The organism is Leifsonia sp. Ger2509 (assembly GCF_055231915.1).
Genome location: NZ_JBUYVB010000003.1, coordinates 2043004 through 2099960, shown reverse-complemented (window position 1 = coordinate 2099960; position 56957 = coordinate 2043004). Strand labels below are relative to the sequence as shown.

General features: G+C 68.8%; 51 protein-coding genes (2 of these 51 only partly in view). 27 read left to right on the top strand and 24 right to left on the bottom strand.

Annotation, left to right across the window (positions count from 1 at the left end):
• A protein-coding gene (locus ACV7NN_RS10275) for an FAD-binding oxidoreductase (protein ID WP_463349477.1) crosses the window boundary here: on the bottom strand, positions 1 to 1268 show its 5' portion. Its footprint begins 109 nt before the window's first position; the window shows 1268 of its 1377 coding nt (coding positions 1-1268); it begins with the start codon at positions 1266 to 1268; its stop codon lies beyond the left edge, outside the window.
• A gap of 96 nt (positions 1269 to 1364) precedes the next feature.
• Between ACV7NN_RS10275 and ACV7NN_RS10270 the strand changes: the two genes are divergently transcribed.
• Positions 1365 to 2411 carry a DNA-3-methyladenine glycosylase family protein gene (locus ACV7NN_RS10270; RefSeq protein ID WP_463349476.1) on the top strand — a complete coding sequence of 349 codons (1047 nt, stop codon included), beginning with the start codon at positions 1365 to 1367 and terminating at the stop codon, positions 2409 to 2411.
• Between the two features lie 217 nt (positions 2412 to 2628).
• On the opposite strand, the gene ACV7NN_RS10265 is transcribed toward ACV7NN_RS10270, so the two are convergent.
• Complete coding sequence (locus ACV7NN_RS10265; RefSeq protein WP_463349475.1) at positions 2629 to 3189, bottom strand: SRPBCC domain-containing protein; 561 nt, start codon at positions 3187 to 3189, stop codon at positions 2629 to 2631.
• A gap of 165 nt (positions 3190 to 3354) precedes the next feature.
• On the opposite strand from ACV7NN_RS10265, the gene ACV7NN_RS10260 reads away from it, so the two are divergent.
• Positions 3355 to 3723 carry a hypothetical protein gene (locus ACV7NN_RS10260; RefSeq protein ID WP_463349474.1) on the top strand — a complete coding sequence of 123 codons (369 nt, stop codon included), beginning with the start codon at positions 3355 to 3357 and terminating at the stop codon, positions 3721 to 3723.
• 130 nt (positions 3724 to 3853) lie between these two features.
• Here ACV7NN_RS10260 and ACV7NN_RS10255 read toward each other — a convergent pair whose 3' ends face one another.
• The gene (locus ACV7NN_RS10255; RefSeq protein WP_463349473.1) at positions 3854 to 5464 is read right to left on the bottom strand and encodes a phytoene desaturase family protein; all 1611 of its coding nucleotides are present in this window, start codon (positions 5462 to 5464) and stop codon (positions 3854 to 3856) included.
• A gap of 9 nt (positions 5465 to 5473) precedes the next feature.
• On the bottom strand, positions 5474 to 6394 hold the full coding sequence (locus ACV7NN_RS10250) for a LysR family transcriptional regulator (RefSeq protein ID WP_463349472.1): 921 nt from the start codon (positions 6392 to 6394) through the stop codon (positions 5474 to 5476).
• Between the two features lie 171 nt (positions 6395 to 6565).
• Here ACV7NN_RS10250 and ACV7NN_RS10245 point away from each other — a divergent pair, with 171 nt between their 5' ends.
• Positions 6566 to 10276 (top strand): proline dehydrogenase family protein, encoded by a 3711-nt coding sequence (locus tag ACV7NN_RS10245; protein WP_463349471.1) that lies wholly within the window; start codon positions 6566 to 6568, stop codon positions 10274 to 10276.
• A 26-nt stretch (positions 10277 to 10302) separates the two neighbouring features.
• Positions 10303 to 11130: an aldo/keto reductase gene (locus ACV7NN_RS10240; RefSeq protein WP_463349470.1), complete on the top strand. Its 828-nt coding sequence runs from the start codon at positions 10303 to 10305 to the stop codon at positions 11128 to 11130.
• A gap of 233 nt (positions 11131 to 11363) precedes the next feature.
• Here the strand turns inward: ACV7NN_RS10240 and ACV7NN_RS10235 are convergent, their stop codons facing one another.
• The 3 genes from ACV7NN_RS10235 to ACV7NN_RS10225 are packed head-to-tail and all read right to left on the bottom strand — an operon-like array spanning position 11364 to position 13815.
• A complete protein-coding gene (locus ACV7NN_RS10235; RefSeq protein WP_463349469.1) occupies positions 11364 to 11729 on the bottom strand; it encodes a GntR family transcriptional regulator in 366 nt (121 codons plus the stop codon).
• Complete coding sequence (locus tag ACV7NN_RS10230; RefSeq protein WP_463349468.1) at positions 11726 to 13117, bottom strand: sensor histidine kinase; 1392 nt, start codon at positions 13115 to 13117, stop codon at positions 11726 to 11728. The genes ACV7NN_RS10235 and ACV7NN_RS10230 overlap by 4 nt, the downstream gene beginning before the upstream one ends.
• Positions 13114 to 13815 (bottom strand): response regulator transcription factor, encoded by a 702-nt coding sequence (locus ACV7NN_RS10225; RefSeq protein WP_463349467.1) that lies wholly within the window; start codon positions 13813 to 13815, stop codon positions 13114 to 13116. The genes ACV7NN_RS10230 and ACV7NN_RS10225 overlap by 4 nt, the downstream gene beginning before the upstream one ends.
• A 48-nt stretch (positions 13816 to 13863) precedes the next feature.
• Here ACV7NN_RS10225 and ACV7NN_RS10220 point away from each other — a divergent pair, with 48 nt between their 5' ends.
• Both ACV7NN_RS10220 and ACV7NN_RS10215 read left to right on the top strand, forming a co-directional pair.
• On the top strand, positions 13864 to 14613 hold the full coding sequence (locus ACV7NN_RS10220) for an ABC transporter permease (protein WP_463349466.1): 750 nt from the start codon (positions 13864 to 13866) through the stop codon (positions 14611 to 14613).
• 47 nt (positions 14614 to 14660) lie between these two features.
• A complete protein-coding gene (locus tag ACV7NN_RS10215) occupies positions 14661 to 15593 on the top strand; it encodes an undecaprenyl-diphosphate phosphatase (protein ID WP_463349465.1) in 933 nt (310 codons plus the stop codon).
• Positions 15594 to 15703: 110 nt separating this feature from the next.
• On the opposite strand, the gene ACV7NN_RS10210 is transcribed toward ACV7NN_RS10215, so the two are convergent.
• Complete coding sequence (locus tag ACV7NN_RS10210; RefSeq protein WP_463349464.1) at positions 15704 to 16144, bottom strand: SRPBCC family protein; 441 nt, start codon at positions 16142 to 16144, stop codon at positions 15704 to 15706.
• 70 nt (positions 16145 to 16214) lie between these two features.
• Positions 16215 to 16652 (bottom strand): Lrp/AsnC family transcriptional regulator, encoded by a 438-nt coding sequence (locus tag ACV7NN_RS10205; protein ID WP_463349463.1) that lies wholly within the window; start codon positions 16650 to 16652, stop codon positions 16215 to 16217.
• Between the two features lie 205 nt (positions 16653 to 16857).
• Between ACV7NN_RS10205 and ddaH the strand changes: the two genes are divergently transcribed.
• The 7 genes from ddaH to ACV7NN_RS10170 all read left to right on the top strand — a co-directional run bounded on the left by ddaH (position 16858) and on the right by ACV7NN_RS10170 (position 25034).
• Positions 16858 to 17733, top strand: a complete 876-nt coding sequence (gene ddaH / locus ACV7NN_RS10200) for a dimethylargininase (protein WP_463349462.1) — start codon at positions 16858 to 16860, stop codon at positions 17731 to 17733.
• Between the two features lie 40 nt (positions 17734 to 17773).
• Positions 17774 to 19030, top strand: a complete 1257-nt coding sequence (rocD, locus tag ACV7NN_RS10195) for an ornithine--oxo-acid transaminase (RefSeq protein ID WP_463349461.1) — start codon at positions 17774 to 17776, stop codon at positions 19028 to 19030.
• Positions 19031 to 19177: 147 nt separating this feature from the next.
• Positions 19178 to 20779, top strand: a complete 1602-nt coding sequence (locus ACV7NN_RS10190; RefSeq protein ID WP_463349460.1) for a glycosyltransferase family 39 protein — start codon at positions 19178 to 19180, stop codon at positions 20777 to 20779.
• Between the two features lie 147 nt (positions 20780 to 20926).
• Positions 20927 to 22408, top strand: a complete 1482-nt coding sequence (locus tag ACV7NN_RS10185) for a peptide MFS transporter (protein ID WP_463349459.1) — start codon at positions 20927 to 20929, stop codon at positions 22406 to 22408.
• 109 nt (positions 22409 to 22517) lie between these two features.
• Positions 22518 to 23399 carry an SMP-30/gluconolactonase/LRE family protein gene (locus ACV7NN_RS10180; RefSeq protein WP_463349458.1) on the top strand — a complete coding sequence of 294 codons (882 nt, stop codon included), beginning with the start codon at positions 22518 to 22520 and terminating at the stop codon, positions 23397 to 23399.
• A 98-nt stretch (positions 23400 to 23497) separates the two neighbouring features.
• Positions 23498 to 24130, top strand: a complete 633-nt coding sequence (locus ACV7NN_RS10175; protein WP_463349457.1) for an MOSC domain-containing protein — start codon at positions 23498 to 23500, stop codon at positions 24128 to 24130.
• A gap of 34 nt (positions 24131 to 24164) precedes the next feature.
• On the top strand, positions 24165 to 25034 hold the full coding sequence (locus ACV7NN_RS10170) for a LysR family transcriptional regulator (RefSeq protein WP_463349456.1): 870 nt from the start codon (positions 24165 to 24167) through the stop codon (positions 25032 to 25034).
• A 71-nt stretch (positions 25035 to 25105) separates the two neighbouring features.
• Here the strand turns inward: ACV7NN_RS10170 and ACV7NN_RS10165 are convergent, their stop codons facing one another.
• The 7 genes from ACV7NN_RS10165 to ACV7NN_RS10135 all read right to left on the bottom strand — a co-directional run bounded on the left by ACV7NN_RS10165 (position 25106) and on the right by ACV7NN_RS10135 (position 33151).
• Positions 25106 to 25963 carry an aldo/keto reductase gene (locus ACV7NN_RS10165; RefSeq protein WP_463351275.1) on the bottom strand — a complete coding sequence of 286 codons (858 nt, stop codon included), beginning with the start codon at positions 25961 to 25963 and terminating at the stop codon, positions 25106 to 25108.
• A 185-nt stretch (positions 25964 to 26148) separates the two neighbouring features.
• Positions 26149 to 26805 carry a nucleoside/nucleotide kinase family protein gene (locus tag ACV7NN_RS10160; protein ID WP_463349455.1) on the bottom strand — a complete coding sequence of 219 codons (657 nt, stop codon included), beginning with the start codon at positions 26803 to 26805 and terminating at the stop codon, positions 26149 to 26151.
• Between the two features lie 41 nt (positions 26806 to 26846).
• A complete protein-coding gene (locus ACV7NN_RS10155) occupies positions 26847 to 27104 on the bottom strand; it encodes a glutaredoxin family protein (RefSeq protein ID WP_463349454.1) in 258 nt (85 codons plus the stop codon).
• A 66-nt stretch (positions 27105 to 27170) separates the two neighbouring features.
• Positions 27171 to 28634, bottom strand: a complete 1464-nt coding sequence (locus ACV7NN_RS10150) for an amino acid permease (protein ID WP_463349453.1) — start codon at positions 28632 to 28634, stop codon at positions 27171 to 27173.
• Positions 28635 to 28724: 90 nt separating this feature from the next.
• Positions 28725 to 31223, bottom strand: a complete 2499-nt coding sequence (locus ACV7NN_RS10145; protein WP_463349452.1) for an alpha-L-rhamnosidase-related protein — start codon at positions 31221 to 31223, stop codon at positions 28725 to 28727.
• 63 nt (positions 31224 to 31286) lie between these two features.
• A complete protein-coding gene (locus tag ACV7NN_RS10140; RefSeq protein ID WP_463349451.1) occupies positions 31287 to 32072 on the bottom strand; it encodes a nucleotidyltransferase domain-containing protein in 786 nt (261 codons plus the stop codon).
• Positions 32069 to 33151, bottom strand: a complete 1083-nt coding sequence (locus ACV7NN_RS10135; RefSeq protein WP_463349450.1) for a LacI family DNA-binding transcriptional regulator — start codon at positions 33149 to 33151, stop codon at positions 32069 to 32071. The genes ACV7NN_RS10140 and ACV7NN_RS10135 overlap by 4 nt, the downstream gene beginning before the upstream one ends.
• A gap of 397 nt (positions 33152 to 33548) precedes the next feature.
• Here ACV7NN_RS10135 and ACV7NN_RS10130 point away from each other — a divergent pair, with 397 nt between their 5' ends.
• From ACV7NN_RS10130 to ACV7NN_RS10100, 7 genes are all read left to right on the top strand, one after another.
• Positions 33549 to 34856 carry an ABC transporter substrate-binding protein gene (locus tag ACV7NN_RS10130; protein WP_463349449.1) on the top strand — a complete coding sequence of 436 codons (1308 nt, stop codon included), beginning with the start codon at positions 33549 to 33551 and terminating at the stop codon, positions 34854 to 34856.
• Between the two features lie 112 nt (positions 34857 to 34968).
• Positions 34969 to 35910: a carbohydrate ABC transporter permease gene (locus ACV7NN_RS10125; RefSeq protein WP_463349448.1), complete on the top strand. Its 942-nt coding sequence runs from the start codon at positions 34969 to 34971 to the stop codon at positions 35908 to 35910.
• On the top strand, positions 35907 to 36740 hold the full coding sequence (locus ACV7NN_RS10120) for a carbohydrate ABC transporter permease (RefSeq protein WP_463349447.1): 834 nt from the start codon (positions 35907 to 35909) through the stop codon (positions 36738 to 36740). The genes ACV7NN_RS10125 and ACV7NN_RS10120 overlap by 4 nt, the downstream gene beginning before the upstream one ends.
• A gap of 89 nt (positions 36741 to 36829) precedes the next feature.
• Positions 36830 to 39106, top strand: coding sequence for an alpha-L-rhamnosidase (locus tag ACV7NN_RS10115; RefSeq protein WP_463349446.1), 2277 nt, complete (start codon positions 36830 to 36832; stop codon positions 39104 to 39106).
• Between the two features lie 54 nt (positions 39107 to 39160).
• The gene (gene rhaI, locus ACV7NN_RS10110; protein WP_463349445.1) at positions 39161 to 40324 is read left to right on the top strand and encodes an L-rhamnose isomerase; all 1164 of its coding nucleotides are present in this window, start codon (positions 39161 to 39163) and stop codon (positions 40322 to 40324) included.
• 11 nt (positions 40325 to 40335) lie between these two features.
• Positions 40336 to 42387: a bifunctional aldolase/short-chain dehydrogenase gene (locus tag ACV7NN_RS10105; protein ID WP_463349444.1), complete on the top strand. Its 2052-nt coding sequence runs from the start codon at positions 40336 to 40338 to the stop codon at positions 42385 to 42387.
• A 97-nt stretch (positions 42388 to 42484) separates the two neighbouring features.
• Complete coding sequence (locus ACV7NN_RS10100; protein WP_463349443.1) at positions 42485 to 43945, top strand: rhamnulokinase; 1461 nt, start codon at positions 42485 to 42487, stop codon at positions 43943 to 43945.
• 173 nt (positions 43946 to 44118) lie between these two features.
• Here ACV7NN_RS10100 and ACV7NN_RS10095 read toward each other — a convergent pair whose 3' ends face one another.
• Both ACV7NN_RS10095 and ACV7NN_RS10090 read right to left on the bottom strand, forming a co-directional pair.
• Positions 44119 to 45039 carry a patatin-like phospholipase family protein gene (locus ACV7NN_RS10095; protein WP_463349442.1) on the bottom strand — a complete coding sequence of 307 codons (921 nt, stop codon included), beginning with the start codon at positions 45037 to 45039 and terminating at the stop codon, positions 44119 to 44121.
• Between the two features lie 161 nt (positions 45040 to 45200).
• A complete protein-coding gene (locus ACV7NN_RS10090) occupies positions 45201 to 45548 on the bottom strand; it encodes an L-rhamnose mutarotase (RefSeq protein WP_463349441.1) in 348 nt (115 codons plus the stop codon).
• A gap of 256 nt (positions 45549 to 45804) precedes the next feature.
• On the opposite strand from ACV7NN_RS10090, the gene ACV7NN_RS10085 reads away from it, so the two are divergent.
• Positions 45805 to 46815, top strand: a complete 1011-nt coding sequence (locus ACV7NN_RS10085; protein WP_463349440.1) for a LacI family DNA-binding transcriptional regulator — start codon at positions 45805 to 45807, stop codon at positions 46813 to 46815.
• Between the two features lie 188 nt (positions 46816 to 47003).
• Here the strand turns inward: ACV7NN_RS10085 and ACV7NN_RS10080 are convergent, their stop codons facing one another.
• The gene (locus ACV7NN_RS10080; protein WP_463351274.1) at positions 47004 to 48299 is read right to left on the bottom strand and encodes an MFS transporter; all 1296 of its coding nucleotides are present in this window, start codon (positions 48297 to 48299) and stop codon (positions 47004 to 47006) included.
• A 5-nt stretch (positions 48300 to 48304) separates the two neighbouring features.
• Positions 48305 to 48754, bottom strand: coding sequence for a MarR family winged helix-turn-helix transcriptional regulator (locus tag ACV7NN_RS10075; protein WP_463349439.1), 450 nt, complete (start codon positions 48752 to 48754; stop codon positions 48305 to 48307).
• Positions 48755 to 48824: 70 nt separating this feature from the next.
• On the opposite strand from ACV7NN_RS10075, the gene ACV7NN_RS10070 reads away from it, so the two are divergent.
• From ACV7NN_RS10070 to ACV7NN_RS10060, 3 genes are all read left to right on the top strand, one after another.
• A complete protein-coding gene (locus tag ACV7NN_RS10070; protein WP_463349438.1) occupies positions 48825 to 49667 on the top strand; it encodes an alpha/beta fold hydrolase in 843 nt (280 codons plus the stop codon).
• 97 nt (positions 49668 to 49764) lie between these two features.
• Entirely contained in the window at positions 49765 to 50814 is a 1050-nt protein-coding gene (locus tag ACV7NN_RS10065; RefSeq protein ID WP_463349437.1) for a lipoate--protein ligase family protein, read from the top strand.
• Positions 50815 to 51056: 242 nt separating this feature from the next.
• Positions 51057 to 52049, top strand: a complete 993-nt coding sequence (locus tag ACV7NN_RS10060) for an IS481 family transposase (RefSeq protein WP_463349436.1) — start codon at positions 51057 to 51059, stop codon at positions 52047 to 52049.
• Between the two features lie 54 nt (positions 52050 to 52103).
• Here the strand turns inward: ACV7NN_RS10060 and ACV7NN_RS10055 are convergent, their stop codons facing one another.
• Complete coding sequence (locus tag ACV7NN_RS10055) at positions 52104 to 52703, bottom strand: GNAT family N-acetyltransferase (protein WP_463349435.1); 600 nt, start codon at positions 52701 to 52703, stop codon at positions 52104 to 52106.
• Positions 52704 to 52776: 73 nt separating this feature from the next.
• Between ACV7NN_RS10055 and ACV7NN_RS10050 the strand changes: the two genes are divergently transcribed.
• Positions 52777 to 53049, top strand: a complete 273-nt coding sequence (locus tag ACV7NN_RS10050) for a hypothetical protein (RefSeq protein ID WP_463349434.1) — start codon at positions 52777 to 52779, stop codon at positions 53047 to 53049.
• A 3-nt stretch (positions 53050 to 53052) separates the two neighbouring features.
• Here ACV7NN_RS10050 and ACV7NN_RS10045 read toward each other — a convergent pair whose 3' ends face one another.
• Positions 53053 to 53337 carry a GNAT family N-acetyltransferase gene (locus ACV7NN_RS10045; protein WP_463349433.1) on the bottom strand — a complete coding sequence of 95 codons (285 nt, stop codon included), beginning with the start codon at positions 53335 to 53337 and terminating at the stop codon, positions 53053 to 53055.
• 37 nt (positions 53338 to 53374) lie between these two features.
• On the opposite strand from ACV7NN_RS10045, the gene ACV7NN_RS10040 reads away from it, so the two are divergent.
• The gene (locus ACV7NN_RS10040; protein ID WP_463349432.1) at positions 53375 to 54235 is read left to right on the top strand and encodes a DNA-methyltransferase; all 861 of its coding nucleotides are present in this window, start codon (positions 53375 to 53377) and stop codon (positions 54233 to 54235) included.
• A 56-nt stretch (positions 54236 to 54291) separates the two neighbouring features.
• Here ACV7NN_RS10040 and ACV7NN_RS10035 read toward each other — a convergent pair whose 3' ends face one another.
• The gene (locus tag ACV7NN_RS10035; protein WP_463349431.1) at positions 54292 to 55035 is read right to left on the bottom strand and encodes a dienelactone hydrolase family protein; all 744 of its coding nucleotides are present in this window, start codon (positions 55033 to 55035) and stop codon (positions 54292 to 54294) included.
• Positions 55036 to 55116: 81 nt separating this feature from the next.
• Here ACV7NN_RS10035 and ACV7NN_RS10030 point away from each other — a divergent pair, with 81 nt between their 5' ends.
• Entirely contained in the window at positions 55117 to 55944 is an 828-nt protein-coding gene (locus ACV7NN_RS10030) for a phosphatase PAP2 family protein (RefSeq protein WP_463349430.1), read from the top strand.
• Positions 55945 to 56075: 131 nt separating this feature from the next.
• Here the strand turns inward: ACV7NN_RS10030 and ACV7NN_RS10025 are convergent, their stop codons facing one another.
• Positions 56076 to 56957, bottom strand: the 3' portion of a protein-coding gene (locus ACV7NN_RS10025) for a LacI family DNA-binding transcriptional regulator (RefSeq protein ID WP_463349429.1). Its footprint extends 141 nt past the window's final position; only the last 882 of its 1023 coding nucleotides appear in the window; the start codon falls outside the window, past its right edge; the stop codon is at positions 56076 to 56078.

The following is a 56957-nucleotide window of genomic DNA, read 5'->3' as shown; positions in this document are numbered from 1 at the left end:
GGATCGATCAGTCCACGCGACCAGTTCACGTTCGTGATCGCCGAGCGGCGGCCGCCGACCGCGTCGAAGATCGCCTGGGCGCGCTCGGGCGCGCGCTCGGCGAAGGTCGAGGGGTCGACCGCGATGAGGCCCATTGTGTAATGGGCGTCCCGTCCGCCGACCGACGTCCCGTCTTCGGGGTCGCGCCGGGTCGCGCCGCCGAGCTGTCGGATCTCGACAGCGACAAAGGGCGTGCCGCTTTCCGGCCCGGCGAGCCGCAGCAGTTCATCGGCCAGGTCCTGGTCGATCGAGTCGAGCATGAGTCCGCGGATCCAGTCGGGACCGCCCTCTTCGGGATCGTTGTGGATGGTGCCGACAGCGGTCGTCGGAATCTCGTCGAGCAGATCGAGCAACGCAGGCGCCGCCTCCCGCAGCGGAGAGGCGAGGCGCCGACCCTCGGCCGGATCGCCGGGGTAGGCGAACCGGACGCTGAGCACGAACTTGCCGCGCAGCGGTGGCGGAGCGTACTCCACGTCGGGAACGTTGATGAAGGCGAACGACGACGTGACGAGATCGGGCGCGCTCTGCGCCCATTCGACCCAGGTGCGCAACGCCGGCTCGATGCTGTCGCCCTCGAAGATGAGGCTGCCCGCATAGAGGGTCTTCAGCGGAACGAGCTCGATGGTCATGCTCGTGACGACGCCCAAGCCGCCCTTTCCGCCCCGCAGGGCCCAGAACAGGTCGCTGTGGCTGGAGTCGTCCGCCGTCACGACCTCGCCGTCGGCGGTCACCACCCGGAAGGCCCTGACCCAGTCGGCGGTGAAGCCGTGGCTGCGCGAGAGCGGTCCGAGGCCACCACCGAGGGTGTAGCCGACCGCGCCGACATGCGTCGACGATCCAGTGATGGGTGCCAGGCCGAATTCGGCGCTCGCTGCGATGACGGGCGCCCAGCGGCATCCGGCGCCGATGGTCGCGAGCCCGGCCGAGGGGTCGATGGTGATCTCGTCGAGTGCACGGGTGGAGATGAGTAAGCCGTCGGTGATGGGAAGGCCACCGCCGTGACCGGTCGCCTGCACGCGAACGCGCAGGTCCTTGTCGGCTGCGAACCGGACGGCGGCGGCCACGTCGGCTTCGCTCGTGACGGCGACCACCACATCCGGATCGTGCACGAGCGTGGGGTTGAACCCGGCGACCTCGGCGGCCAGGCCGTCGTCGCCGCGCAGATAGACCGTGCCGGTGACGGATGCGCGCAGGCGCGCGAGTGAATCAGCGTCGATCTGAATCGTCATGCTCGGAGGCTATTGGCGGCCACCGACACCCGGCAACAGTGCAGGCACGGAGTGTGCATTCGGTTGACCCGGACTGCGCTGACGTACGATTCCAGCATGGTTCCACTCGCCGAGGCTCCGCCTGCCGCCCCGGCGACAGCGACCTCGCCGACCCCGGCCGGGGCCGCCCACGCGCCCGTCTCCACGACGGTCACAGCCCCGGCCCCGATCGCTCCGGCCGCTGCTGCCCACGCAGCCGTCTCCACAACGTATCGCCCGGCCGACGTGGTCGATCTCCGCCACACCCTCGGCACCCTCGGTCGCGGCTCCTACGACCCCACCACGGTGTGGGATGCGCGCGGCCTGTGGCGCACCTTCCGAACGCCGGACGGCCCGGCCAGCCTGCGCATCGAGACCGCAGCCGACAGCATCCGGGCGCTGGCCTGGGGCGCTGGTGCCGACTGGGCGATCGACGGCGTCCCTCGTCTCCTCGGCTGCGACGACGACTGGTCGGCGCTCGACGTGAGCTCTTCGCCACTCCTGCGCGAGACCCTGCGGCGCAACCCGGGCATCCGCCTGACCCGCACGCGGCGCGTCTTCGAGGCGCTCGCACCCGCGATCATCGAGCAGAAGGTCACGAGCGTCGAGGCGTACCGGGCGTGGGCGCGGCTCGTGCGAAAGTACGGCGACCGTGCGCCCGGTCCGGCGCCCGACGGGATGCGCGTGCTGCCGTCACCGGAGACCTGGCGCCGCATCCCCTCCTGGGAGTGGCATCGGGCCGGCGTCGACCCGCGGCGCTCGCGGGCGGTCGTGGAGGCGGCCACCGTCGCATCCTCGCTCGAGCGGGCCACCGCATCCGCTCCCACGCTCGCCGAGGCCGCGGCGCTGCTCCGCACCGTACCCGGCGTCGGTGTGTGGACGGCCGCGGAGACTCTGCAGCGCTCTCACGGCGATCCCGATGCCGTCAGCGTCGGCGACTACCACCTCGCGCACTATGTCGGCTCCGCGCTCATCGGCCGCAGGGTCGACGACGACGGGATGCTCGAACTTCTCGAACCGTGGGCAGGACAGCGGCAGCGCGTCGTGCGCCTGATCCTGGCCAGCGGGCACCGTGACGAGCGCCACGGGCCGCGGATGACCATCCAGGACCACCGCGGTCACTGACCGCACGCGTTCGGCGCGACCGCACATGTTCCACCGTGTGCGCTCGTTCAGAACATGTGCGGTCACCGACCGCTCGTGCGACCGCACGTGTTCCGTGCGACCGCACGCCTTCGGCGCGACCGCACATGTTCCGTGCGACCGCCCGCGTTCCACCGTGTGCACTCGTTCAGAACACGTGCGGCGAATCAGCCCTGCGGCGACACCGGCGCAGCGCGCCTCAGTCGGCGGAGCGCGCGTTCACCGCGTGCAGTGCGACCTGCTCGGCGTGGATGTCCTGGTCCATCTCTCGGCACAGGCTCTGGTAGTGGTCGAGCATGACGGGGTAGTAGTCGTCCCAGTCCGGCATCGGCTTGCCGGCGCGAGCGGCCAGCAGGCGGTCGAGGTAGTAGTCCCACCCGACACCCATGCTCGGCGCGTCGTCCTTCAGCGAACGGAGCCGCTGGCCGAACGTCAGGGTGGTGTGGGAGCTCGCCTCCTTCAGGTGCCAGAAGACCCGGAACGATGCCCCGGCGGGCCCGACATCGGCGGCGAACCGGTGGGGCGCGTCGCACTCGAGGATGGTGACGTTACCCCATTCCGCGCCCTCGCCTTCGGCGTTCATCCGGAACTTGAGCGCGCCCGTCGAGGGCAGCCCTTTGTACTCGCCCACCCATTCGGCCAGCCGTGGAGATCGGCTGAAATAGGACCACACATCCTCGATCGGGGCTTTGAAGATCCGGTCGAGGACGACGTAGACACCGTCCTCTTTGCGAACGAGTCGACCAGTCGGCTGTGGCATCATGAGCACCTCCCGCTTAGCTTTCAGAGTAACCACGTCGCTGCGGAAAGGGCAGGCCGAAACGGAGGAACCTGCGAAGAATCGCAGCCGGCCCACCCGAACCTCCGTGTGCGCCGGGAAAATGCCACTAGCCAGCCCTGTGGGGTGCGTCGCTAGGCTGTGCCCATGAGCAGCAAGAGCAAGCAGGGACCACAGCAGGAGCGCGGACTCGACATCGAGGGCGGCCACCGGGGGCTATGGGGTTTCTTCGCGGGACTCATCGTCGCCGTGCTGATCGCCTACCCGTTGTCGGCGTCGGTCGCGTTCGCCACGCATCCGGCGACCCAGAACCTGTTCGGTGGCCGCCTCGAGTCCGCGTCGCAGGGCGGCTACCAGGCGTTCTGGTGGATCATCGCCATCATGTGCGCGGCGCTGCCGTTCATCGTCGGTTTCGGGATCGCGAAACTGTCGAATCGCACGGTCGGGATCCTCGCCGCGATCGTCGCGGTGTTCCTGATCCTGGTCATCGTGCTCGGGCAGCTGTTCGCCTTCTGACCGGCGGTCGCCCGGCCGTCCGCTGACCGCTCGCTGCGGCCGAGAGCGTCGGTTCCGGGCGAGAACGTCAGGCGGAACGGGCACTCTCGCCCGGAAGAGGCACCCTCGACGCAGGATGCGGATGCGCGGCTCAGCTTTCGAGCACCGCCATCGCCGCGTTGTGGCCGCCGAGTCCGCTCACCGCCCCGCCCCGCCGCGCACCCGACCCGCACAGCAGTATGCGCTCGTGCCGGGTCGCGACGCCCCAGCGCTCGGCCGGCGTCGCCAGCGGGTCGTCGTCCTCGGCGAACGGCCACGACAGCGGCCCGTGGAAGATGTTGCCGCCGGGCATGTTCAGGGCGTGCTGCAGGTCGAGCGTCGTCTTGGTCTCGATGCACGGTCGGCCTTCGCCGTCGGTGAGAAGGAGATCTTCGACCGGTTCCGCGAGCACGGAGTTCAGCGACGCGAGCACGGCTTTCTGCAGGCGCTCCCGGGTGGCGTCGTTGTTCTCCTCATTGAGCCAGCGGTCGGGAGTGTGCAGACCGAAGACCGTCAACGTCTGGGCGCCGCCGGCGGCGAGATCGCCGTCGAGGATGCTCGGATCGGTCAGCGAGTGACAGTAGATCTCGCACGGGATCAGCTCGGGCATCACGCCGCGCACCGCGCCCGCGTACGCGGCCTCCAGCTGCGTATACGTCTCGTTGATGTGGAACGTCCCGCCGAAAGCGGCGGCGGGGTCGACGGATGCGTCCTTCAGCTTCGGCAGGCGCTTCAACAGCAGGTTGACCTTCACCTGCGCGCCCTCCGGGTGCGCGGCCGGTCCTTGCGGCTCCCCGAGCAGCCCGTCGAGCACCTCGGGCGCGACGTTTGCGAGCACGAAGCGTCCGACGACGCGGCGCTCGTGCTTCTTGCGGCTGTACCGCACGGTTCCGTCCGGATCGACGGACGTGACCTCGGCGCGCGTCACGATGCGTGCCCCTGCGTCGCGGGCCACCCGTGCGAGCTCGGTGGTGACGGTGCCCATTCCGCCGACCGGGACATCCCAGTCGCCTGTCCCTCCACCGATGACGTGATAGAGGAAGCAGCGGTTCTGCGCCAAACCGGGGTCGTCCGCGCTCGCGAACGTGCCGATCAGTGCATCCGTGACCGCGACGCCGCGCACCACGTCGTTCGCGAGCCGTGAAGTGATCAGGTCGCCGATGGGGAGCTCGATGAGCGCATCCCACAGCTCGTCGTCGCCGACCAGTGCGCGCGCCTCGGTTCGCGTCAGCAGCGGCTCGGTGACCGTCGGCCACAGCGCGCGGGCGACACGAGCGGTGTCCTCGTAGAAGCGGGAGAACGCATCCGCATCGCCTCCCGCGCCGATGCGCTCGAACGATGCGGCCGTCGCGGATGCGTCGGTGTTGTCGACGAGCAGGCCCACGCCGTCCGGATCGCCGGGGACCGGCGTGTACGACGAGTAGCGCCGGCGGGCCAGGCTGATGCGCAGGCCGAGCTCGTCGATGATCCGCTGGGGAAGCAGGCTGACCAGGTAGGAGTAGCGGGAGAGCCAGGCGTCGACGCCCTCGAAGGCCTGCGCGCTGACGGCCGCTCCGCCGACCGATTCGAGTCTCTCGAGCACGATGACGCTCAGCCCGGCCTGCGCGAGGTAGGCGGCGGCGGTGAGCCCGTTGTGGCCGCCGCCGACGATCACGACATCGTGGGTGGGTTCTGCCGACGGCTGCGAGGAAGGCGTCGGTCTCGTCGATGAGGCTTCGGTCATGGTCCGAGCCTAGGACGGATCGGGACGCCTCTGGGTCGCGGTGCGCGCCGCCCGGGCGAGGGCGTCCCGGCAGGCGACGACGCCCGGACGAGCGGCTGATGAGCGTCGCGACGAGGTGAAGATCGTCCGGCGCGGCGCGCCGGCGAGCTCCGAGAGCGCAACGGACGGCTCATCGCCCGCCCAGACGAGGTCGGGGAGCAGGCCGACCGCGTTCCCCGATCGGATCAGGCGGATGTGCGCGATGAGGTCTGCGGTCTCGAACCGCACATCTGGCTCGAATCCCGCGGAGCGGCAGAGCTGCACGGCCCAGGTGCGGGCCGCGGTGCCCTCGGGTTCCATCACCCACGCCCTCCCGGCGGCGTCGCGGAGGTCGAGGGCCGGCGCGGTCGTCCCCGTCGCCGGAGGCGTGGCGAGGTGGATGGCGTCGGTCACGAGATCGACCCGGTCGAGATCGGCACGGAGCCCGCGGGTGCTGCCCGGGTACTGCTCGGCGATGACGAGGTCGAAGTCGCGGGCAGAGACCTCGAACAGGCCGCGTTCGGGCGCTCGCTCGGTGACTTCCACGCGAAGATCGGGGTATTCGTCGGCGAGGATGCTCAGCGCGTCGGGGATGATTGCGTGAGCCGCAGACTGGAAGACCGCGATCCTGACAACGCCGGTGACCGTGTCGAGGGAGGCGTCGAGCTCGGATTCGGCGCGCTCGAGCAGGTCGAGGAGGTCGGCGGTGCGCGCCGCGAGCAACTCGGCCTGGGGCGTGAGCTGCACGCGGCGACCGACCTTGCGGAGCAGCTTCACTCCGGACTCGCGCTCGAGAGCGGCGAGCTGCTGGGAGACGGCGGACGGGGTGAACGAGAGCGCCTCGGCGACGCCCACGATGGTGCCCCGGATGGCGAGCTCGCGCAGGAGGCGGAGCTTGCGCACATCGAGCATGACGGTCTCTTCTCGCCGGACACAGATGATTCAGTTGAACTGAACGATATCGTTCACGAACGTTCGCTTTTCCTAATGGAAGATTACTCGCACACTTATGCACAGCCGTAGTTTCTGACAGTTCTGTCGCGCGACGGCAACCACTCAACAGCGAGGAATACAGTCGTGAGCATGGCGAATCAGACGGACGACGCGGGAACCCGCCCGGCAGACCTCGCGCAGGACGCGGTGGCGCTCGTGCAGAAGTGGCTGGCCGAGAGTGCGCCGGCTGCGGCCGGCGGCGGCCGGAAGCCAGCGCAGGACCCGGCGGCCGAGCGGCTCGCGGGAGTCCTGAAAGACCCGAACGGCCTCGATTTCGCGGTCGGCTTCGTCGACGGGGTCGCGCGTCCGCAAGACCTGTTCGTAGCCGGCTACAACCTGCAGCGCGTGGCGAAGAAGATCCCGGCCTTCCTCCCGTGGTACATGCGTGCGGCGATCTGGCTCGGCGGAGTCTTCGGTCCCGTGGTGCCGTGGGTCGTGATCCCCGTCGCACGCCGGGTGCTCCGTTCCATGGTCGGCCACCTCGTGGTGGATGCGACGCCCGAGAAGCTCGGCCCAGCGATCGCGCACCTGCGCGCGCCCAGCGATCCCCAGGGCCATGGGGCACGACTCAACCTGAACCTCCTCGGCGAAGCCGTGCTCGGCGAGAAGGAGGCGGCGCGTCGTCTCGAAGGCACGCGCGCGCTGCTCGCGCGCGACGATGTCGACTACGTGTCGATCAAGGTGTCGTCGATCGCATCGCAGCTGTCCATGTGGTCGTTCGACGAGACCGTCGAGCGGGTCATCGCCCGGCTCACTCCGCTCTATCAGCTCGCCGCGTCGTCGCCGAAGCCGAAGTTCATCAACCTCGACATGGAGGAGTACCGCGACCTCGACCTGACGATCGCGGTCTTCACGGGCATCCTGAACCAGCCGGGGCTCGCCGGCCTCGAGGCCGGCATCGTTCTCCAGACCTACCTGCCCGATGCGCTGGATGCGCTGCAGGGCCTCACCGAGTGGGCGATGCAGCGCCGAGCGGGGGGCGGGGCGAACATCAAGGTCCGCGTCGTCAAGGGTGCGAACCTGGCCATGGAGCGCGTGGATGCGGCGATCCACGGCTGGCCGCTCGCCACCTATGCGACGAAGCAGGCGACCGACACCAACTACAAGCGGGTGCTCGACTGGGCGCTGACGGCGCAGCACACGCACGCCGTGAAGATCGGCGTCGCCGGCCACAACCTGTTCGACGTGGCCTACGCCTGGCTGCTCGCGAAGCAGCGGGGGGTCGAAGACCGCATCGACTTCGAGATGCTGCTCGGCATGGCGACTGCGCAGGCCGAGGCCGTCAAGCGCACCGTGGGTGCGCTCCTGCTCTACACGCCGGTCGTGAACCCCGCCGAGTTCGATGTCGCCATCTCGTACCTCATCCGCCGGCTCGAAGAGAACGCGAGCCAGGAGAACTTCATGTCCGCTGTGTTCGAGCTCGATTCGAACGCGGCGCTGTTCGAGCGCGAGAAGCAGCGCTTCCTCGCATCCGTCGCCGAGCTCGCAGCCGATCCGAACCCCCACGGGTATGCCCCTCTGCCGAACCGCAAGCAGGACCGCGCCCGGGAGTGGGAGGACGTCTCGGCCGAGGCGTTCACCCGGCCCCGTGTAGCCCAGCCGTCGGCGTCGGCTCCCGCGGACGAAGGCCTGACGAGCGCCGTGCTCGGGCTCGCCAGGGGCTCCGGCGGCGCCCTGCTCGACCCGCAGGACGCGCCCGCCGACGCTGGGGGTGCTTCTCCTGCTGCTCCTGCCCCTGCTGCTCCTGCTGGCGTGGTCGATGACGCGCGCGACTTCCACAACGCGGCCGACACCGATCCGTCGCTGTCCGCCAACCGGGCCTGGGGCCGCAAGATCCTCGCACGGGTCACCGCCTCGCGGCTGGGCGCCGACACCATCGCCGCCGCTGCCGTCACCGATGCTGGGACCCTCGAGGTCGTCCTGTCGCGCGTACAGAGCGCGGGCGCGGCCTGGGGCCGGCAGACCGGTTTCGACCGCGCCGCGGTCCTCGACCGTGCGGGCCTCGCCCTGTCGGCGAACCGGGATCGGCTGATCGAAGTCATGGCGGCGGAGACCGGCAAGACGATCGCGGAGGCTGACCCGGAAGTCAGCGAGGCCGTCGACTTCGCCCACTACTACGCCTCCCGTGCCCGCGAGCTCGACACCGTGCAGGGTGCCCGGTTCGTGCCGTCGAAGCTGACGGTGGTGACGCCGCCGTGGAACTTCCCGGTCGCCATCTCCGCAGGCTCGGTGCTGTCGGCGCTCGCCGCGGGCAGTGGCGTGATCATCAAACCCGCGCCGCAGGCGAAGCGATCGGGTGCCGTCATGGTCGAAGCGCTCTGGGAGGCCGGGATCCCGCGCGACCTGCTGGCCCTCGTCGACGTCGCCGAGAACGACCTCGGTCAGCGGCTGGTGTCCGACCCGCGGGTTGACCGCGTGATCCTCACCGGCGCCTACGAGACGGCGAAGCTGTTCCGCTCCTGGAGGCCCGACCTGCCGCTCCTCGCCGAGACGAGCGGCAAGAACGCGATCATCGTCACGCCGAACGCCGACTACGACCTCGCGGTGTCCGACATCGTCAAGAGCGCGTTCGGGCACGCCGGGCAGAAATGCTCGGCCGCCAGCCTCGTCATCCTCGTCGGCTCGGTCGCCAAGTCCGAGCGGTTCCGGCACCAGCTGGTCGACGCGACCGAGAGCATGAGGGTGGGCTACCCGTCCGACCCGACCAGCCAGATGGGTCCGCTCATCGAGCCCGCCCAAGGCAAGCTGCTTCACGCGCTCACCACGCTCGGCGGCTCGGAGGAGTGGCTCGTGCAGCCGCGCCAGCTCGACGACACCGGCAGGCTCTGGTCTCCGGGCATCCGCACCGGCGTCGAGCCGGGCTCGTACTTCCACCTGACCGAATTCTTCGGACCGGTGCTCGGCATCATGACGGCCCGCAACCTCGATGAGGCGATCCGGTACCAGAACGCGATCGAGTACGGCCTGACCGCCGGACTCCACTCGCTCGACGCCGGCGAACTGGCCCACTGGCTCGACACGGTCGAGGCGGGCAACCTCTACGTGAACCGTGGGATCACCGGGGCGATCGTGCAGCGACAGCCGTTCGGCGGGTGGAAGCGCTCGTCCGTCGGCGCCGGAACGAAGGCGGGCGGCCCGAACTACCTTCTCGGTCTCGGGTCGTGGGAACCCGACACCGGAACCTCCAGCGCGAGCCTGCACCTCCGCGGTCTCGACCGTCGCGTCTCGCAGCTCATCGAGTCCGGCCAGTCGTCCATGGACTACAACGCCTTCGACCTGGTGCGTCGCTCGGCCCTCAGCGACGCGATCGCCGCAGGCACCGAATACCTCCAGACCAAAGACGTCTCGGCGCTCGGGGTCGAACGCAACCTGTTCCGCTATCGGCCGGTGCCGGTCACGATCCGGCTGTCCGAGGGCGAAGAACTCGCGCCCCTGTTGAGGACCATGGCCGCGGCGACCGTCGCACGCTCGAACTTCTCCGTCAGCACGTCGATCGCGCTGCCGCGACCGTTGCAGAACGTGCTGCGCGAGCGCGACGTGCACGTCGTCGTCGAGAGCGACGAGCGATGGCTTGCGCGCGTCGCAGGCGGTCAGGTCGCCGCCCACCGCATCCGCCTCATCGGTGGCGACGCGAGAGCGCTCGCCGCAGCGCTCAAGGGAACGCCTGACACCGCGATCTACGCGCATCCGGTGACGCCGTCGGGGCGGGTAGAGCTTCTTCCGTTCCTGCATGAGCAGGCCATCTCGATCACCGCGCACCGGTTCGGCAACCCGTCCCACCTGTCGGAGGGGGTCATCTGAGCGGGGCGCCGCGCTAGCCTGAACGGGTGACCATTCCCGAAATCGAGCTCAACAACGGAACCACCATCCCTCAGGTCGGCCTGGGCACCTGGCCGCTCGACGACATCGAAGTCGCGCGGGCCATCGTGGAAGCCACCGCCCTCGGCTACCGGCACATCGACACAGCGGCGAAATACGGCAACGAGGCGGGTGTCGGAGACGGCGTACGTGCCAGCGGCATCCCGCGCGAAGAGTTGTTCGTCACCACCAAACTCGACGGGACCTACCAGGGAGACGACCGGGCGATCGAAGGCCTTGACGGCTCCCTCGCGCGGCTCGGGCTCGACTACGTCGACCTGCTGCTCATCCACTGGCCGCTCCCCGCACGCGACCAATACGTCTCCACCTGGAAGACCTACGAAAAGCTGCTCGCAGCAGGCAAAGCGCGCGCCATCGGCGTGTCCAACTTCAAGCCGGCCCACCTCGACCGGCTGCGGGCAGAGACGGACATCGTGCCGGCCGTGAACCAGATCCAGCTCAACCCGAAAGTGACCCGGCCAGCACAGCGTGCCTACAACGCGGAACACGGCATCGTCACCGAATCGTGGAGCCCGCTCGCACCAGGGTCCGACCTGCTGGCCGCCCCCGAACTCGCCCGCATCGCATCCAAACACGGCAAGACGCCCGGCCAGATCGTGCTGCGCTGGCACATCGAGCTCGGTCTGGTAGCCATACCCAAGTCGCGCACGCCATCCCGCATGGCCGAGAACCTCGACATCTTCGACTTCGCACTCGACGCCGACGATCTGGCAGCCATCGCGACCTTCTCCGAAGGCCCCGACGCCGGAGTCGACTCCGACCACGGCGGCCACTAGTCTTCGCTGATGCCCGCGGCGGGTCACGAGCGCCCCACTCGCCGCACGGTGTCTCGCGGCCCATGATGTGCCGCTCGCTCGCCGCACTACGTAGCGCTCGCCGCACCAGCTCTACCTAGTGCGGCGAGGCGAAACTCGTGCGGCGAGCGCCCACTTTGTGCAGGAGCGCCCACTTTGTGCACGAGCGCACCGGTTGCAACACGTGCGCTCGTGCACAAGGTGTGCGCTCGCGCCTACTCCTGCGGCCCGCGCAGCGCCGCCGCCACCAGTTCGAGTGCAACCGCCGGGTCGGCGCCCAGCTCGCGTATCTGGGCCGCGAACGTCGCAGCCGCCAGCTGAACCTGCCGCGTGCTCGCATCCCCGGAAACCGCGACGAACGATCCGTTGCGCCCCCGCGTCTCGATGACCTCCGCGTGCTCGAGCTCCCGGTAGGCACGCGCGACGGTGTTCGCGGCCAGCCCGAGCTCGTCAGCCAGATGCCGCACCGTCGGGAGCTTCGCCCCAGCAGGCAGATCCCCAGACCGAACACCCTCGATGACCTGGTGTTTCACCTGCTCGAAGGGAGGAACCTCGGACTCCTCGTCGATCCGGAACGTCATGCACGGACCCCTTCGTTCGTGTCAGCGGGCAACACCACTGTCGCCAGCAATCCTCCCTCCGGGACGTTGGCGAGCACAATGCTGCCGCCGGCCGAACCGACGAGCGCACCCACGATCGCCAGCCCCAACCCGCCCCCGGCGAGTGCGGATCGCGGACCTTCCGCCCGGGTGAACCGGGTCAGCGCGATCGGGATGAACTCTTCCGGCATCCCTGGTCCCGAGTCCCGCACCGTCAGGGTCACCCGCCCGCCGACGGCGACCAGTTCCACCCCGATCACCCCCGAACCCTCCACAGCGGTGATCGCGTTGCTGAGCAGGTTGTCGACGATCCGGCCGAACTCCGTCCGCGACAGCGCGATGGTCGCGCCCCCGCCGGTGCGATCCCGCGGCCGGTAGTCGAAGTCGATCGACAGTTCCGCCTCCTCACCGCTGACCGCGCGCGCCCGGTCGATCGCCTCTGCGAGTTCCGACGTGATCTCCCGCCAGTCCGCGCGCCCATGCGAGGCGCCGGCGTCGATCCGCGACAGTTCGAGCAGGTTCGCGGCGAGCTGGCTGAGCCGCACCGCGGTGGTGTGGGAGTCCTGGATGTCGGCGAGCAGCGCATCCGCATCGCCCGCGTCGAGCTCCGCGAGTTCGAGCTGGCCCCGAAGCACTGCAAGGGGGGTGCGCAGCTCGTGGCTCGCATCCGACACCATCTGCTTCTCACGGTCGGCGGATGCGCGCAATCGCCCGAGCAGGTCGTTGAGCGTGGTGGCGAGCGCCGCCAGTTCGTCGTTCGCGGGCCCCACCGGAAGCAGCCCTGTGGAGGAGACGTCCGCGATCGCCTCGGCTTCTTCGCGCATCCGGCTGACCGGGCGCAGCGCCGCCCGCGCGAGCAGCCAGGACGCCGCACCGAAGACGATGACCGCGATCGCCGTGCCGACGAGCAGGGCGACCGTGAGCCGGTCGAGGATCAGGTCGGTCGTCTCCGTGTTCCGCGCTGCGATCACCTCGTAGGTTCCGCCCGACGTCGGAACAACGCGTTTGAGGACGACGAACTGCTGCCCGCCCGCACTGACCGTCGCGGACTCCGTGCCGAACGTCTCCAAGTGCTTGAGCCGCGCCCGCAGTTTGCGGGGCAAGGTCGACTGGACCACCTCGCCATCGGGTGCCACGACCGCGATCGCCTGGCCGCCGACCGGTTCGTCGAGCTTGCCGGTCGGGTTGTTCTGCAGCTCGGTCACGTACGGCGCGATGTCGTTCATCAGCAGGGTCACGGTCGCGTTGTGCAGGATGGTCGCCACACCGATGCGCACCACCGTCACAGCCATCAGTCCGACGAGCGCCGCGATGATGAGGCTCCCGACCGTGATCCGGGCGGTGATCGAGAGCCGGCGCAGCCAGATCACGGCCGGGTGGCCTCAGAACTCACGGCGTGTTTGGCGTCGAGGCGATAGCCGCGGCCCCGTTCGGTGATGATCGAGAGCCCAGCGCCGGCGATGTCGAGCTTCTTGCGCAGGTAGGACACGTACTGGTCGATGACGTTCTGCCCGATGTTCTCGGTGCCGCCCCACACGGTCTCGAGGATCTCCGTGCGCGACAGCAGCTTGTCCGGGTTGTTCGCGAACAGGCGCAGGAGCGTGAACTCGCGCCTGCTGAGCGGCATCTCGTGCCCGGACACGAGCGCGCGGTGCTCGTGCGAGTCGATCGTCAGCCGGCCGACGGTGATGTGGGGCCTCGAGCCGGTCGGCTCCCGGCGGAGGAGGGCCCGGATGCGCGCGGCGAGTTCCGCGAACGCGAACGGCTTGGTCAGGTAGTCGTCCGCGCCGGAGTCGAGGCCGTGCACGCGGTCCTCGATCGCGTCGCGCGCGGTGAGCAGCAGGATCGGGACCGGATTCTCCGCCTCCCGGATATGCCTGCACAGCTCGAACCCGCTCATCCCTGGCAGCATGACGTCGATCGCGGCGGCGGCATACGTTGATTTGCCGATGGCGATCAGGGCATCGATTCCGTTCGTGACGAGCGTGACGTCGTACCCTTCGGCGGCGAGCCCGCGTTCGACGAGCTTGCCCATCTCCGGATCGTCTTCAACAACGAGGAGCTTCATGGCTTCATGCTCCCACGGGTTGCTTGCCGTGGTCTGTACCCTCGAACCATGACCTGGCCCTCCGACCTTTTTCCCAGCCTTCTGGGTGTCGGTGTGCTCATCGCGCTGGCGACGGCGATCCTCTGGTTCTATCGCTCGCCGCATCCGTTCTCTCCGGCGCTCGCCGTTCTGCGCGGTGCATTGCAGCTCGCGATCATCAGCGTGCTGCTCACGGGCGTGATCAGGGATCCGCTCTGGGTGGGCGTCGCCCTGCTTGTGATGTTCTCGGTCGCGGTGTTCACCGTGTCCCGTCGGGTGGGCCCGACGTTCGAGCATGTGTGGATGGTGACGGCATCGATGGCTGCCGGCATCATCGTCACCCTGAGCATCGTCTTCACGACCGGTGCGATCGAGCTGTCCTCACGGTACGCACTGGCGATCGGCGGCATCGTCATCGGCAACTCGATGACGATCGCGACGCTCGCCGGACGACGTTTCAGCGAGAGTGTCAACGAGCACTGGGATGAGGTCGAAGGCTGGCTCGCGCTCGGTGCGACCCCGAGGCAGTCCACCCACGAACTGACCCGTCGGGCGGTCTATTCTGCGCTCATCCCGTCGACCGACCAGACGAAGACGACCGGGCTGGTGACGCTGCCCGGCGCTTTCGTAGGTGCGATCTTCGGTGGGGTGTCGCCGCTGGAGGCCGGGCGGTTCCAGATCGTCGTGCTCGCCTCGCTGATCTCGGCAGGCACGATCACGGCGGTGCTGCTGATTTCCTGGCTCGCGCCGATCAAAGTGCGGCCCGCCGCCTTGAAGTAGCGGGATTCTTGGCGGGTTCTTAGTGCCTCCCTCGATAGGTTCGGCGTGTGAGCACACTCTCGTATCCCGAAGCCATCGTCATGGGCGCGATCCAGGGCATCACCGAACTGTTCCCGATCTCCAGCCTCGGGCATTCCGTGATCATCCCGGCCCTGATCGGCGGAACCTGGGCGCAGGACCTGAACGTGTCCGCCCCTGAGTCGCCGTACCTGGCCTTCATCGTCGGCCTCCATGTGGCCACCGCGCTCGCGCTGTTCGTCTTCTTCTGGCGCGACTGGATGCGCATCATCGGCGGCTTCTTCACGTCCATCCGCTACCGTCGCATCCAGACCGGACCCGAGCGGCTGGCGTGGCTGATCATCCTCGCCACCATCCCGGTGGGTATCGCCGGCCTCCTGCTGGAGCACCTGTTCCGCACGACGCTGGGGCAGCCGGAGCCGGCGGCCATCTTCCTCGCCATCAACGGCCTCATCCTCTTCTTCGGCGAGTGGTTGCGGCGCCGCCAGGTCAGACGCGAGGGGATCGTGGTCGCGGCCGCAGAGAGCGCGGAGGCGAACGCGGACTTCGACGCGTCGGACACGGTGGCGGATGCACGCGTGTCACGCATGAACTTCGGCCGCGGCATCGCCATCGGGTCGTCGCAGATCCTGGCACTCGCGGCGGGCATCAGCCGGTCGGGTGTCGCGATGGTGAGCGGCATGGCCTCGGGCCTCAGTCACCGGGAGGCCGCCCGGTTCTCGTTCCTGCTCGCGACCCCGGTGATCCTCGCCGCGGGCGTGCTGAAGCTCCCCGACCTGTTCGGGCCGCTCGGCGCCGGGATCACCGGCCAGGTTCTCGCCGGCAGCGCGGCGAGTTTCATTGCGGCGCTGCTCTCGGTCGGCTTCCTCGACCGCTACTTCCGCACGCGCACGCTCACCCCCTTCGCGATCTACTGCCTGATCGCCGGGATCGGTTCGTTCCTCATCCTCACCCTGCGCTGAGCCCCCTCGCCCCTCGCCCGCGCGCCGTCGCGGCCGTCGTGCACAGGAAAAGGCACCGCAAGATTCGCGCTTAGGGTGCTTTTTCCTGTGCTCGGCGCCCAGCGGGACGGTCAGGATGCGTGCTCGACGACGTCGCGCAGGCCCTCGAGGGTGGTCTGCCAGTTCGCGCGGGAGTGGGCGGCTTCGGCCTCGGTCGCGTTGCCGTCCTGGATGACCGTCACGGTGACGCCGTCGGAAGCGGGATCCGGGGCGGCGTCGATGCGGTAGGTCACGGTCTGGTAGTTCTCCGGCACATCCGGCTTGCCGCGCATCGGGCTGAAGAACGTCGACACGATCCGGTTGGGCTCGTCGATCTCGAGGATCGTCCCCTTGTCCTCGTATGCCTGTCCCTTCCATTCACCGCGGTAGGTGATCGGGCTACCGACCGCCCAGTCGGTCTCGACCTGGGTGCCGAAGAGGTACTTGCTGATGAGTTCGGGGTCGGTGAGGGCGCGCCAGACCGCTTCGCGATCGGCCGCAACGTGCACGCTCGCCTCTGCTGTGAGCGACATATCCGCTCCTTTCGTCCCTCCCATGATGCGCCCGGTGGGCTGCACCGGATTGAAGAAAGACGTCAGGGGGTCAGTCGTGAGCCCGGTGGATGAGGCGCGACAAAACGATCGCGCTGCGCGTGTGATCGACGTTGGGTGCCAGTCGCACCTTCTCGAGAGCGGCTTCGAGGCTCGGGATGTCGCGTGACCGGATGTGCACGATCGCGTCGGCACTGCCCGTGACGGTCCCCGCATCCACCACCTCGGGCACCGCCGAGAGGATGCGCAGCAGCTCGTCGGGCGCGACCGTGCCGCGGCAGAACAGCTCGACGTACGCTTCCGTGCTCATCCCGTCGATCGTCGGGTCGACCTGGATGGTGAAGCCGCGGATCACACCGTCGGCGACGAGCCGGTCGACGCGGCGCTTGACGGCCGAGGCCGAGAGGCCGACGACCGACCCGATGTCGCCGTAGCCGGCGCGCGCGTTCTGGCGGAGCAGGTCGAGGATGCTGCGATCGAGGTTGTCCACGGCCAAATCATATGGTCGATCGTTGCGCGAATCGCGCCATTTGCGGCGAATTGTTGCGTAGCAGGGTAGGCGGCCTCCGCGTTCGCGGCGATCATGCACGGTTTCGAGCCGGTGCGCAACGAATCGCATCCCGGGCAGCCGGAATCGGCGATTCCGTGCGTGAATCCGCAGAAATCCGCCCGGTGCATCGTGTGACACTAGACCCATGTCGATCACATCAGAGGATGAGCAGGCGCGCGCTGCCACGGCCGCGACGGCGCTGCCGGTCCGCACCCCGGTCAGCCGGTCCGTCCTGATGTGCCGCCCCGATTTTTTCACCGTCGTCTACCGGATCAATCCGTGGATGGATCCGCACCTGCCGACCGACACGAGCCTCGCCGTGCGGCAGTGGGAGCAGCTCTACCGCACCTACCTCGATCTCGGTTTCGACGTGCAGTTGATCGACCCGATCGACGGACTGCCCGACATGGTCTACGCGGCCAACGGCGGTTTCGTGATCGACAACGTCGCCTACGGCGCCAGCTTCACCTACCCCGAACGGCAGCCGGAGGGCCCCGCATACATGGGCTGGTTCCGCGACCACGGCTACCGGGTGGCCGAGCCCGAGTCGATCAACGAGGGCGAAGGCGACTTCCTGCTCGTCGGCGACACGATCCTGGCCGGCACCGGATTCCGCAGCGGGACAGCCAGCCACGAAGAACTCGGCCGCCTGTACGGCCGCGAGGTCATCACCCTCAACCTCGTGAACCCGAGCTTCTACCACCTGGACACCGCCGTGGCGGTGCTCGACGGAACTCCCGGCCAGGAGCACATCGCCTACCTGCCGAGTGCGTTCGACGAAGCGAGTGTGAAGTCCCTGAATGATCGCTACCCGAACGCGATCATCGTCACCGAAGAAGACGCGTCGGTGCTGGGCCTCAACTCGTTCTCGGACGGCTACAACGTCGTGATCGCGTCACGGGCCGCCGACTTCGGCCGGCAGCTTCGCGAGCACGGCTACAACCCGATCGGCGTCGACCTCTCCGAGCTTCTGCTCGGCGGGGGTGGCGTCAAATGCTGCACCCTGGAGCTGCGGCGGTGAGCGCGGAGCTGCCGGCGCTGAGCGGAGAGGTTTCCCGTCCATGACCAACCAGACCAGGGAGCACGCCGAACCGCCCGCCCCGACCACGCACCAGGCCGAGGCGATCGCACGCGAGGAGGCGCACACCGCGCACAACTACCATCCGCTGCCGGTGGTGATCGCATCCGGTGAGGGCGCGTGGGTGACCGACCTCGACGGCCGGCGCTACCTCGATTGCCTGGCGGCCTATTCGGCCGTGAACTTCGGTCACTCGAATCCGGAGCTGCTGGAGGTGGCGCACGCCCAGCTCGACCGGCTCACGCTGACGAGCCGCGCCTTCCACAACGACCAGCTCGGCCCGTTCGTCGAGGCGCTCGCCGAGCTCGCCGGCAAAGACATGGTTCTGCCGATGAACACCGGCGCCGAAGCCGTCGAGTCCGGCATCAAGGTGGCCCGCGCCTGGGGTTACCGCGTCAAGGGCGTGCCGGACGGCCGCGCCACCATCGTCGTCGCGTCCGGCAATTTCCACGGCCGCACCACGACGATCGTGAGCTTCTCGGACGACCCGGACGCCCGCAACGATTTCGGTCCGTTCACCCCGGGTTTCCGCACCGTGCCGTACGGGAATGCCGCGGCGCTCGCCGACGCGATCGACGACGACACCGTCGCGGTCTTGATCGAGCCTATCCAGGGCGAGGCGGGCATCCTCGTTCCTCCGGCCGACTACCTGCCGGCCGTGCGCGCGATCTGCACCGAGCGCAACGTGCTGTTCATCGCGGACGAGATCCAGTCCGGTCTCGGGCGCACGGGTGCGACCTTCGCGTGCGATCTCGTCGGGGTCGTCCCCGACCTCTACCTGCTCGGCAAGGCGCTGGGCGGCGGGATCGTCCCCGTCTCCGCGGTCGTGGGGAACGCGGACGTCCTCGGTGTGCTCCGGCCCGGCGAGCACGGTTCGACGTTCGGCGGCAATCCGCTGGCCGCGGCCGTCGGACGTGCCGTGGTCGGGATGCTCGCCACCGGAGAACCGCAGGAGCGCGCGCGCCTGCTGGGGATGCGGCTCCACACAGGCCTCGAACGTCTCATCGGTCGCGGCGTGGTCGCCGTGCGCGGCGCCGGCCTCTGGGCGGGGATCGACATCGACCCTGCGCTCGGCACCGGGCGCGACGTGTGCGAACTGCTGATGGAACGCGGTCTGCTCGCGAAGGACACGCACGGTTCGACCATCCGCCTCGCCCCGCCGATCGTCGTCGACCCGTCCGATCTGGACTGGGCGGTCGACCAGCTAGAGGCCGTCCTGCTCGAACTTTCGCTGCGCTAGCGTGCGGTTAACCCGGAGCGAAGGCTTCGAGTACTCTCAGTGAAACTCCGGAATCTCCGGCGTCTTCCCATGCGCGTCCGCCTCTAATGGAGGAGGGGATCGACCGATTCCTTCATCCGGCTCCACCGGCGGGAGGGCGTGCAGACCGTGCTCGACAGCGTTCGTGCGCCCGCAGTCTCGCCCCCGCGCCCGGCGAGCGATCTCCGCCGCGACCCCCGGACCATCCGAACCGCCTCCATCCTCTCGGTTCTCGCGTTCGCCCTGTCGGCGCTCGGATCGTGGATACCGTCATTCTGGGGCGACGAAGCCGCGAGCATCATGTCGGCCCAGCGGTCGCTGCCCTCCCTGTTCCGGATGCTCGGCAACGTGGATGCGGTCCACGGCACCTACTACTTCGTGCTGCACTTCTGGATCCAGGCCTTCGGGACGTCGCCGCTGTCGGTGCGGTTGCCGAGCGCGCTGGCCGTCGGAGGAGCCGTGTTCGGTGTCGTCCTGCTCGCGGAACGGCTGGCCGGCCACCGGGTCGCCGTGCTGGCCGGCTGCGTCTGCGTGCTGCTGCCCCGCGTGACCTACATGGGCGAAGAGGCGCGGAGCTACGCGCTGAGTGCAACGTGCGCGGTGTGGCTGACGGTGCTGCTCGTGCGGGCGCTCGAACGGCGTGAGAGCCGGGTCGCGCGGTGGTGGCCGTACGCGCTGCTGCTCACCGCATCCGCCTACCTCTTCCTTTTCACGATGCTTCTCGTCGTCGCGCACCTCGCGATCATCCTCACGGTCACACGATCCTGGCGGGTGCTTCGGGCGTGGGGCGTTGCGGTGCTCGCCGCACTCGTCGCCGCGAGTCCGCTCATCTACTGGGCGTTCCGCGAGCGCAAACAGATCGCCTACCTGCAGACGGCCGACGCGGTGAACGCGCAAACGGTCGGGGTGAACCAATGGTTCGGCAACGTGGGGCTTGCCATCCTCGCATGGGGACTCATCGGTGTCGGCGTCGTGGTCGCCGTGCGTGCGATGCTGCGTGCGCGGGACCGCAGGCGGGGCGGGATCGCGGATGCCATCCGTTCGCCGCGCGGGCGGGCCACGGCCTTCCGAGCGGCCGGCATCCTCACGCCGCGTGCGGCCGGGCTCCCGAGCCTGTTCGTGGTCGCGGCGGCGTGGGCGTTCATCCCGATGCTGCTGCTGCTCGTCGGCGACCTCGCGAGCGCGATGTACACCGTGCGGTACCTGTCGTTCGCGGCGCCCGCCCTCGCTCTGCTCATCGGACTGGTGCTCGCCCTGCCGGCGCGGCGCTGGGTCTCGGTCGTCGGCCTGGTCGCGGTGCTCGCCGCATCCGTCCCCAGCTACGTGTACCAGCGCACGCCGTTCGCCAAGAACGAGAGCGACTGGGCGCAGATCGCCGACACGATCAAGACCCATGCGAAGGCGGGGGATGCGGTGGTCTTCGACCAGACGCTCAAACCGTCGCGGCGACCGCGGCTCGCCCTGCACACGTATCCGGCGGCGTTCGCCGGGCTCAGCGATCCGACCCTCGCGGTGCCGTTCCAGCACAACACGTGGTGGTGGGACCAGGTGCACCAGGTCGGCACGGTCGCCGGGAGGTTCCGCGACATCGAGCGGGTCTGGGCGGTCGAATACCGGCTCCCCGATCAGCCCGCCGACACGTGGGGGATCTCCGAACTGCGCGCGCTCGGCTACAGCGTTACCGCCGAGTATCCGGGCCACCGTTCGGTCGTGTACGAGCTCACGCGCTGACGGGCTCGTCGAGAACGACGGGCTCGTCGAGAACAGGGAAAAGCATCCCAAGATCGCGTAATGGGGTGCTTTTTCCTGTGCTCGACGACGGGTCGGGAGGAGGGCCAGGGGTTTCGGCCCGGGCGCGTGAGTGGCACGATAGGCGCCATGAGCGACGTCGTGGACGAAACCGACCAGGCATCCGCATCCGGGGGCGAACAGAAGACCTTCTTCGGTCAGCCGCGATCCCTCGCGACCGTCTTCGGCGTGGAGATGTGGGAACGGTTCTCGTTCTACGGCATGCAGGGCATCCTGCTCATCTACCTCTACTACTCCGTCCAGGACGGCGGGCTCGGCATCCCGCAGGCGACGGCGGCCGGAGTCGTCGGAGCATACGGCGGCGCGGTCTACCTGTCGACGATCCTCGGAGCGTGGCTGGCCGACCGGGTGTTCGGGTCGGAGCGGGTCCTGTTCTGGAGCGCGGTCGTCATCATGGCCGGGCACATCTCCCTCGCGCTCCTGCCGGGCGCCTCCGGGGTGATCGTCGGGCTCCTCCTCGTCGCGTTCGGCAGCGGCGGACTGAAAGCCAACGCGACCAGCGTCGTCGGCACCCTCTATTCGGAGAAGGACCCTCGCCGTGACGCCGGCTTCTCGATCTTCTACCTCGGGATCAACCTGGGTGCATTCTTCGGCCCGCTTCTCACAGGCCTGCTGCAGACCACCCTCGGCTTCCACTGGGGGTTCGCGCTCGCCGCGATCGGGATGGCCATCGGTCTCACCCAGTACGCGTTCGGGCGCAAACGCCTGCCGGCCTCGTCGCACGAGGTCACGCATCCGCTGCCCGCCTCGCGCCGCCCGCTCGTCATCGGCATCGCGGTCGCTGCTGTCGTGATCGTCGTGGCGCTCGTGCTCTTCGGCGTGATCACTGCCGACCGCCTCGCCCTGATCGTGATCGGACTGACCGTCGTCGCCGCCGTGACCTACTTTATCGTGATCCTGTCCAGCAAGCAGCTGAGCCCGGACGAGCGTTCCCGGGTCGTCGCGTTCATCCCGCTCTTCATCACCAGCGCGGCCTTCTGGTCGCTCTACCAGCAGCAGTTCACCGTGGTGACCATCTATTCGGACAAGCGGCTCGACCGCGACCTCTTCGGCTGGGAGTTCCCGGTCTCGTGGGTGCAGTCGATCAACCCGATCTTCATCATCATCCTGTCCGGGGTGTTCGCGGCGATCTGGACCAAGTGGGGCGACCGGCAGCCGTCGACGCCGGTCAAGTTCGCGGCCGGAACGATCGTCATGGGGCTGGCGTTCTTCCTGTTCCTGTTCTGGGCGGGGGGAGGTCCGAACAGCACGCCGCTGCTCGGGATGGTGGGCATCCTGCTCGTCTTCACGATCGCCGAACTGCTCATCTCGCCGGTCGGGCTGTCGGTGTCGACGAAGCTGGCGCCGCACGCGTTCCACACGCAGATGGTGGCACTGTTCTTCCTCTCGGTCGCGCTCGGCACGGCGATCTCGGGGCAGCTCGCAAAGCTGTACAACCCGGCGACGGAGGGCCTGTACTTCGGGCTGATCGGCGGGATCGCGGTCGTCATCGGTGTGCTGCTGGCGATCATCTCGCCGTGGGTGCTGCGGCTCATGCGCGGCGTTCGCTGACCGCGCGCCCACGCCCATCCGGTCGCGGCCGTCGAGTACAGGAAATCCCAAGACCGCTACTTGGGATGCTTTTCCCTGTGCTCGCGTCGCGGTGTGGGAGCATGGGCGGGTGACCCAGGCGCATCCTCTCGAGACCGAAGCGTTCATCCTCTCCGAAGGTCCCGTGTGGGATCCGTCGACCGGCCGCGCCGTCTGGGTGGACCTGGAGGCGGGCCGCATCCTCAGCGCCGCGTGGTCGGATGGCCGGCTCGGCGAAGTCCGGTCCGTCGCCGTCGGCGAGCAGGTCGGATGCGCGTTCCCGATCGACGGCGGCCGCTACCTCGCCGCGCTCACCCGCGAGCTGGCGATCGTCGAAGCCGACGGAACGATCCAGCGCGGCACGGCGCTCACGCCGGAGGGCACGCGGTTCAACGACGGCAAGATCGACCCCGCCGGACGCCTGATCGTCGGCACCCTCGCGCTGAACGAGGAAGGCTGGGATCACCTGCTGCTGCGGCTCGAGCACGACGGAACCGTGACCACACTCGACGACGACCTCGGCCTGTCCAACGGCCTCGGCTGGTCGCCGGACGGCGGCGTCTTCTACTCCATCGACACTCCCCGTCGAACGGTGTTCCGTCGGTCCTACGATGTCGCGACCGGCGCGGTCGGGGCGCGCGAGGTGTTCCTCAAGCTGGACGCGTTCCCCGACGGCATGTCCGTCGACGCCGAGGGCAACCTGTGGATCGCGATCTGGGGCGGCTTCGAGGTGCGCTGCTACGACGCATCCGGCGCCCGGGTCCCCGACGCGACGCTCTCCGTGGATGCACCACACGTGTCGAGCGCGGCCTTCGTCGGGGCGGACCTCGACCAGCTCCTGATCACGAGCGCCTCCCGTGACCTGTCGCCGGAGGAACGCGTGCGCTGGCCGCACGCCGGCGGACTGTTCGTCGCGCAGCCCGGCGTGCGCGGCCTCGCGTCGACCCCGTGGCGCGAGGTGCCCCTCCCGTAGCGCCGGAGCTGTCGAGTTGGCAGTCGTTGTGGTTTCGAACTGGCTCAAAACATCAACGAGTGTCAGGTCGAGGTGGCCGATCGGGAAGAATGGGCGGCATGGCTGAACTTCTCGCGGTGTGCAGGGTCGACCGCCTCCTCCCGGATACCGGCACGGTCGGAGTGACCGCGATCGACAAGCGCCCCGTCGACGAGCCGCTGCGTGTGCGCCCCTTGGGGCTCTACGGCGACGTCCAGGCCAACCGCAAACACCACGGGGGAGCGACGAAGGCGCTCTACGCGTATGCCGACGAGGATGCGCGGACCTGGGCGGATGCGCTAGACCGCGAGATCCCGCCCGGCCTGTTCGGCGAGAACCTGCGCACCTCGGGACTCGACGTGTCGGGTGCAGAGATCGGCGAGCGGTGGCGCGTCGGCGACGAGCTCGTGGTCGAGGTCACCTGTCCGCGGATGCCGTGCGCGACGTTCCAGCGACGGATGCGCGAACCCCAGTGGGTGCGCCGGTTCACCGAAGCGGGCATGCCGGGTGCCTACCTGAGGGTCGTCCACAGCGGGACGATCGCCGCCGGCGATCCCATCGAGGTCGTGTCGCGACCCGGTCATGGGGTGACGATGGCGTCGTGGTTCACGCGGGCGGATGCGCGACAGGCGGCCGCACTCGCGCAGGCCGAGCGGGCCGGAGCCGTCGCACTCGTGCCCGAGATGCACGAAGCGATGGCCAAGCTCAGCTGATGAATCGACCTCTATTGAGCACTAGAATCGCACAATGGAGCTTCGCCAGCTGGAACACTTCGTCACCGTCGCAGAGGAGCGGCACTTCACCCGTGCCGCCGAACTCCTCCAGATCTCGCAGTCGGGACTGTCCGCATCCATCCGTTCCCTCGAACAGGAGCTGGGCACATCCCTGTTCATCCGCAGCACGCGCCGCGTCGAACTGACGACCGCCGGGCAGGCGCTCCTCGCCGACTCGCTGCGCACCCTCGCAAGCGCGGCGGCAGCGCGGAATGCCGTCGCTGCCGTGCGCGGCCTCGTGCGCGGACGCCTCACGATCGGAGCGGAACCGTGTCTCGGCGCGGTCGACATCCCGGCTGAACTGGCTTCCTTCCGCACGGCCAACCCGGGCGTCGAGGTGCGGCTCCGCTACGCGGGCTCCGTCGACCTGGTCGAGTCGGTCGCCGGCGGGAGGGTGGATGTCGCCCTCGTCGTCGACACCGGCCACACTCCACCCGGGGTGCAGTTGCGCCCGCTCAGCACCCAGGCGATGCTCGTGCTCTGCCATCCGGACCACCGGTTCGCGGCGCTCGACGCCGTCGACCTCGATGAACTCCGCACCGAGTCCTTGGTCGGATTCCAGTACGGATGGGGCGCCCAGGTGCTCGCCCGGCGCGCGTTCGCGACAGCCGGGTTCGACTACCGCGCGGCGCTCGAGGTGAACGACGTGCATCCGCTGCTCGACCTCGTCGGCTACAACCTGGGTGTCGCGATCGTGCCGGCCAGTTTCGCGAAGAAGCGGCCGGACACGTTGCGCGCGATCCCGTTGCGCGGCGACGTGCCGGCGTGGACGGTCGCGGTCGCGGTGGCCGACGAGCCGAGCCCTGCCGCAAAGGCATTCCTCGAGCAGCTCGACCCTGCGTGACGAGCGCGGCGGAGCCGCAGCGCCCACGAGCCGCGGGCCGCGGGGATCCGCGGCCGACCGGTCTGAGCGGCTCACGCGTCGAGCGCGGCGAACTCCTCAGCGGTGAGCTCCAGGTCGAGGGCGGTGACCGAGTCGCGGATGCTCTCCGGGCGCGAAGCCCCCGGGATCGGGATCACACGCGGCGACTTCGCCAGCTCCCAGGCCAGCGCGACGACCTGCGGGCTGACACCCCGCGCATCCGCCACCGCGTTGAACGGAGCGAACCGCTCGCCCAGCTGGCCGGCCGAGCGGATGCCGCCGAGCGGACTCCACGGGAGGAACGCGATGCCCAGCTGGTCGCAGAGCTCGAGCTCCGGCTCGCTCGACCGGAACGCCGGCGAGAACTGGTTCTGCACCGAGACGAGCCGGCCGCCGAGGATGTCCTGCGCCTCGCGAATCTGGTCCGGGTCGGCGTTCGAGATGCCGGCCATGCGGATGACGCCCTCGTCGAGCAGGTCCCGGATCGCGCCGACCGAGTCGCCGTAGGGAACCGAGGGGTCGGGCCGGTGGAACTGGTAGAGCCCGATCGCGTCGCCGCCGAGCCGGGCGAGCGACGCTTTCGCGGCCTCCTTCAGGTACTCGGGGCGCCCATCCACGTACCAGCTGCCGTCGCCCGGGCGAAGATGCCCGCCCTTCGTCGCGACGAGCACACCGGAGGTGTCGCCGCCCCACCTCGCGATCGCACGCGCGAAGAGTTCTTCGTTGTGGCCGACCTCGTCGGCGTGCAGGTGGTACGCGTCGGCGGTGTCGAAGAAGGTGACTCCGGCATCGAGGGCGGCGTGGATGGTCGCGACAGATCGGGCGTCGTCGGGACGGCCTTCGATCGACATCGGCATTCCGCCGAGGCCGATCGCGCTCACCTCCACGTCGCCGATCGCGCGGGTCTTCAACTGTGTTCCGGTGTTCGTCATTACCCCAGCCTCCGTCGAAGTCAGTCAGATGTCCAACAGGAGGTGCGGATGGGATTATGCGGTCGGAGGTCTGAATGCTGTGCCGAGTGTGACCGCCCCGGTCGAGCGTGGCGGGCGGAGCTGACGGGCTCGTCCGGAACGGGCACGCTCGGGGGCGGCGGCCGTCAGGTCCGGACGGTCAGGTCGGCGCGTGCGCGGGTCGGCTCGATCAGGAGCGCGTTCGCTCCGTCGACATCGCGCGCCCAAGCGAGCGCGGCCTCGGCGGTGCGTCCGTGCCGCATGTGGCGGTCGGCGAGGCGGCGCATCCGCTCGGGCTCGGGCGCGGTGCAGAACCACGCTTCGGCGAGCAGCGGGCGGATGCGCGACCAGGGCTCCTCATCGACGAGCAGGTAGTTGCCCTCGGCGACCACGATCCGCGTCGCGGGTGCGATCGCCAGGTCTCCCGCGATCGGCTCGTCGACGGCGCGATCGAATCCCGGTGCGTAGACCGTGTGGTCGAGTTCGTGGTGGATGCGCTCCAGCAGCGCCACGAAGCCCCATCCGTCGAACGTGTCGATCGCGCCCTTGCGCTCGCGGCTGCCGAGGAGATCGAGGGTGGCGTTCGCCAGGTGGAACCCGTCCATCGGCAGATAGGCGGCGTCGATGCCGCGCTCGCACAGAGCGCCCACGAGGTCCGTGGAGAGTGTCGTCTTTCCGGAACCCGGACTGCCTGCGATGCCGAGGACGACCCGTTCATCCGGTTGGACGAGCCGTGCGGCTCGGGCCGCCAGTGACTCCAGCAGGCCGTCGTCGTAGGTACCGCGAGGTCGCCAGGGAGTCATTCGTCCATTCTGGCGGTGGGACTCGGTTCGATGGGCGGCGCTCAGAGCGCGAGCGCGGCTTCGAGCTCTGCGTCGGTCGGCTCGACCAGGTGGCGCCCGTCGGGGAAGACGATGACGGGGATGTTCGTGCGGCCGCTGATCGCGAAGGCGCGGTCGGCACCTCCGGGCACGGAGTCGAGGTCGACGTAGGTGTACTCGGTGCCCAGGCGCTCGAAGACGGCCTTGGAGCGGCGGCAGTCGCGGCACCAGTCGCCACCGAACATGGTGACGCGGTCGAAGGATTCGGGAGTCGAGGTCATCCGTCAAGCGTAGGCAATCGTCGCTGAACATCCGCTCAACGCCGGCGAGAGTGCCTCGCGCGCCGGTCACTCTCGGCCGGAACCGACGCCCTCGGCAGAATACTCGGGCGCATCATCGGCAGAATGGTCGCGCGCGACGACCGCCGCGACATCCACCGGCGCGGCAGGCATCGGCGAGACGCGCCCACGGTACCGGATCACCCCGATCACCACGAGCACGAGCCCGAGGCCGCCGGAGAGGAAGAGCTGGCTCCGGGTCTCGTCCTGAAGCAGCATCGCGACGCAGAGGGCGGCGATGGCGATGATGGTGAACCAGGTGAGGTACGGGAAGAGCCACATCCGCAACTGCAGAGTGTGGCCGGCGCGGACGGCCAGCCGGCGCATCCGGAGCTGCGAGATCGCGATCACGAGCCAGACGAAGAGCGCGATGGCGCCCGACGAGTTCACCAGGAACAGGAACACCTCTTCGGGGAACAGGTAGTTGAGCCCGACCGTGAGGAAGCCCACGACGGTGGCGGCGAGCACTGCGGCCCTGGGCGTCCCCCCGCGACTGGTGCGCCCGAGCGCTGCCGGAGCATCCGCCCGCCGGGCGAGCGAGAACAGCATGCGGCTCGCGGTATACATCCCCGAGTTGAGGCAGGAGAGCACGCTCGCCAGCACCACGACATCCATGACCGTCGCCGCTGCGGGGAACCCGAGTGAGTCGATCACCGCGACGAACGGGCTGGTCGCCACGGATGCGCTGTCCCACGGCAGCAGCGTCACCACGATCGTCATCGAGCCGATGTAGAAGATCATGATGCGCCAGATCACCGAGCGGACGGCGGCGCGCACTGCTGCTGTCGGGTTGGCCGTCTCGCCCGCTGCGATGGTGGCGATCTCGCTGCCGACGAACGAGAACACGACGACGAGGATGGCCGTGCCGATCGCGGCGGCGCCGTTCGGGAAGAGCCCGCCGTGGTCGAGGAGGTGCTTCGTGCCCGGCGGGGTCACTCCGGGGATCAGCCCGGCGATCGCAAGGACCCCGACGGCGATGAACGCGATGATCGCGACCACTTTGATGCCCGCGAACCAGAACTCGAACTCGCCGAAGAACTTGGTCGAGATCACGTTCGTGAGAGTGAGGGCGACCATCAGGCCGAGCGCCCAGGCCCATTGCGGGACCGCGGGCGCCCAGCGATTCAGGATGAGGGCGCCGGCCGTCGCCTCGACGCCGAGGACGATGATCCAGAACCAGGCGTAGAGCCAGCCGATCGAGAACCCGGCCCAGCGGCCGATCGCCCGGTCCGCGTACGTCGAGAACGATCCGGTGTCGGGGTTGAGGGTGGACATCTCGCCGAGCATCCTCATCACGAGGATGACGACGATCCCCGCCGCGGCGTACGACAGCACCGCGCCTGGCCCGGCCTGCCGGATGACGGAGCCGGAGCCGACGAAGAGGCCGGCTCCGATCACTCCGGCGATCGCGATCATGGAGAGATGGCGTCGTTTGAGGTTGTTGGCCAGGCCCTGGCTCGGTGTGGTCTGCATCCGCACTCCTTTGTCGTTAGGTGACATAGTAGTGAGGTATATAAGCACGATTGCAAATCCTGGGGCACGCAGCGCCGCCGGCGACGCGCCCTACAGGGTCAGCTCGTGCGACCCAGCGGCCAGCGCCTCCTCCGTGCCGTCGGCGTGCACGAACACGACCGGCACCGGCGACGCGACCGTGACCGCGTCGCCGTCGACCGTCACGTGAACGTACCCGTGCGGCGTCGGCGCGGCTCCCTCCGCCCGCCCGAGCGTTCCGAGGGCCGGTGCGACGCGGACGGATGCGAAGCCCGGTTCGGCCGGCGTCACCCCGAGCACGTACGCGACGAGGTCGCGCGTCGGCGTGCTGCTCCAGCCGTGCACCGGTGTGCCCCATCCCCAGCACTCGCCGAACGTGTCGTACCCGTCCACGAGGAACTGCGACCAGCGGCGCATCAGCGTGACGAGGTCGCCGGCGCGGCCGCCGAGCGCGACGGCGTCGTGCACGACGTACGAGTAGAACGGCTCGGCGATGACGACCTCGCGCTCGGCATCCCAGTCGATGCGCTGGATTCCGCGCATCTGGTCCGCGATCTTCTGCTCGTCGTAGGAGCCGTCTGCGCCGCCGATCCAGGAGCGGACGACGAGCGTCGACGGATCGGTGATCGTGTCGAGGATGCGGTCCCAGCGCGAGCGGGGCGCCAGGGCGGACACGATCGCCGTGGCTCCGGCGGCCTGGGATGCGGGCGCTTGCCGCTGCCCGTCCAGGATGTGGTCGACGTAGGTGCCGCGCCCCTCATCCCAGAAGTCCTCGAACCCGCCGGCGGCCGCCGCGATGAGCCCTTCAGCCCACTCGCCCGCGCCGGCATTGGCGGCGAACCGGCTGAGCTCGGCGAACTCGGCGAGCCCCCGGGCCCACAGCGAGGTCAGCAGCGAGCTGCGCCCGGTGACGAACACGCTCGACCAGTCGACGAGGTTCCACTCGGGAACATCGGCGAGCGTGCCCCGGTCGTCGACGTAGGGGAGGTACCAGCGGAGGATCCCCTCCACTGTCGGCAGCAGTGCGCGCACCTCGTCGAGGTCGCCGAGGTAGCGGTAGAGGTTGTGCACGCCGTGCACCCAGTGCAGCGACCAGTCCGGGATCGTGTACCCGCCGGACGACTCGATCTCGCCGACGACGCTCATCGGCAGGATGCCGTCGTAGCGCGGTGAGTTCCCGAGCGCGGTGTACCCGCGGGCGAGCCGCCAGTCCTCGTTGGTGGCGAGGTGGACGAGCTGGTGGACGACTCCGTCGCCGACCCAGGCGCGCTGCTCGCGGGTCGGGCAGTCGGTGAACGCATCCTGCGCGTTGCACTGCACGGTGCGGATGCCCGCCCGGTACAGCGCGTCGATCTCGGCGTCGTCGGAGCGGAAGAATGCCTCGCCCGTGTGCGGGTACAGGCGCTCCTGCACTTCGATGCCTTCGATCACGGTCGAGGCGTCGCCCCCGCTGATGAGCAGGTGGGCGAAACGGATGCCGTTCACTTCGACCGCGTCGAACCGGTCGTCGTGGCCGCGCGCGATGTACCGTGCGCCGGTTCGGGGGATCGAGAAGCTCGTCGATTCGTCGGCGCTGTGCGGGCGCTCGCGGTAGAGGATGTCGAACGTCGTCCCGGCCGCCGCCTGCAGCGTGATGTGCACGGTGCCGACGACCACGCGCCCGAAGTCGAGGCTGACGATGCGGGACATCCCGTGCCCGGTCGGCACGGCGAGCGGGAAGGCGGCGGCCGGATCGCCCGACACCGCGTGGCCGCCGAGCGCGGCGCGCACGCGCGTGACCGGATGCTCGCCCGGAGCCCCGAGGAATGTCACCTCGTCGCTCACCCGTATCTCCGCGGGCGCGACGCGCGGCCCTCCGACCGGGGCCGTCCCCCGCGGCCGCAGCGCGCCGTACGGGTCGGTCGGCGGCCGGGTGCGGCCGAAGCCTCCGATGTGGGCGGCTGGGCGACGATGCGCGTTCGGCCACACGCTGTCGTCGAAGTCGGGGGAGTCCCAGCCGACCGGGAGCTCGCGCGCATCCACCAGTTCGACGGGGACGCCGTCCAGGCCTTCGAGGTCGGGCGAGGTCCAGGCGGTCGAGCGGTGCACCCGCCAGTCGCCGTCGGAGACGAGCCAGTCGTCGCCCAGGCGGGCTTCGAAGGCGAGCACCGCATCCAGGCCGATGCCGCCGTTGGCGACGGCCGGCTGCCAGAACGCGGTCGGATGCCCGTAGTACGTGACGAGGACGGCGATCGCATTGTCGCCCTCGCGCAGCAGCGGCGCCAGGTCGTATTCGTCGAACTTCAGTTTGCGGGGCTGCGAGCGGGCCGGTCCGCGGCCCACTTCGACCCCGTTGACCACGAGAACGTACCGCGAATCGGCGGTCAGGCGTGCGGGAGCCGTGGCCGGCACCGTGCTGAGGGCGACGGCGGTGCGGAAGATCGTCCGGTGGAACGGAGCGCGGGGCTCGGTCGTTCCGAGTGAATCCGGCGATCCGGCCGAGGGCGGCTCCGAGCCGATCCAGTGTGCGCGCCAGCCGATCCCGCTGAACGCGGAGGCGGGCGAGGCGACGACGGCGGTGCTGGGTGTCATCTGCTTCTCCTCGATGTCGACTTCGTTGTCGGCGGTGTCCCGCCGGGCGGGCGACGCCGGTGGTCAGGAATATTCGGGAGTCTTCGTGCGGTAACGCCAGGCGAGCTCGTTGTCGAGGACGAACGTCGACAGGGTGGCGTCGGGTGGAAGGGTGCTTCCGGCGAAGGCCTCGAGGCAGTCGAGCAGCGCGTCCGCGGCGCGGGCGGTCGGCTCGGCGACCACGGCAGCCAGCAGCGAGTCGAAGCCGGCCGGCTTGTCGGCGAGGGCGGCGACCTGCCCGGCGAGATATTTGGGGCCGGAGAAGAACACGTGGTTGCGGGCCAGGAGCGCGCGTCCGGCCGCCGCGGCGAAGTGGACGGATGCGGAACGCAGCAGCATCGGCTCCCCACTGGCGAGAGCGCCCTTCAGGAAGTAGTCGCCGTGCAGCCGGGCCTGGGCGATGAAGGAGGCGACGCGGCCGTCCCAGGTGTCGTCGGACACCGTGCTGATGCGCTCGATCCGCTCGGCGAGATCGTCGACGCGGCTGAAAGCGATGCGTGAGATCGCGAACGAGTCGCGCACCGGATCGTCTCCCCGGTCGGCAGCGTCGTCGAGGTAGGAGAGGGTCGCGAGCTTGATGTCGAAGTAGCCGCCGTCGTAGCCGATCCCCTCGTGCTCCACGAACATGAGTCGCCGCTGCGCGTAGGCCGCGTCCCAGCGGTCCTCGGTGACGACGAGGTAGAGGTCGACATCCGAATCGGGGCGCTCGGTGCCGCGCGCGACCGAACCGGTCACGACGACGGCGAGCACGTCCGGGTCCGCGGAGACGCGCTCGACGTAGCGCTCGACGGCGAGGTCGTGGTGCTTCACTGCGCCTGCTCCACGAGATCCTCACCCGACTCGTCGTCGGGCACGTCGTTCCAGAGTGTCGCCGCGTCGAATCGGGATGAGCTGCTGGCCCGCACGACGAGTTCGGGCTGGTACACGATCTGCTGGGTCTCCCTGCCGGGGTCGTCCGCCTCCGCGAGAAGGATGCGCACGGCCGTCTCGCCGATGAGCCGGCTCGGCTGCCGGATGGACGTGAGCGGCACCACCGAGGCGCCGGCGAACTGGATGTCGTCGTACCCGACGAGGGCGATCTCATCGGGGATGGCGATGCCGCCCTGCATGAACAGTCCCTGCAGCAGGCCGATGGCGAGCAGGTCGTTCGCGGCGAAGATCGCATCGGGACGGTCGGACCGGGGGCGCCGGGCGATCGCGCGCCCAGCGGCGAGGCCCTCCTGCACGGTGAGTGCGTCGAGCGAGACGACTTCGAGGGTGACGTCGGGATGCGGTGCGACCGCCTGCCGGGCGCCGCGGAGGCGATCGCTGACCTGGCGGATCTGCTGGGGCCCGCCGACGAAAGCGATGCGACGGCGGCCCGATTCGATCAGGTGCGTGGTCGCGAGAGAGCCGCCGGCGACGTCGTCCACGGATACGGAGCTGAAGGACAGGTCGGTGCTGGGCCGGTCGACCAGGACGGCCGGGATGCCGCGGTCGCGCATCCGCCGCAGCCGCGCCTCGACGCTGCCGACCGGCGTGATGAGAACGCCGCGCACGCGGAGTTCTTCGAAGAGGTTGAGGTAGCCGGCCTCGCGTTCCTTCTTGCGGTCGCTGGTGCCGGCGATCACCGAGAAGCCGGCCAGCGCGGCCGAGTCCTCCGCAGCCGCGGTCACTTCGGTGAAGAACGGGTTGCTGCCACTCAGAGCGATCAGGCCGACGGCGTGGCTCTGGCCGACGCGCAGCTGGCGCGCCGCCTCGTTACGCACGTAGGAGAGCTTCTCCATGGCGGCCATGACCCGTTCGACGGTCTCGGGCGCGACGATCTCGGGCCGGTTGAGCACGTTCGACACGGTGCCGATCGAGACGCGCGCCAGTGCGGCGACATCTTTGACGCTTGACGAGACCATGGTGTCCTCTCCGCCTCACATACTAGACACGAAGGCGATTGAATCGATATTAATTTCTTGAAAGTATGTTGCGACTCACTGCAATTGCGCGAGCGCCCAGTTGTAACGACTACCGCCGTGTCCGCGCTCGCCGCCAGACTCACAGCGGGCCCATCGGCACCATGCATCAGCCATCCGGCGCTCGCATAGTTCCTCGGAAAATCAAGGAAGTCCGGTCTGTGCGGCCAGCGATCGGCGCCGGATCGGAATCGCGTTACCGAAATGCACCCGCCCTGTTGCTGAATCGTTACAATCGGTTCTTGACGGCTTACCGCGCCGCGTCTATGTTCGAGTGAAGCGTTTCAATGCCGACCCGGATTCCCCCCGGAAGCAGCGGCGCCTATACAAGGAGGTATTCATGTTCTCTCGGAAGACGACGGTTCGCGCCGCCGCCATTCTTGCTGGGGCGGCCTTGGCGGGCCTCAGCCTCGTCGGGTGTTCCACCAGCAGCTCGGGCGGGCCGCAGACGATCCGTCTGATGGCCGGCGGCAACGACCCGGTGGCGACGAAGTTCGCCAACTCCATCGCGAGCGAGTTCCACAAGGCGAACCCCTCGATCACTGTCAAGGTCGACACCCGCCCGGGCGGCACCGACGGCGACAACCTGATCAAGACCAAGCTGTCCACTGGAACCATGGACGACGTGTTCCTGTACAACTCGGGATCGCTGTTCCAGGCGCTCCACCCGGACAGCCAGCTCCAGCCGCTCACCGACGAGGCCTGGGTCAAGGACATCACCCCCGAGTTCAAGGCCGCGGTCAGCACGTCGAAGGGCACCTACGGCGCACCGTGGGGCACCACCTTCGACGGCGGCATCATGTACAACAAGAAGGTCTACGAGAAGCTCGGACTGACCGTTCCCAAGACGTGGGACGAGTTCATCAGCAACAGCGAGAAGATCAAGGCCGCGGGCATCGCCCCGGTGCTCGTCTCCTACGGTGACACCTGGACGAGCCAGCTGTTCGTGCTCGCCGACTTCGCCAACGTGAGCGCGCAGGACTCGAACTGGGCCGACCAGTACACGGCCAACAAGCGCAAGTACGTGAACCCGCCGGCGCTGGCAGGATTCACGCACACGCAGGAGATCTTCGCCAAGAAGCTCATGAACAAGGACTTCGCGTCGCTGACCAACGTCAACGCCCTGAAGGAGCTCGCCACGGGAGCAGGCGCACAGTACCCGATGATCACCACGGTTATCGGAAACGTCGTGCAGTCCAACCCGACCCAGGTCAACGACATCGGCTACTTCGCAGTCCCGACCGATGGCGGCGACCCGCACGCGACCATCTGGGAGCCGGGTGGCGCCTACGTCCCGAAGACGACCACCGGTGACAAGCTGACCGCCGCCAAGAAGCTGGTCGCGTTCCTCAACTCGCCCGCAGGCTGCGACGCGCAGAACGCCACCGGTGTTCCGGCGGGTCCGTTCGCGATCAGCAGCTGCAAGCTCCCGACCGACGCCCCGGGCCTGGTAGCTGACGAGCAGAAGTACCAGGACGACAAGAAGACGGGCCTCGCGCTCGAATTCATCTCGCCGATCAAGGGCCCGAACCTGGAGAAGATCCTGATCCAGGTCGGCTCCGGAATCACCGACGCCAAGGCCGGCGCAGCGTTGTACGACAACGACGTGAAGGCCCAGGCGCAGCAGCTCGGACTCAAGGGCTGGTAAACCAACCGACGACGCGCCTTCGGGCGTAGCGTCACCAATGCGGGGCCGACGGCCACCGGTCGCCGGCCCCGCATCACGCAACACAGCACCGAACTCGACGAGGAGCTAACCAATGTCGACTGCTACACCCGCGACCGCGATACAAGCGGGCGACATCGTGACCGAAGGGCGCGCGCCGGTCAAGAAGGCGCGACGAGGGGTCAAGTCGTTCTACCCGACGTGGTTCTTCATACCGGCACTCGTGCTCTACGCGGTCTTCTTCGCACTGCCGACCTTCTCGTCGTTCTACTTCTCCCTCACCCGCTGGTCGCTCTTCGACTCGACCTTCATCGGGTTCGACAACTACGTCCAGTTCTTCAGCGACCCGCAGCTCTACACCAGCTTCATCCACACCCTGATCTACGCGGTGATCACGTCGGGTGCGAAGGTGATCCTCGGGTTCGGCCTCGCTCTGCTGCTCACGGCGCCGATCATCGGCCGCGGCTACCTCCGAGCGGTTGTGTTCTTCCCCGTGCTGCTCTCGACGATCGGTGTCGGGATCATGTGGAAGGCACTCCTCGACCCGTTCCACGGCATGGTCAACGCGGTGCTGGGCTTCTTCGGACTGCCGCAGCCCGGCTGGCTGACCGACCCGAACCTGGCGCTCTACAGCATCGCGGGAATCGACATCTGGAAGGGCGTCGGAATCGCGACGCTGATCTTCATGGCCGGCATCGTCGCCATCCCGCACGAGTACTTCGAAGCGGCGAGGATCGACGGAGCCGGCAGCTGGAAGATCCTGCGCCAGATCACGATTCCGTTGACCCGCGGTGCGACCGCGACGGTCATCATCCTCTCCCTGATCGGAGGCCTCCGGTCCTTCGACATCATCTGGGTCACCACCGGTGGCGGCCCCGGCTTCACCAGCGACGTGCTCGCCTCCGTGATCTACAAGCAGTATCAGGCCGGCTTCTTCGGCCTCTCGACCGCTGGCAACGTCGTCCTGTTCCTCCTTGTCACGGCGATCATGGTCCCGCTCTCGTACTTCCTCAACAGAAAGCAGGTGGAACTGTGACCCGCGAACGCCGCCGCTCCTGGATCGTCGGCATCATTGCGATCCTCGTCTCCTTCGTCGTCTTTCTCGTGCCGTTCGCCTTCGTGCTCCTCCAGGCGGCGAAGACGCCGTCCGAGGCGTCGGACCTCGCGTTCTCCTGGCCCAAGACGTTCCAGTTCTTCCAGAACTTCATCGACACGCTGAACTCCAACGACGGAGTGATCTGGCGGGCGATCATCAACAGCGCCATCCTCACTATCGGCTCGGTCGTGCTGATGGTCGCGATCGGTGCGATGGCGGGCTACGTCCTCGCCCGCAAGCGCAGCAAATGGGGCCCGGTCGTCAACTTCTTCGTTCTCGCCGGCCTGATCGTGCCACCCGCGGTGGTGCCGACCATCTGGGTGCTGCAGGGCCTGAAGCTCTTCGGCACGATGCCGGGCATGGTCCTCATCGAGACGACGTTCGGACTCTCCTTCACGATCCTGCTGTTCCGCGCGTTCGTCGGGGGCATTCCCCGTGAACTCGACGAGGCGGCGGTGCTCGACGGCGCCGGACCGATCCGGCTGTTCGCCCGCGTGGTGCTGCCGCTCCTGCGGCCGGTGATCGTCACCGTGGTCGTCGTGCAGGCCGTCTTCGTGTTCAACGACTTCGCCGGCCCGCTCTACTTCCTGCCCAACTCCGACCAGGTCACGGTGCAGCTTGCGCTGTACACGTTCCAGGGCCAGAACCTCAGCTTCTACAACCTGCTCTTCATGGCCATCTTCATCATCACGATCCCGCCGCTCATCGCCTACATCTTCTTCAACCGGCAGATCGTCGGCGGCATCACCAGCGGCGCAGTCAAGGGCTGACCGCGCATCCGCCACGACCTCTGAACGGGTGACCGCGCTCGCCGCAGCCACCAGACCGAGTACGACCGAAACACACTGGAGACACATCAATGAACTGGCAAGCCCGCATGATCGCCGCCGACAACGACTTCAACGGGGCTCCGCTGCTGCGCGGCGAGTTCGCCCTCGAGACCGGTCACGGCGCCGTGAAGAGCGCGACCCTCAGCCTCAGCGCGCAGGGCGTCGTCGAGGCCTGGCTGAACGGCAGTCCGGTCTCGGATGACCTGCTGACCCCCGGCTGGAGCAGCTACGAGTGGCGTCTCCGCTACGCCACCTACGACGTGACGGGTCTGCTCGGCTCGACGAGTGTGCTCGGTCTCGCGCTCGGCAACGGCTGGTTCCGCGGACGTCTCGGTTGGACCGGCCGTGGCAAGTTCTACGGTGAGGAGCTCGGCGCCTTCGCGCAGCTCGAGATCACCTTCGAGGACGGCACGACCCAGATCGTCGTCACCGACGACAGCTGGACCGCGGGCCCGAGCGCCGTACTCGCGAACGACCTGTACGACGGCGAGACGATCGACGCGCGCCTGCGTGACGACTCGTGGCTGCGTCCCGGGTTCGCATCCGACGCCTGGACCGGCGTGCACGCGCTCGACTTCGACACCGAAACGCTGGCCCCGTATGTCGGCCCGCGCGTCGCGCGCTGGAACGAGCTGGCTGTGCAGTCGATCACGACGTCGCCGAGCGGCAAAACACTGATCGACTTCGGCCAGAACCTCGTCGGCTGGGTGCGCATCTCGGTGACAGGCCCCGAAGGCAGCGAGATCTCGATCAAGCACGCCGAGGTCCTGGAGCACGGCGAGCTGGGCACGCGCCCGCTGCGCACGGCGCTCGCGACCGACCGCTACATCCTGAGCGGAGGCGACGACGTCTTCGAGCCCACGTTCACCTTCCACGGGTTCCGTTACGCGGAGGTCACCGGATGGCCGGACGAGCTGGAGCCCGAAGACCTCACGGCCGTCGCGATCGGCTCGGAGCTCGAGCGGATCGGAACGTTCCGCACCTCCGACCCGCTGCTGAACCAGTTCCACGAGAACGTGGTCTGGGGGATGCGCGGCAACTTCGTCGACGTCCCGACCGACTGCCCCCAGCGCGACGAGCGCCTCGGCTGGACCGGCGACATCGCCGCCTTCGCGCCGACCGCTGCCTTCCTCTTCAACGTGGACGCGTTCCTCGGCGACTGGCTGCGCGACCTCGACCTCGAGCAGCAGCACCACGACGGGATCGTCGGCTTCGTGATCCCCGACGTGCTCAAGTACGCCGACCGCGACCGCCCGTCCGAGTTCGGGCCGGTCGACTCGACCGCGATCTGGAGCGACGCCGCCGTCTGGGTGCCGTGGACGCTGTACCAGGCCTACGGCGACCAGGATGTGCTCGGCCAGCAGTTCGGCTCGATGGCCGCCCACGTGCGCCGCGTGAAGTCGCTGCTCTCGCCCGCCGGCGTCTGGGACGGCAACTTCCAGTTCGGCGACTGGCTCGACCCGGACGCTCCGCCGGAGAACCCGGCCGCGGCGAAGGCCGACAAGGGCGTCGTCGCCACGGCGTGTGCGTACCACTCGGCGCGCATCGTCGCCGAGACTGCGAAGGTCCTCGGCCGCGCGGCCGAGCAGGCCGAGTTCGAGCAGCTCGCCGCCGACCTGCGCGCCGCGTTCAACCGCGAGTACGTGACCGACGGCATCGTGAAGAGCGACTGCACCACGGTCTACGCGCTGGCGATCGTGTTCGGCCTGCTCGATACCGCGGATGAGGTCGTCGCCGGCGACCGCCTCGCGGAGCTCTCGGCCGCAGCCGGCTACCGCATCTCCACCGGATTCGCCGGCACGCCGTTCATCACGGACGCTCTGACGCAGACCGGCCACCTGGACGACGCCTACAAGCTGCTCCTCGAGAAGGAGTGCCCGTCGTGGCTGTACCCGGTGACGATGGGTGCGACCACGATCTGGGAGCGCTGGGACTCGATGCTCCCCGACGGCACGATCAACCCCGGTGAGATGACCTCGTTCAACCACTACGCCCTGGGAGCTGTGGCGGACTGGATGCATCGGGTCGTCGGCGGGATCGCCCCGCTCGCGCCCGGCTACTCCCAGGTTCTGATCGCTCCCCAGCCGGGTGGCGGCCTCACCGAGGCGGAGACGACACTCGAGGTTCCCCAGGGTCGCATCGCGGTCTCGTGGACCGTCTCCGGCGACGAGTTCACCGTCGAAGCAGACCTCCCGGCCGGCGTGACCGGCGTGCTGCGCCTGCCCGGCCAGGACGACCGCGCGCTCGAGGCCGGGCATGTGTCGGCTACGGCATCCCTGCCCGCTCCTGTGGGAGCAGACCGCTAGCCCCGCGAGCCCGACGCTCACGTTCGCACGCAACCGAAGAAATGAATGACTGACATGACTGACCTGACCGATATCTCATCCGCCCTCGCTGCACAGGCGATCGAGCTCCCGTCGTGGGCGTTCGGCAACTCGGGTACCCGGTTCAAGGTCTTCGGGTCGCCGGGCACGCCGCGGGATCCGTTCGAGAAGATCTCGGATGCGGCGCAGGTGCACAAGTACACCGGGCTCGCTCCGACGGTCGCCCTGCACATCCCGTGGGATCTCGTGGATTCGTTCGCCGACCTGCGTAAGCATGCCGAGGACAACGGTGTGGGATTGGGCACGATCAACTCGAACACGTTCCAGGACGACGACTACAAGCTCGGTTCGGTGACGCACAGTGACCGGAAGATCCGGCAGAAGGCGATCGATCATCATTTCGCGTGCATCGATGTGATGAACGAGACGGGGTCGCGGGACCTGAAGATCTGGCTCGCGGACGGAACGAACTATCCGGGCCAGGACGACATCCGGGCCCGCCAGGATCGCCTCGCCGATTCGCTGCAGAAGATCTACGCGCGGATCGGCGAGGGCCAGCGGCTGGTGCTCGAGTACAAGTTCTTCGAGCCGGCGTTCTACCACACCGATGTTCCGGACTGGGGGACCAGCTACGCACACGTGGCTGCCCTCGGCGAGAAGGCGTTCGTCTGCCTCGACACCGGTCACCACGCGCCTGGCACGAACATCGAGTTCATCGTCGCCCAGCTGCTGCGCCTCGGAAAGCTCGGCTCGTTCGACTTCAACTCCCGGTTCTACGCCGACGACGACCTGATCGTCGGGGCGGCGGACCCGTTCCAGCTCTTCCGGATCCTCTCCGAGGTGATCCGCGGGGGTGGGCTGAACAACCCGGATGTGGCGTTCATGCTCGACCAGTGCCACAACATCGAGAAGAAGATCCCGGGCCAGATCCGCAGTGTGCTGAACGTGCAGGAGATGACCGCGCGGGCACTGCTCGTCGACCGGAACGCGCTCGCCGCGGCCCAGGAAGCCGGGGATGTGCTCGGCGCGAACGGCATCGTGATGGACGCGTTCTACACGGATGTGCGCCCCGCGCTCGCCGAATGGCGCGAGTCGCGCGGTCTCGACGGCGACCCGATGACCGCGTATGCGCTCAGCGGCTACCAGGAGACGATCGAAGCCGACCGTATCGGCGGCACCCAGGCCGGATGGGGTGCGTGACGATGACTTCGATGAACCCGACCGCGGCCGAGCTGATCGCCCGCTCGAACCGGCTGGGCGCCGATCCGCGCAACACGAACTACGCCGGCGGCAACACGTCAGCCAAGGGGACCGAGACCGACCCGGTCACCGGGGAGCCGGTCGAGCTGCTCTGGGTGAAGGGTTCCGGCGGCGACCTCGGCACCCTGACCGAGGCGGGCCTGGCGGTGCTGAGGCTCGACCGGCTCCGCGCGCTGGTCGACGTCTACCCGGGTGTCGACCGTGAGGACGAGATGGTCGCCGCGTTCGACTACACCTTGCACGGCAAGGGTGGTGCGGCCCCGTCGATCGACACGGCCATGCACGGCCTGGTCGATGCGGCGCACGTCGACCACTTGCACCCGGACTCGGGCATCGCGATCGCGACCGCCGCCGACGGCGAGGAGCTGACCGGCAAGGCGTTCGGCGACCGCGTCGTCTGGGTGCCCTGGCGTCGGCCCGGCTTCCAGCTGGGTCTGGACATCGCCGCGATCAGACGGGACAACCCGGAGGCGATCGGGGCGATCCTCGGCGGCCACGGCATCACCGCGTGGGGCGACACCTCCGACGAGGCCGAAGCCAACTCGCTGTGGATCATCGAGACGGCCGCCGCTTACATCGAGGCGAACGGACGCGAGAACCCGTTCGGCGGGGCGATCGACGGCTACGAACCGCTGGAGCCTGCCGAGCGCCGTGCGAAGGCGGCAGCTCTGGCGCCGCACCTGCGGGCGATCGCGTCGACCGACCGCGCCCAGGTCGGGCACTTCACGGATGACCAGGTCGTCCTCGACTTCCTGGCCGGGTCCGAGCATCCGCGGCTCGCCGCTCTCGGCACCAGCTGCCCCGACCACTTCCTGCGCACCAAGGTCAAGCCGCTGGTGCTCGACCTGCCGGCCGACGCCTCCATCGAGGACTCGGTCGCGCGGCTCGAGGAACTGCACGAGGCCTACCGGGCCGACTACACCGCCTATTACGAGCGCGGTGCGGTGGATGCGCGCGCCCGCGGCGACGAACCGCCCGCGATCCGCGGCGCGGACCCGGCGATCATCCTGATCCCCGGCGTCGGCATGTTCTCCTACGGCGCGAACAAGCAGACGGCCCGGGTGGCCGGCGAGTTCTACATCAACGCGATCAACGTGATGCGCGGCGCCGAGGCGCTGTCGACGTATGCGCCCATCGACGAGGCGGAGAAGTTCCGGATCGAGTACTGGGCACTCGAAGAGGCCAAGCTGCAGCGGATGCCGAAGCCCAAGGCATTGCAGGGCCGGGTGGCGCTGGTGACGGGAGCCGCATCCGGAATCGGCAAGGCGATCGCGACCCGGCTCGCGGCCGAGGGTGCGTGCGTCGTCATCGCGGACCTCGACCTGGAGAAGGCGCAGGCCGCCGCGGCTGAGATCGGAAACGCTGACGTCGCGGTCGGCGTGGTCGCGAACGTCACCGACGAGTCCGCGGTGCAGCAGGCGGTGGATGCGGCACTCCTCGCGTTCGGCGGCCTCGACCTGGTCGTGAACAACGCCGGGCTGTCGCTGTCGAAGTCGCTGCTGGAGACCACCGTCGCCGACTGGGACCTGCAGCACAACGTGATGGCCAAGGGCTCGTTCCTCGTCTCGCGTGCCGCGGCGAAGGTACTGATCGACCAGAAGCTCGGCGGCGACATCGTCTACATCTCGTCGAAGAACTCCGTGTTCGCCGGCCCGAACAACATCGCGTACTCGGCGACCAAGGCCGACCAGGCCCACCAGGTGCGGTTGCTCGCAGCCGAGCTCGGCGAGTACGGTGTGCGCGTGAACGGGATCAACCCCGACGGTGTCGTGCGCGGCTCCGGGATCTTCGCCGGCGGCTGGGGCGCCAAGCGCGCCGCCGTCTACGGAGTGCCCGAAGAAGAGCTCGGCAAGTACTACGCCCAGCGCACCCTCCTCAAACGCGAGGTGCTGCCCGAACACGTGGCCAACGCCGTGTTCGTGCTCTGCTCCTCCGATCTCGACCACACCACCGGGCTGCACATCCCCGTCGACGCCGGGGTCGCCGCCGCCTTCCTCCGATGAACGCTCTTTCCGTCGAGAGTCGCCGCTGCCGCCGAGTGTCGCCGCTCTACCGGGTCGACCCGGCCGCAGCGGCGACTCTCGGTGAGAGGGGCACGCGATGAGCGCGGCAGCGGGCGCGGTCGCGGCGGTCGACCTGGGGGCGACCAGTGGGCGCGTCATCGTGGGGCGCGTGGGGGCCAACACGCTCGAACTGGATGAGGCCGCGCGCTTCCCGAACATCCCGGTGCGGCTGTGGGAAGGCGACCACTCCGCGCTGCACTGGAACGTCGTCGAGCTCCACCGCAACGTGACGGACGGGCTCGGCGTGGCGCTGCGCGCGGAGCCCGGACTCCTCAGCGTCGGGGTGGATGCCTGGGCCGTCGACTACGGACTCCTGCGCAACGGAGTGCTGCGCGGCATCCCCTACCACTACCGCGACGAGCGGGCCGGCGAGGGCACCGAGCTCGTCCACACCCGTGTCGGCCCGGCCGACCTGTATCGCGAGAACGGACTGCAGTACCTCCCGTTCAACTCGCTCTACCAGCTCGCCGTCGACAGTCGCGTCGGACGGCTCGACGGGGTCGACTCGCTGCTGCTCATCCCCGACCTCTTCACCTACTGGCTGAGCGGCGAGCGGGTCGCCGAGCGCACCAACGCATCCACGACCGGACTCCTGACCGCCGACGGCGCATGGAACACCGGACTGATCGACGCGCTCGGACTGCCGCGCGGACTGTTCCAGCCCGTCGTCGAGGCGGGCACCACCGTCGGGTCCCTCCTGCCGAGCCTCCGCGCCGAGTTGCAGGTGCGGGGGGCCGGTCCGAGCGTCACGGCCGTCGGATCGCACGACACCGCATCCGCCGTCGTCGCCGTTCCGATGCGCGCAGAAACGGCCGCGTACATCTCCTGCGGAACGTGGGGTCTCGTCGGCGTCGAGCTGGAGCATCCGGTGCTCACCGAAGCCGCGCGAGCCGCGAACTTCACCAACGAAGGCGGCGTGGACGGACGTGTGCGCTTCCTCCACAACGTCATGGGGCTGTGGCTGCTGAGCGAGTCGATCCGCACGTGGCTGGCGCAGGGACTCGACGTCGAGCTCGTCGACCTGCTGGAGCGCGCCGAGGCGTACGCGGGACCGGTGTCCGTGTTCGACGCCGACGACCCGCGGTTCCTCGCACCCGGAGACCTGCCCGCGCGCATCGCGGAGTGGTGCGCCGAGAACGGCGTCGCCGCCCCGCGCAACCCGGTGGAGTACGTGCGCAGCATCGTCGAAAGCCTCGCGGAGGCGTTCGGGGCGGCCGTCCGGAGCGCAGCCGAACTCTCGGGACGCACCATCGACACCGTACACATCGTCGGCGGCGGAGCGCGCAACCGCCTCCTCTGCCAGCTCACCGCCGACCGCACCGGCCTCCCTGTGCTGGCGGGACCGGTCGAAGCCACCGCCATCGGGAACGTGCTGGTGCAGGCGCGGGCGCAAGGACTCGTGAACGGCGACCTCGAAGCGCTGCGGGCCCTCGTCATCCGCGCCCACGAGCCTGTGCGGTACGAGCCGCGGCCCGTGCCGTCGCGCGTATCCCGCTAGCGGTTCGCGTCGCCCGCGAGTTGTCCGCGTCGCCCGCGAGTTGTCCGCGTCGCCCGCGAGTTGTCCGCGTCGCCCGCGAGTTTCCGCGATGCCCGCGAGTTGGCACTCGTTGCCGTTTTGATGCGGCTGCATCCCGCAACAAGTGCCAACTCGCGGGCGGTGACCGGGGCCCGTCAGGACCAGAAGCCGGTGAGCCGCTCTGCCAGGGTCAGGCCCTGGCCGTAGCCTCCGCGGGCGGACTGCAGGCGCGTCGACGGATCCAGCGCGTTGGCGTCGAACACGTCGCCTGCGCCCGCATCGGGGAAGACCGTCTCGACCCTGCTCGCGCCCGCGCGCAGCTCAGCGACCTGGCTCGCGAGGTCCATGCGCCACTCCAGCGGCATGCGCGTCCTGCCGCCGAACGGCGAGAACACGAGCACCCGCCCGTAACCGGCGGCCAGGTCCGCGTTCTCGCTCCGGCGGTAGCCACCGTTGATGTAGCGGCGATCGCCGATCGGGTACGGCGTCATCGCGGAGGTGCTGGCGGCGACGGCGTCCACCAGGTCGATGCCGCTGTCACGATCGAACGCGACGGGCTCGCCCGTGCGCGCATCGACAGCCGCGATGACCACGCGCTGGTGCGGCCACTGGTCGGTGGGGAGCCGGGATGCGACGATGTCGCGCCAGCGGGGTCCGCCGGAGCCGTTCGAAGCATCCCGCTCGAGCGCGGCGGCACCCATCCTGCGGCGCATGTCCGCCGCGTCCGCGGAGGACGCGATGATCCCGTCGGACCACTCCATGTAGTTCGGGCCCGACATCGGAGCCCGCCGCCGGTCGGTACCGGCCCCGCCGGCGGGCGGCTGAGGGACCTCGGCGAGGATGGAGGCGTACAGGTCGGCCGGTGAGGTCCCGCTGGTGACCTGGGCGGCCACGGTCGATCCGGAGGATGTGCCGATGATGAGGTCGGCGCCGGTCACGTCGACCCCGCTCTCGGCGAGCCCGGCGATGAGACCGAGCTCCCACGCGTTGCCTGCCGCACCGCCGCCGGCGAGGACCAGGGCGCGCTTGTCGGAATCGTTCGAGGGAAGAGAAGGAGAAGGAGGTGTTGTGTTCATGGGAGTCGCCTTTCGCGAATTGCCTGTGGCGGGGCTCCCGGTGGCGACTACCTCAGTCGCGCGATCGTTGAAAGCAGGGGAGCACCCGATGCGGATACTGCGTTCATGGGTCTCACCTCCTGCTCAGGAATAACGATCAGTAGGACGTTAGCACGTCCCGATCAGTCGAGATGGAAGTACTCGGTCAGCTGCTCCATGGTGCGGTCCGGCTCGACGTCGGCGGCGAAGAACTCGGCCATGCCTGCCTGCCAGCGGTCGTTCACGGGGCGCAGGGCCATCTGGGCCAGCGACCGCTCGAAGTCGTCCGTCTCGACGTAGCCGATGACCAGTGCGTTCGGCTTGTCGACGAAGAGCGAGTAGTTCGACCATCCGGTCTCGCGGAGCGCGTCGAGCATCTCGGGCCAGACGGTTTCATGGGCGGCCAGGTAATCGTCTACCCGGTCGGGCTTCAGGCGCATGGTGAAGCAGACGCGCCGGGCGGCGGGGTTCTCGGGGACTGTGGTCGGCACGGGGCTCCATCCTCGGTAACGAACGCGTTCAAATGAAACGTTCAAATTTTGGCTGACGTCAGAACTCTAAGGCGGTGCTGGGAGGTGGTCAAGGTGCGAAAGAGCGCCCCATCCGGTCGTCTGCGGTAACCGGCCTACGCGCGTGTGCCGGCGGCGGGGCCGGTCCGCATCCTGCCACGGTGCAAATTGAACGATTCACAGGTTCGTCGTGCGACAATCGATCAGCACCACGTACTCGATCTCGAGGAGGGGCGACATGCCATCCGTCAGTGTCCGTGACGTCGCAGCGCTGGCCGGTGTGTCGGTCGGCACCGTATCCAACGTGCTGAATCGCCCCGAGAAGGTCGCCGCGGACACGGTGGGACGCGTGCAGCTGGCGATCGAGAAGCTCGGATTCGTGCGCAACGACGCCGCGCGCCAGCTCCGGGCTGGACACAGCCGGGCGATCGGGCTGGTCATCCTCGACGTGGGCAACCCGTTCTTCACCGATCTCGCCCGCGGAGCCGAGGACAGCGCGTCGCAGGCCGGGTACTCGATCATCCTCGGCAACAGCGACGAGAAGGCGGAGCGCGAATCCGCCTACCTCGACCTCTTCGAAGAACAGCGCGTGCGCGGAGTGCTGATCTCGCCGTTCGGCGACGTCGAGCCGCGCCTGCGCCGCCTGCGCGACCGGGGCATCCGGGCCGTGCTCGTCGACCGGACCAGCCCGGACACGTCGTTCAGCTCGGTGTCGGTAGACGATGTGGCCGGCGGCCTGATGGCCGTCGAGCACCTGATCGAGACGGGCCGGCGCCGCATCGCGTTCGTCGGCGGCCCGTTCGAGATCCGCCAGGTCGCCGACCGGCTCGACGGCGCGCAGAAAGCGGTCGCGCGGCACAACGGGGTGTCGCTCGAAGTCGTCCCGGTGTCCGCGCTCACGGTCGTGGAGGGGCGCCTGGCCGGCGAGACGATCGTCGGGCGCGCGCCCGAGAATCGGCCGGATGCGATCTTCGCCGCGAACGACCTGATCGCCACGGGCCTGCTCCAGGCGCTGTTCATGCGAAACACCGTGCGTGTGCCCGACGAGATCGCGCTCATCGGCTACGACGACATCGACTTCGCCAGCGCTGCGGTGGTTCCGTTCTCGTCCATCCGCCAGCCGAGCGCGCTCATCGGGTCGACGGCGGTGCAGCTGCTGCTCGACGAGGCGGGCGACCCCGAGCTCAAGCCGCGGCAGGTGGTGTACCAGCCCGAGCTGGTCGTGCGCGCGAGCACGGTGCCGGTCTGACACTGCTCGCCGCGCGCTGAAGGCGCCGAGAGTGTCCGTTCCGGCCGAGAGCGCCTCGTACACCGGGCACTCTCGGCCGCAACGGGCACTCTCGGCGTGACCTCTCGGCATGACCTCCCGGGAGCGCGGCTCGCGGAGGAGGCACACGCGTCCGCACGAGGGACTCTCGGCAGAGGTTGCTCGCGCGCTCAGGCGCGCTGCGCGGCGGCCTCGTCGGCGCCGATCGCCTCTTGGACGTCTTCGCGGTCGCCGAGCACGAACTGCACCCGCCACGATCGGAACTGCACGCGCAGGTTGCGGTATTTGACCAGGTAGAACACCCCCACGAGCGCGGCGGCGAACCCGGATGCGGCCCCCACACCGAGCGCCCAGCGCGGCCCGAACGCGTCGGCCACCCAGCCAACGATGGGAGCGCCGATCGGGGTGCCGCCCATGAAGATCGCCATGTAGATCGCCATCACGCGTCCGCGGAGCAGGGGATCCGTCGTCATCTGCACGACGCCGTTCGCGGTGGTCATCAGGGTCTGGGCGGAGATCCCGACCAGGACGAGCGCGACCGCGAAGAGCCAGTAGGTCGGCATCACGGCCGCGATCGCGCATCCGGCCCCGAACAGTGCCGCCCCAGCGAAGAGCATGGCGGCCCGCGGCCGTTCCCTGCGCGCCGACAGCAGCGCACCGGCGACCGACCCGATGGCCATGATCGACGACAGCAGGCCGAATTCGCCGGCCCCCTTGTGGAACACGCTCACCGACATCGTCGAGATGAAGATCGCGAAGTTCAGGCCGAATGTGCCGATCAGAAACACCATGATCAGGATCACCTTGATGTCCGGCCGTTTCCGCACGTAGCGGAAGCCTTCGGCCAGCCCGCCCCTGCTCCGTTTCGCCCGGGGCGACGGATGGAGTTCGCGGATGTGCAGCATCTTCAGCGAGATCAGCACGGCACCGAACGTGGCCGCGTTGATGAGGAAGACCCAGCCGGCGCCGACGGCGGCGACCAGGATTCCGGCGACGGCCGGCCCGATCATGCGAGCGACGTTGAAGGAGGCCGAGTTGAGAGCCACGGCGTTGGAGAGGTTCGGCCCCTCGACGAGTTCGGAGACGAAGGTCTGGCGTGCTGGCGCGTCGAACGCCGCGACGCAGCCGAGCGCGAGCGCGAACAGGTACACCTGCCAGAGTTGGACCTGCCCGGTCACGGTCAGCAGCCCGAGCCCGAGGCCGAGCAGCCCCATGATCCCCTGCGTGGCCATGAGCAGTTTGCGGCGGTCGAGATGGTCTGCGGCGAATCCGGTGACCGGCAGCAGCAGCAGCTGGGGCGCGAACTGCAGCGCAACGACGACGCCCAGCGCCGTCGCGTTGTTGTGGGTGAGCTGGGTGAGGACGATCCAGTCCTGGGCTGTGCGCTGCATCCACGTGCCGACGTTCGACACAAGGGCGCCACCCGCCCAGATGCGGTAGTTGATGCCGTTGAGGGAGCGGAACATCGCACTCACGAGTCGGCGAGCTCCCTCATGATCGCGGCCGCGTCGGCGAGCGTGCGGCGCTGCTCCGGGGTGAGAGTGCGCAGGCGCTGGTACAGCCAGGCGTCGCGGCGCCGGCGGGTCTCTGCGATCAGTTCGCGACCCCGGTCGGTGGGCGTGACGACGACTTTGCGTCCGTCGCTCGGGTCTGCGACGCGCACGACGAAGCCGGAGTCGGCGAGGCAGTTGACGGTGCGGTTCATGGATGGAGGGGTCACGCGTTCGTTCTCGCTCAGCTCGCCGAGCGTGTGGGCGCCTTCGCGCACGAGGAAGGCGAGCGCCGAGATCTGCGCATCGCTCACCTCGTTGTCAGCTTTCTCGGCACGCAGCCGCCGGCCGAGCCGTGCGACTCCGATGCGCACGAGGGTGCTGAGGTCGTGCGTGGAGACGCGCTTGGGCCGGTCGACGGTGGTACTCATGATCGTTAGCCTAACAAATTAGTTACGCTAAATAAACCGCCACGACCGTTCGATAGGACAGAATGAGCGCGTGGCCACCTTCACCGACGAACACGGCATCGCCATCACGTACGACGTATGGCCCGTGCCGAATCCGCGTGCCGTCGTCCAGATCGCCCACGGAGTGGGGGAGCACGCCCAGCGCTACGCGGGCCTGGCCGCCCACCTCAACGCCGCCGGATTCACGGTCTATGCCGACGACCATCGCGGCCACGGCCGCACCGGCATGGCGCAATGGGATGACGACGCAGCACAGCTCGGTCATCTCGGCGAGGGCGGCCTGCGCGCGGCAGTCGCGGCCGTCCACCAGCTGAGCGGGATCATCCGCAGCGAGAACCCGGGCCTCCCGCTCGTGATCCTCGGGCACAGCTGGGGCTCGTTCATGGTGCAGATGATCCTCAACAACCACTCGGCCGAGTACGACCTCGCGGTCCTGTCGGGGAGCGCGTACCGTCTGCCCGGCTACCTCAACAGCGGCGACCTCAACAAGCGCTACGCCCACCTCGGCACGACCGGCATGGAGTGGCTGAGTCGCGACCCCGAGGTCGCGCGGGCCTTCCTCGACGACCCGCTGACCACATCCGTGCCTCTCGCGAAGCTGTTCGGCCCTGTCGACACGCTGCGCATCATCGGGCGGCCTGCGCGCAGGCTCGCGCACGACCTGCCGCTCCTCCTCCAGGTGGGCGGCGGCGACCCGGTCGGCGGCGAACGGAGCGTCCGCCGGCTCGAGCGGGCGTACCGCGAGCGCTCGGGGCTGACGGATGTGACCACGATCGTCTACCCGGATGCGCGCCACGAGGTCTACAACGAGACCAACCGCGCCGAGGTGATGGCCGACCTGACCGCCTGGCTCGACGCCCACCTCGCACGCTGACTCTCGCGGCCGCCGATCGGAGGAGTCCGGTCGCCTGCCGCTCGATGAAGCGGCAGAAGCCGCCCGATCGGGGCCGGGAGCGCCCTAGGCTGAAGACATGCACGGTGAATACAAGGTCCCCGGCGGCAAGCTCGTCGTAGTCGACCTCGACGTCGTCGACGGCGCGATCGTCCGCTTCCACCTGTCGGGCGACTTCTTCCTCGAACCCGACAGCGCACTCGAAGCGATCGACGGCGCGGTGAACGGCCTGTCCGCCGAATCGGACGCGGCCACGATCGCCGCCGCCGTGAAGAGCGCGCTGCCCAAGGACGCCATCCTGCTCGGCTTCTCGCCTGAGGCGGTGGCCGTCGCCATCCGCCGGTCGCTCGCCAAGGCCACCAGCTGGCGCGACTACGACTGGCAGCTCGTGCACTCGAAGGCGGTTCCGCCGGTGATGCAGATGGCGCTGGACGAGGTGCTCGCGACCGCGGTCGGCGAGGGTCACCGCCAGCCCACCCTGCGTATCTGGGAATGGGAGGAGCCGGCGGTCGTCATCGGCAGCTTCCAGTCGGTGAAGAATGAGGTCGACCCGGTGAACGCCGAGAAGTACGGCTTCGACGTCGTGCGGCGCATCTCGGGCGGCGGCGCGATGTTCATGGAGGCCGGGTCCGTCATCACCTACTCGATCTACGCGCCCGCCGACCTGGTGCAGGGGATGAGCTTCGCCGACAGCTACGCCTTCCTCGACGAGTGGGCGATCGTCGCGCTGAAATCTCTCGGGATCGACGCGTTCTACCAGCCGCTCAACGACATCACCAGCCCGCACGGCAAGATCGGTGGCGCCGCGCAGAAGCGGCTCGGCTCGGGTGCCGTGCTTCACCACGTCACGATGAGCTACGACATGGACGGCCAGAAGATGACGGAGGTGCTCCGCATCGGGCGCGAGAAGATCAGCGACAAGGGCATCGCCAGCGCGGCCAAGCGCGTCGACCCGCTCCGCAGCCAGACCGGGCTGACCCGCGCGGAGATCATCGACCAGATGAAGACCACGTTCACGAACCTCTACGGCTCGACGCCGGGAGACGTCACCCCGGATGAGTACGCGGCCGCCGAGAAGCTCGTCGCCGAGAAGTTCAGCACCGAGGCGTGGCTGTACCGGGTGCCGTAAGGCGTCCCGGGCGCCCGTGCTGCGACGTTCGCCAGCTGCGTCTCGGCGCGCTCTTGCGGCGGCGCTCGCACTAGTTGTGTCTCGGCGCACGTGTTAGAGCTAGTGCGCCGAGACGGAACTAGTTGTACTGTCCGGGGACGTTGGTTGATGTGTGACGACTCGCTGTAGTCGTTTCCGGGTGCGAGGAGGACCTCCGGTCGAGAGTGGAGCTGTCTAGGTTCCCGTTCGACCAGGAGGTCCTCATGTCTCACGCTAATGCAGCCCTGACCCCAGTCCAACGCGCCAGGATCGCGCGTCTGATCGTTGAGGATGGGTGGTCAGTCGCGAACGCGGCCGTCTATTTTCATGTGTCCTGGCCGACGGCGAAACGGTGGGCGGACCGATATGCGGCGATGGGTCGGGACGGGATGGCCGATCGCTCGTCGCGGCCTCACCGGTGTCCGAACCGGACCCCGCAACCGGTCGTGCGGAGGATCGTCCACCTGCGCTGGAAGCAACGTCTCGGCCCGGTCGGCATCGGCGCCCAGCTCGGGATGCCCGCCTCGACAGTGCACGCGGTGCTGACCCGGTGCCGACTGAACCGCCTCCATCACGTCGATGTCCGGACGGGGGAACCGGTCCGTCGTTACGAGCACGAGAAACCGGGGGCGATGATCCACGTCGACGTGAAGAAGCTGGGCAACATCCCGGACGGCGGCGGATGGCGCTATGTCGGCCGGCAGCAGGGGTTCCGCAACCGGACGCGGACACCGGGCAAGCCTCGCGGCGCTGGCGGCGATCCGCGGATGGGGACCGCGTTCGTGCACACCGTCATCGACGACCACTCCCGGGTCGCCTATGCGGAGATCCACGACGACGAGACCGCGGTCACCGCGATCGGGGTGCTCCGCAGAGCCGTCAGCTGGTTCGAGGCCCGCGGCGTCACCGTCGAACGGGTCCTCTCCGATAACGGTTCCGCCTATGTGTCCCGCGCCTGGCGGGACGCCTGCGCCGATCTGGGCATCCGGCCGAAGAAGACCAGACCCTACCGGCCGCAGACAAACGGGAAGATCGAGCGGTTCCACCGCACCCTCGCCGACGGCTGGGCCTTCGGCCGGCACTACAACAGTGAATCAGCCCGCAGAGCGGCCCTCCCAGCCTGGCTGCATCACTACAATCACCACAGGCCCCACACCGCCATCGGCACGGTCCCACCGATCACCCGGTTAACCAACCTGCCTGGGCAGTACAACTAGTGCGCGACGGAGCTCGCGCGGGGCGGATCTGATGCGGATGGCCGGCGACGCGGCTCAGCCGGCCGCGGCATCCCTCCACATCGTGGTCACCGGCGCGCCGTCGATCACGGCCTCGAAGCGGCCGATCGCGCGGAAGCCTGCCCGCTCGTAGCGATGGTTGTTGGCCGGATTGGTCGACTCGAGGTAGGCGGGGAGGCTCGCGCCGTCGAAGGCGGCGAGGTTCGCAGCGAGGAGCTGCTGCCCGATCCCGCGACCGCGATGGTCCGGATGCGTGGCCAGCAGGCTCAGGTACATGTGTGGCGGCTCCTCTGGGTGGCTGGACTCGAACCGCCCCCAGAGCTCGGCGTAGGCGCGGGCGCGCTCGGGTGAGAGGTTCGCCGCGATGAGGGCGTCGGCGTCGTCCTGCTGCTCCGGCGTCAGGTCGGGTGCGCCCGGCGGAAGCCAGACAGCGACCGTGGCGGCGTTCTCCGCCAGGAAGACGGTGGCATACGGGATCGCATTGTCGACGAAGAGCCGCCAGAACCGGCGGATGTGCTCCGTCGTGCCGTCGGCGTCGGCCAGCGCGACACCCCAGATCGGGTCGTCGCGGAAAGCGAGCGTGATCGTCTCGGTGACCGCATCCGCGTCGGAGGCGACCGCAACCCTGAACTCCATGCCGAAACTGTACGCCGTTGCCTTCCGTGACAGCACGGAGGTACCGCCCATCTGCGTCACGTACCCTAAGCGTGTGAACTGGTGGATCCTCGGCTCAATCGCGGCAGCGCTCGTGCTCGGCTACATCGCGGTGCACTTCGGTTGGATCGACCTCTCGAACAAGTCGCGCACGACCGGCGGCTCCAGTTCGAGCATCGTCGGGATCGGCGACGAGGTCTTCGCACCGACCAGGCACGAGGCTCAGATCGAGCTCGACCGCCAGAGCATGCTGCCGGCCCCCGCTCCCGTGGCCGGCGATGACGACAAGGGCATCTTCGACGGCAAGATCCGCATCGACCTGCGCTGACGGTCAGCGGCGCAGCAGGTCGCGGTACTCCGTGTGCTCGCGCAGCCAGTGCCGCACGTAGGGGCAGGATGCGACCAGCCGCCGGTCGCTGTTGTCGCGCACGTCGTCGAGCGCGGACTGCACCAGGATGCCCGCCAGGCCGCCCTCGCGCCGCTCAGGGTCGATCTCGGTGTGGTAGAAATCGATCTCGTCCTCGCGCAGACGGTACTGCGTGAACCCCACCTGTTCGTCGTCCTTCAGGATGACGTAACGGTTCAGTTCCGGTTCATTCCTGACGGTGATTCCCATGGCAGAAGCGTAGTCGGAGCGCTGCGAGAATGGGTCCATGCCCGCCGCCTGGACACCCGACTCGTCGAGCAGGGTCGTCCACGCCGACAACCTCGACGTCCTGCGGGGACTGGCCGACGCATCCTTCACTCTCATCTACCTGGACCCACCGTTCAACACGGGCCGCAAGCAGGCGCGGCAGACCACGACCTCGGTTCGCAGCGATGGCGGAGCCGGGTCCGTGACCGGTTTCAAAGGTCAGAGCTATGAGCGCATCAAGGGCGACCTGCTGCGTTATGACGACCGGTTCGACGACTACTGGGAGTTCCTGGAGCCCCGCCTGATCGAAGCGTGGCGGCTCCTCGCCGACGACGGCACCCTCTACCTGCACCTCGACTACCGGGAGGCGCATTACGCGAAGGTCCTGCTCGATGCGCTGTTCGGGCGGGAGTCGTTCCTCAACGAGATCATCTGGGCGTACGACTACGGCGCGAAGTCGAAGAACCGCTGGCCGACGAAGCACGACACGATCCTCGTCTACGTGAAAGACCCGGCCAGGTACTACTTCGACTCGTCCACCGTTGACCGTGAGCCGTACATGGCGCCCGGTCTCGTGACGCCGGCCAAGGCCGAGCTCGGAAAGCTGCCGACGGATGTCTGGTGGCACACGATCGTGTCCCCGACGGGCCGGGAGAAGACGGGCTACCCGACCCAGAAACCGGAAGGCGTGCTGCGCCGGATCGTGCAGGCCTCCAGCCGGGAGGGCGACTGGGTGCTCGACTTCTTCGCCGGCAGCGGCACGACGGGAGCCGTCGCTGCGGCCCTCGGGCGACGGTTCGTGCTGGTCGACCAGAACGCCGAGGCGATCGCGATCATGCGGGACCGGTTCGGGACGGTACCCGGCGTCGAGTTCGTCTGAGTCGTCCTGCCCGGCGGGCGGGACGCCGGTCAGCGCACGAGGGGCGGCAGCGCCGGTCAGCGCAGGTACTCGGCGAAGAACGCCTCGATGCGCTGCCACGCGTCGGTGGCGGCCTCCGGGTCCGGGCCCGCGCCCAGGATCATCCGCATGACAGGCCGCAAGGCGACCGCACCCTCTTCCTCCTCGTTCAGGAACGCGTGACCCGCCGTCGGGTACTCCTTCACGTCGTGCGGGATCCCGTCGCGGGTGAGCAGCGCGTCGAGCTTGGCGGCGGCGTTCCTGAGCGAGCGATCGCGGCCCCCGTAGCTCGCGACCACCGGGCAGGCGTCGGCGAGCACCGCGTCCGCATCCTTCGGGAACCGCCCGTAGTTCACCGACGAGACGTCGTACCGGCTGCCGCTCGCGAGCGCCAGCGCGAAACCGCCGCCCATGCAGAAGCCGATCACGCCGACCTTGTCGGTGCTGTCGGGGCGCGCGAGCAGCATCCGGCGTGCAGCCTCGATGTCCTGGAACGCGCGACCGCGACCGGCCGACAGTGCCCGGAACGTCGCCATCAGGCATTTGCGCGCACCGCCCTCGGTGAAGAGGTTCGGCATGAGCGCGAGGTAGCCGGCTTCGGCCATCCGCTGCACCTGTCGCCGCATGTTGTCGTTGATGTCGAACGCCTCGTGCACGAGGATGACGCCCGGCCACGGCCCGATGCCTGCGGGAACAGCCATCACGCCGCGCAGCCCAGCGCTCGTTCCTTCGACGTCGGAGGGGATGTCCACGTCGACGACCACGGGGGCTGAAGCTGCCATAGCTGATTCGACCACGAAAAGTGCAGGAGTGCCCACCCGCCGTACAAAGATTCACAGACTTCGTATGAAAGGCTTTTGACTATGCGAATCGGTACGCAGCTGCGGGCAACCCCCTTCATCCTGGGGTCGCTCGCGTCGGCTGTCGCCTTCGTCGGGGTGTACCTGATCTTCGTGCGCAGCTACATCGGCCAGATCATCGACGAAAGGGCGTTCACCGGCGCCGACATCTGGAAAGGCAGCCTCGTCGACTTCGCGCACAGCTTCCTCAACATCCTGCCTGCCGCATCCGTCGTCGTCGCATCGATCATCGCCATCATCGTGGTGCTGGCGCGGCGCAACTGGCAGGTGTTCATCGTCGCGGTCGCTGCCGCGGTCGCCGCCAATGTGAGCACGCAGGTGCTGAAGTACGCCATCCTGAGCCGCCCGGAGAAGGGCGTGGATGTGCTCAGCAATTCCCTGCCGTCCGGGCACACGACCGTGGCGGCGTCGGCCGCGCTCGTCGTCTTCCTGGTGGCGAGCCCGCGGTTCCGGCCGCTCGCGGCGGTCGTCGGCTCGACATTCGCGATCGCTGCCGGGGCATCCACTCTCGTCGAGCAGTGGCACCGGCCGAGCGACGTGGTCGCGGGGTTGCTGGTCGTCTCGTTCTGGGGCTCGCTCGCCGGGTGCGTGCTCGCGTGGCTGCACGCCCGCACGGCGGAGTTCCCGGTGCGCACAAAGCTGTGGCCGCTCTTCTGGGTCGCGGTCGGACTCGCGGTGGTCGGCATCGTCTCGCTCACGATCACCTACGTGTCGACGCAAAGCGGGAGCAGCCACCTGTTCGTGGCCTACGCCGGAGGTGTCGCCGCCATCGGCGCGATCGGCTTCGTGATCGCGGTCGCCGCGAACCGGGCGTTCCGCGCGCTCGCGTAGCGCCCCGCGCCGCTCTGCTCCGCCGAGTGTCGCCAGTACGGCCGAGTGTCGCCGGCCGACCAGCGATTCTCGGCTCGGACGGCGACACTCGCCGGGGCCGGGGCCGGGGCCGGGGCCGGGGCCGGGGCGGGTTACGTGCTCTGGCGGATGACCAGTTCGGTGGGGAGCATCGTGACGCGGGCGACCGGCTGGTCCGACATCCGCTTCACCAGCACGCGCGCCATCGTCTCGCCGAGCCCGATCGACGGCTGGTGCACCGTCGTCAGCGGCGGGGTCGCCGTCAGCCCGTAGTAGTCGTCGTCGTAGCCGACGACCGCGATGTCGTCCGGGATGCTCAGGCCGGCTTCGTGGATCGACGCGTACGCGCCCGCAGCCATCTGGTCGTTCGTCGCGAACAGCCCGTCGATCGGCACGCCGCGGTCGAGCAGCCGCTTCATCGCCTCGCGCCCGGAGGTCGGCGAGAAGTCCCCGTACTCGATGAGCGACTGGTCGAGCCCGTGCGCGTCCATCGCGCGCCGCCACCCGGTCAGCCGGTCGAGTCCGGCCGGCATGTCCTGCGGCCCCGTGATGATCGCGATGTTGCGGCGACCGCGCTCGATGAGATGCTCGGTCGCGCCGGCAGCGCCCGCGACGTTGTCCACATCCACGAAGTAGGAGCCCTGCTCCGCCTCGTTGACCGGCCGCCCGCCGAACACGACCGGCAGGGACTGGCCGAGGTGCGCGTAGGAGTGGTCGCCGGAGTGGTGCGAGACGATGAGCGCACCGTCGACGTTCCCGCCCATGAGGTAGCGGCGGGTCTTGTCGGCTTTGAACTCCGACGAGATGACCATGTTGAGCGTGTACTCGGTCTCGGCGAGGTGCAGGGCGGCGCCCTGGACGATGGATGCGAAGAACGGGTCGGCGAACACCTTGGCCGTGGATTCCGGCACCACGAGGGCGACGACCTGCGTGCGCTTGCTGGCGAGCGACCTGGCGGCCCGGTTGGGCACGTAGTTGAGGTCAGCGATCGCCTT

Excerpts from the sequence above, each read along its gene's own strand:
- ACV7NN_RS10080 (WP_463351274.1), bottom strand. The coding sequence starts at position 48,299 with ATGTTCCGCTCCCTCAACGGCATCAACTACCGCATCTGGGCGGGTGGC.
- ACV7NN_RS10210 (WP_463349464.1), bottom strand. The coding sequence starts at position 16,144 with ATGTCGCTCACAGCAGAGGCGAGCGTGCACGTTGCGGCCGATCGCGAA.
- ACV7NN_RS10170 (WP_463349456.1), top strand. The coding sequence starts at position 24,165 with ATGGAGCTTCGCCAGCTGGAACACTTCGTCACCGTCGCAGAGGAGCGG.
- ACV7NN_RS10095 (WP_463349442.1), bottom strand. The coding sequence starts at position 45,039 with ATGAACACAACACCTCCTTCTCCTTCTCTTCCCTCGAACGATTCCGAC.
- ACV7NN_RS10035 (WP_463349431.1), bottom strand. The coding sequence starts at position 55,035 with ATGGCAGCTTCAGCCCCCGTGGTCGTCGACGTGGACATCCCCTCCGAC.
- ACV7NN_RS10040 (WP_463349432.1), top strand. The coding sequence starts at position 53,375 with ATGCCCGCCGCCTGGACACCCGACTCGTCGAGCAGGGTCGTCCACGCC.
- ACV7NN_RS10155 (WP_463349454.1), bottom strand. The coding sequence starts at position 27,104 with ATGACCTCGACTCCCGAATCCTTCGACCGCGTCACCATGTTCGGTGGC.
- ACV7NN_RS10250 (WP_463349472.1), bottom strand. The coding sequence starts at position 6,394 with ATGCTCGATGTGCGCAAGCTCCGCCTCCTGCGCGAGCTCGCCATCCGG.
- ACV7NN_RS10065 (WP_463349437.1), top strand. The coding sequence starts at position 49,765 with ATGCACGGTGAATACAAGGTCCCCGGCGGCAAGCTCGTCGTAGTCGAC.
- ACV7NN_RS10145 (WP_463349452.1), bottom strand. The coding sequence starts at position 31,223 with ATGACACCCAGCACCGCCGTCGTCGCCTCGCCCGCCTCCGCGTTCAGC.
- ACV7NN_RS10270 (WP_463349476.1), top strand. The coding sequence starts at position 1,365 with ATGGTTCCACTCGCCGAGGCTCCGCCTGCCGCCCCGGCGACAGCGACC.
- ACV7NN_RS10055 (WP_463349435.1), bottom strand. The coding sequence starts at position 52,703 with ATGGAGTTCAGGGTTGCGGTCGCCTCCGACGCGGATGCGGTCACCGAG.
- ACV7NN_RS10030 (WP_463349430.1), top strand. The coding sequence starts at position 55,117 with ATGCGAATCGGTACGCAGCTGCGGGCAACCCCCTTCATCCTGGGGTCG.
- ACV7NN_RS10175 (WP_463349457.1), top strand. The coding sequence starts at position 23,498 with ATGGCTGAACTTCTCGCGGTGTGCAGGGTCGACCGCCTCCTCCCGGAT.
- ACV7NN_RS10265 (WP_463349475.1), bottom strand. The coding sequence starts at position 3,189 with ATGCCACAGCCGACTGGTCGACTCGTTCGCAAAGAGGACGGTGTCTAC.
- ACV7NN_RS10220 (WP_463349466.1), top strand. The coding sequence starts at position 13,864 with ATGACCTGGCCCTCCGACCTTTTTCCCAGCCTTCTGGGTGTCGGTGTG.
- ACV7NN_RS10100 (WP_463349443.1), top strand. The coding sequence starts at position 42,485 with ATGAGCGCGGCAGCGGGCGCGGTCGCGGCGGTCGACCTGGGGGCGACC.
- rhaI (WP_463349445.1), top strand. The coding sequence starts at position 39,161 with ATGACTGACCTGACCGATATCTCATCCGCCCTCGCTGCACAGGCGATC.
- ACV7NN_RS10060 (WP_463349436.1), top strand. The coding sequence starts at position 51,057 with ATGTCTCACGCTAATGCAGCCCTGACCCCAGTCCAACGCGCCAGGATC.
- ACV7NN_RS10135 (WP_463349450.1), bottom strand. The coding sequence starts at position 33,151 with ATGGTCTCGTCAAGCGTCAAAGATGTCGCCGCACTGGCGCGCGTCTCG.
- ACV7NN_RS10130 (WP_463349449.1), top strand. The coding sequence starts at position 33,549 with ATGTTCTCTCGGAAGACGACGGTTCGCGCCGCCGCCATTCTTGCTGGG.
- ACV7NN_RS10225 (WP_463349467.1), bottom strand. The coding sequence starts at position 13,815 with ATGAAGCTCCTCGTTGTTGAAGACGATCCGGAGATGGGCAAGCTCGTC.
- ACV7NN_RS10085 (WP_463349440.1), top strand. The coding sequence starts at position 45,805 with ATGCCATCCGTCAGTGTCCGTGACGTCGCAGCGCTGGCCGGTGTGTCG.
- ACV7NN_RS10125 (WP_463349448.1), top strand. The coding sequence starts at position 34,969 with ATGTCGACTGCTACACCCGCGACCGCGATACAAGCGGGCGACATCGTG.
- rocD (WP_463349461.1), top strand. The coding sequence starts at position 17,774 with ATGACCAACCAGACCAGGGAGCACGCCGAACCGCCCGCCCCGACCACG.
- ACV7NN_RS10185 (WP_463349459.1), top strand. The coding sequence starts at position 20,927 with ATGAGCGACGTCGTGGACGAAACCGACCAGGCATCCGCATCCGGGGGC.
- ACV7NN_RS10075 (WP_463349439.1), bottom strand. The coding sequence starts at position 48,754 with ATGAGTACCACCGTCGACCGGCCCAAGCGCGTCTCCACGCACGACCTC.
- ACV7NN_RS10045 (WP_463349433.1), bottom strand. The coding sequence starts at position 53,337 with ATGGGAATCACCGTCAGGAATGAACCGGAACTGAACCGTTACGTCATC.
- ACV7NN_RS10245 (WP_463349471.1), top strand. The coding sequence starts at position 6,566 with ATGGCGAATCAGACGGACGACGCGGGAACCCGCCCGGCAGACCTCGCG.
- ACV7NN_RS10160 (WP_463349455.1), bottom strand. The coding sequence starts at position 26,805 with ATGACTCCCTGGCGACCTCGCGGTACCTACGACGACGGCCTGCTGGAG.
- ACV7NN_RS10150 (WP_463349453.1), bottom strand. The coding sequence starts at position 28,634 with ATGCAGACCACACCGAGCCAGGGCCTGGCCAACAACCTCAAACGACGC.
- ACV7NN_RS10105 (WP_463349444.1), top strand. The coding sequence starts at position 40,336 with ATGAACCCGACCGCGGCCGAGCTGATCGCCCGCTCGAACCGGCTGGGC.
- ACV7NN_RS10255 (WP_463349473.1), bottom strand. The coding sequence starts at position 5,464 with ATGACCGAAGCCTCATCGACGAGACCGACGCCTTCCTCGCAGCCGTCG.
- ACV7NN_RS10260 (WP_463349474.1), top strand. The coding sequence starts at position 3,355 with ATGAGCAGCAAGAGCAAGCAGGGACCACAGCAGGAGCGCGGACTCGAC.
- ddaH (WP_463349462.1), top strand. The coding sequence starts at position 16,858 with ATGTCGATCACATCAGAGGATGAGCAGGCGCGCGCTGCCACGGCCGCG.
- ACV7NN_RS10115 (WP_463349446.1), top strand. The coding sequence starts at position 36,830 with ATGAACTGGCAAGCCCGCATGATCGCCGCCGACAACGACTTCAACGGG.
- ACV7NN_RS10235 (WP_463349469.1), bottom strand. The coding sequence starts at position 11,729 with ATGACGTTCCGGATCGACGAGGAGTCCGAGGTTCCTCCCTTCGAGCAG.